At 66.0% G+C, this 55,889-nt stretch carries 59 protein-coding genes (1 of these 59 running past the window's edge); 26 read left to right on the forward strand and 33 right to left on the reverse strand.

The features are described 5' to 3' along the window. A partial coding sequence (locus ATE67_RS06175; protein ID WP_269433433.1) for an ATP-binding protein occupies positions 1-609 on the reverse strand: 609 nt, incomplete at its 3' end. Beyond that, entirely contained in the window at positions 593-2,107 is a 1,515-nt protein-coding gene (gene istA / locus ATE67_RS06180) for an IS21 family transposase (RefSeq protein ID WP_021238707.1), read from the reverse strand. The genes ATE67_RS06175 and istA, both read right to left, overlap by 17 nt. 117 nt (positions 2,108-2,224) lie before the next feature. Between istA and ATE67_RS06185 the strand changes: the two genes are divergently transcribed. Then, on the forward strand, positions 2,225-2,878 hold the full coding sequence (locus tag ATE67_RS06185; RefSeq protein WP_269433443.1) for an AraC family transcriptional regulator: 654 nt from the start codon (positions 2,225-2,227) through the stop codon (positions 2,876-2,878). A gap of 146 nt (positions 2,879-3,024) precedes the next feature. Here ATE67_RS06185 and ATE67_RS06190 read toward each other — a convergent pair whose 3' ends face one another. After that, positions 3,025-4,362: a tyrosine-type recombinase/integrase gene (locus tag ATE67_RS06190; RefSeq protein WP_058815882.1), complete on the reverse strand. Its 1,338-nt coding sequence runs from the start codon at positions 4,360-4,362 to the stop codon at positions 3,025-3,027. 239 nt (positions 4,363-4,601) lie between these two features. Here ATE67_RS06190 and ATE67_RS22090 point away from each other — a divergent pair, with 239 nt between their 5' ends. From ATE67_RS22090 to ATE67_RS06230, 9 genes are all read left to right on the forward strand, one after another. Further along, positions 4,602-4,802: a hypothetical protein gene (locus ATE67_RS22090; RefSeq protein WP_058815883.1), complete on the forward strand. Its 201-nt coding sequence runs from the start codon at positions 4,602-4,604 to the stop codon at positions 4,800-4,802. A gap of 383 nt (positions 4,803-5,185) precedes the next feature. Next, positions 5,186-6,352, forward strand: a complete 1,167-nt coding sequence (locus ATE67_RS06200; RefSeq protein ID WP_058815884.1) for a PepSY-associated TM helix domain-containing protein — start codon at positions 5,186-5,188, stop codon at positions 6,350-6,352. Further along, the gene (locus ATE67_RS21645) at positions 6,349-6,525 is read left to right on the forward strand and encodes a hypothetical protein (RefSeq protein ID WP_197411888.1); all 177 of its coding nucleotides are present in this window, start codon (positions 6,349-6,351) and stop codon (positions 6,523-6,525) included. The genes ATE67_RS06200 and ATE67_RS21645 overlap by 4 nt, the downstream gene beginning before the upstream one ends. 40 nt (positions 6,526-6,565) lie before the next feature. Further along, on the forward strand, positions 6,566-8,743 hold the full coding sequence (locus ATE67_RS06205; protein ID WP_058815885.1) for a TonB-dependent receptor: 2,178 nt from the start codon (positions 6,566-6,568) through the stop codon (positions 8,741-8,743). A gap of 220 nt (positions 8,744-8,963) precedes the next feature. Continuing rightward, on the forward strand, positions 8,964-9,665 hold the full coding sequence (locus tag ATE67_RS06210) for a glutamine amidotransferase (protein ID WP_058815886.1): 702 nt from the start codon (positions 8,964-8,966) through the stop codon (positions 9,663-9,665). Positions 9,666-9,968: 303 nt separating this feature from the next. Beyond that, positions 9,969-10,448: a response regulator transcription factor gene (locus ATE67_RS06215; RefSeq protein ID WP_058815887.1), complete on the forward strand. Its 480-nt coding sequence runs from the start codon at positions 9,969-9,971 to the stop codon at positions 10,446-10,448. A gap of 48 nt (positions 10,449-10,496) precedes the next feature. Next, entirely contained in the window at positions 10,497-10,868 is a 372-nt protein-coding gene (locus ATE67_RS06220; RefSeq protein WP_058815888.1) for a hypothetical protein, read from the forward strand. A gap of 19 nt (positions 10,869-10,887) precedes the next feature. Next, positions 10,888-11,304, forward strand: coding sequence for a hypothetical protein (locus ATE67_RS06225; protein WP_058815889.1), 417 nt, complete (start codon positions 10,888-10,890; stop codon positions 11,302-11,304). Beyond that, entirely contained in the window at positions 11,301-11,831 is a 531-nt protein-coding gene (locus ATE67_RS06230; RefSeq protein WP_231728068.1) for a MarR family winged helix-turn-helix transcriptional regulator, read from the forward strand. The genes ATE67_RS06225 and ATE67_RS06230 overlap by 4 nt, the downstream gene beginning before the upstream one ends. 42 nt (positions 11,832-11,873) lie before the next feature. On the opposite strand, the gene ATE67_RS06235 is transcribed toward ATE67_RS06230, so the two are convergent. From ATE67_RS06235 to ATE67_RS06260, 6 genes are all read right to left on the reverse strand, one after another. Continuing rightward, the gene (locus ATE67_RS06235; RefSeq protein ID WP_058815890.1) at positions 11,874-12,614 is read right to left on the reverse strand and encodes a sigma-70 family RNA polymerase sigma factor; all 741 of its coding nucleotides are present in this window, start codon (positions 12,612-12,614) and stop codon (positions 11,874-11,876) included. Further along, a complete protein-coding gene (flhA, locus tag ATE67_RS06240) occupies positions 12,604-14,727 on the reverse strand; it encodes a flagellar biosynthesis protein FlhA (protein WP_058815891.1) in 2,124 nt (707 codons plus the stop codon). Before flhA ends, ATE67_RS06235 begins: the two co-directional genes overlap by 11 nt. Next, positions 14,724-15,548, reverse strand: coding sequence for a transglycosylase SLT domain-containing protein (locus ATE67_RS06245; RefSeq protein WP_058815892.1), 825 nt, complete (start codon positions 15,546-15,548; stop codon positions 14,724-14,726). Before ATE67_RS06245 ends, flhA begins: the two co-directional genes overlap by 4 nt. Before the next feature lie 94 nt (positions 15,549-15,642). Beyond that, entirely contained in the window at positions 15,643-15,945 is a 303-nt protein-coding gene (locus ATE67_RS06250) for a hypothetical protein (protein WP_058815893.1), read from the reverse strand. Beyond that, positions 15,945-16,241: a flagellar biosynthesis anti-sigma factor FlgM gene (gene flgM, locus ATE67_RS06255; RefSeq protein ID WP_197411889.1), complete on the reverse strand. Its 297-nt coding sequence runs from the start codon at positions 16,239-16,241 to the stop codon at positions 15,945-15,947. Before flgM ends, ATE67_RS06250 begins: the two co-directional genes overlap by 1 nt. A 183-nt stretch (positions 16,242-16,424) precedes the next feature. Continuing rightward, positions 16,425-16,928, reverse strand: coding sequence for a flagella basal body P-ring formation protein FlgA (locus ATE67_RS06260; RefSeq protein ID WP_058815895.1), 504 nt, complete (start codon positions 16,926-16,928; stop codon positions 16,425-16,427). Positions 16,929-17,212: 284 nt separating this feature from the next. Between ATE67_RS06260 and flgB the strand changes: the two genes are divergently transcribed. The 14 genes from flgB (at position 17,213) to ATE67_RS06330 (ending at position 28,025) form a co-directional block, all read left to right on the forward strand. Next, the gene (gene flgB, locus ATE67_RS06265; protein ID WP_058815896.1) at positions 17,213-17,563 is read left to right on the forward strand and encodes a flagellar basal body rod protein FlgB; all 351 of its coding nucleotides are present in this window, start codon (positions 17,213-17,215) and stop codon (positions 17,561-17,563) included. Further along, positions 17,560-17,970: a flagellar basal body rod protein FlgC gene (gene flgC / locus ATE67_RS06270; protein WP_058815897.1), complete on the forward strand. Its 411-nt coding sequence runs from the start codon at positions 17,560-17,562 to the stop codon at positions 17,968-17,970. The genes flgB and flgC overlap by 4 nt, the downstream gene beginning before the upstream one ends. Before the next feature lie 2 nt (positions 17,971-17,972). Next, positions 17,973-18,278: a flagellar hook assembly protein FlgD gene (locus ATE67_RS06275; protein WP_058815898.1), complete on the forward strand. Its 306-nt coding sequence runs from the start codon at positions 17,973-17,975 to the stop codon at positions 18,276-18,278. A 24-nt stretch (positions 18,279-18,302) separates the two neighbouring features. Next, on the forward strand, positions 18,303-19,133 hold the full coding sequence (locus ATE67_RS06280) for a flagellar hook-basal body complex protein (protein ID WP_058815899.1): 831 nt from the start codon (positions 18,303-18,305) through the stop codon (positions 19,131-19,133). Between the two features lie 34 nt (positions 19,134-19,167). Further along, on the forward strand, positions 19,168-19,911 hold the full coding sequence (locus ATE67_RS06285; protein ID WP_058815900.1) for a flagellar basal body rod protein FlgF: 744 nt from the start codon (positions 19,168-19,170) through the stop codon (positions 19,909-19,911). A gap of 12 nt (positions 19,912-19,923) precedes the next feature. Continuing rightward, a complete protein-coding gene (flgG, locus tag ATE67_RS06290; protein ID WP_058815901.1) occupies positions 19,924-20,709 on the forward strand; it encodes a flagellar basal-body rod protein FlgG in 786 nt (261 codons plus the stop codon). Next, entirely contained in the window at positions 20,690-21,349 is a 660-nt protein-coding gene (locus ATE67_RS06295) for a flagellar basal body L-ring protein FlgH (RefSeq protein WP_058815902.1), read from the forward strand. Before flgG ends, ATE67_RS06295 begins: the two co-directional genes overlap by 20 nt. 13 nt (positions 21,350-21,362) lie before the next feature. Continuing rightward, a complete protein-coding gene (locus tag ATE67_RS06300; RefSeq protein ID WP_082660236.1) occupies positions 21,363-22,472 on the forward strand; it encodes a flagellar basal body P-ring protein FlgI in 1,110 nt (369 codons plus the stop codon). Further along, a complete protein-coding gene (locus ATE67_RS06305; RefSeq protein WP_082660237.1) occupies positions 22,469-22,786 on the forward strand; it encodes a rod-binding protein in 318 nt (105 codons plus the stop codon). Before ATE67_RS06300 ends, ATE67_RS06305 begins: the two co-directional genes overlap by 4 nt. Next, the gene (flgK, locus tag ATE67_RS06310; RefSeq protein ID WP_058815903.1) at positions 22,783-24,108 is read left to right on the forward strand and encodes a flagellar hook-associated protein FlgK; all 1,326 of its coding nucleotides are present in this window, start codon (positions 22,783-22,785) and stop codon (positions 24,106-24,108) included. The genes ATE67_RS06305 and flgK overlap by 4 nt, the downstream gene beginning before the upstream one ends. A gap of 26 nt (positions 24,109-24,134) precedes the next feature. Further along, entirely contained in the window at positions 24,135-24,965 is an 831-nt protein-coding gene (locus ATE67_RS06315; protein ID WP_058815904.1) for a flagellin, read from the forward strand. Positions 24,966-25,066: 101 nt separating this feature from the next. Further along, entirely contained in the window at positions 25,067-25,930 is an 864-nt protein-coding gene (gene motA / locus ATE67_RS06320; protein WP_058815905.1) for a flagellar motor stator protein MotA, read from the forward strand. A 1-nt stretch (position 25,931) separates the two neighbouring features. Continuing rightward, positions 25,932-26,789 (forward strand): flagellar motor protein MotB, encoded by an 858-nt coding sequence (locus ATE67_RS06325; protein ID WP_058815906.1) that lies wholly within the window; start codon positions 25,932-25,934, stop codon positions 26,787-26,789. Positions 26,790-26,966: 177 nt separating this feature from the next. Then, entirely contained in the window at positions 26,967-28,025 is a 1,059-nt protein-coding gene (locus ATE67_RS06330; protein ID WP_058816379.1) for a sigma-54 interaction domain-containing protein, read from the forward strand. A 139-nt stretch (positions 28,026-28,164) separates the two neighbouring features. Here ATE67_RS06330 and ATE67_RS06335 read toward each other — a convergent pair whose 3' ends face one another. From ATE67_RS06335 to fliE, 17 genes are all read right to left on the reverse strand, one after another. Beyond that, positions 28,165-28,557, reverse strand: a complete 393-nt coding sequence (locus ATE67_RS06335; protein WP_058816380.1) for a flagellar export chaperone FliS — start codon at positions 28,555-28,557, stop codon at positions 28,165-28,167. Between the two features lie 11 nt (positions 28,558-28,568). Then, positions 28,569-29,939: a flagellar filament capping protein FliD gene (gene fliD, locus ATE67_RS06340; protein WP_058815907.1), complete on the reverse strand. Its 1,371-nt coding sequence runs from the start codon at positions 29,937-29,939 to the stop codon at positions 28,569-28,571. 98 nt (positions 29,940-30,037) lie between these two features. After that, complete coding sequence (gene flhB / locus ATE67_RS06345; RefSeq protein ID WP_058815908.1) at positions 30,038-31,174, reverse strand: flagellar type III secretion system protein FlhB; 1,137 nt, start codon at positions 31,172-31,174, stop codon at positions 30,038-30,040. A gap of 3 nt (positions 31,175-31,177) precedes the next feature. Continuing rightward, on the reverse strand, positions 31,178-31,960 hold the full coding sequence (gene fliR / locus ATE67_RS06350) for a flagellar biosynthetic protein FliR (RefSeq protein WP_058815909.1): 783 nt from the start codon (positions 31,958-31,960) through the stop codon (positions 31,178-31,180). A 16-nt stretch (positions 31,961-31,976) separates the two neighbouring features. After that, positions 31,977-32,246: a flagellar biosynthetic protein FliQ gene (locus ATE67_RS06355; RefSeq protein ID WP_058815910.1), complete on the reverse strand. Its 270-nt coding sequence runs from the start codon at positions 32,244-32,246 to the stop codon at positions 31,977-31,979. Between the two features lie 4 nt (positions 32,247-32,250). Continuing rightward, positions 32,251-33,045 carry a flagellar type III secretion system pore protein FliP gene (gene fliP, locus ATE67_RS06360; protein ID WP_058815911.1) on the reverse strand — a complete coding sequence of 265 codons (795 nt, stop codon included), beginning with the start codon at positions 33,043-33,045 and terminating at the stop codon, positions 32,251-32,253. Then, positions 33,035-33,316 (reverse strand): flagellar biosynthetic protein FliO, encoded by a 282-nt coding sequence (locus ATE67_RS06365; RefSeq protein ID WP_058815912.1) that lies wholly within the window; start codon positions 33,314-33,316, stop codon positions 33,035-33,037. The genes fliP and ATE67_RS06365 overlap by 11 nt, the downstream gene beginning before the upstream one ends. After that, complete coding sequence (fliN, locus tag ATE67_RS06370; RefSeq protein WP_058815913.1) at positions 33,316-33,645, reverse strand: flagellar motor switch protein FliN; 330 nt, start codon at positions 33,643-33,645, stop codon at positions 33,316-33,318. The genes ATE67_RS06365 and fliN overlap by 1 nt, the downstream gene beginning before the upstream one ends. Then, on the reverse strand, positions 33,638-34,552 hold the full coding sequence (locus tag ATE67_RS06375) for a FliM/FliN family flagellar motor switch protein (RefSeq protein WP_058815914.1): 915 nt from the start codon (positions 34,550-34,552) through the stop codon (positions 33,638-33,640). Before ATE67_RS06375 ends, fliN begins: the two co-directional genes overlap by 8 nt. Next, positions 34,549-35,172, reverse strand: coding sequence for a flagellar basal body-associated FliL family protein (locus ATE67_RS06380; RefSeq protein ID WP_058815915.1), 624 nt, complete (start codon positions 35,170-35,172; stop codon positions 34,549-34,551). The genes ATE67_RS06375 and ATE67_RS06380 overlap by 4 nt, the downstream gene beginning before the upstream one ends. Before the next feature lie 17 nt (positions 35,173-35,189). Beyond that, positions 35,190-36,497 (reverse strand): flagellar hook-length control protein FliK, encoded by a 1,308-nt coding sequence (locus ATE67_RS06385; protein WP_082660238.1) that lies wholly within the window; start codon positions 36,495-36,497, stop codon positions 35,190-35,192. Beyond that, on the reverse strand, positions 36,494-36,937 hold the full coding sequence (locus ATE67_RS06390; protein WP_058815917.1) for a hypothetical protein: 444 nt from the start codon (positions 36,935-36,937) through the stop codon (positions 36,494-36,496). The genes ATE67_RS06385 and ATE67_RS06390 overlap by 4 nt, the downstream gene beginning before the upstream one ends. Further along, on the reverse strand, positions 36,934-38,265 hold the full coding sequence (locus ATE67_RS06395; RefSeq protein ID WP_058815918.1) for a FliI/YscN family ATPase: 1,332 nt from the start codon (positions 38,263-38,265) through the stop codon (positions 36,934-36,936). The genes ATE67_RS06390 and ATE67_RS06395 overlap by 4 nt, the downstream gene beginning before the upstream one ends. After that, entirely contained in the window at positions 38,262-38,858 is a 597-nt protein-coding gene (locus ATE67_RS06400; protein WP_058815919.1) for a FliH/SctL family protein, read from the reverse strand. The genes ATE67_RS06395 and ATE67_RS06400 overlap by 4 nt, the downstream gene beginning before the upstream one ends. After that, entirely contained in the window at positions 38,851-39,888 is a 1,038-nt protein-coding gene (gene fliG, locus ATE67_RS06405) for a flagellar motor switch protein FliG (protein WP_058815920.1), read from the reverse strand. Before fliG ends, ATE67_RS06400 begins: the two co-directional genes overlap by 8 nt. Further along, on the reverse strand, positions 39,881-41,548 hold the full coding sequence (gene fliF, locus ATE67_RS06410) for a flagellar basal-body MS-ring/collar protein FliF (protein WP_058815921.1): 1,668 nt from the start codon (positions 41,546-41,548) through the stop codon (positions 39,881-39,883). The genes fliG and fliF overlap by 8 nt, the downstream gene beginning before the upstream one ends. 3 nt (positions 41,549-41,551) lie before the next feature. Further along, positions 41,552-41,905, reverse strand: a complete 354-nt coding sequence (gene fliE / locus ATE67_RS06415; RefSeq protein WP_058815922.1) for a flagellar hook-basal body complex protein FliE — start codon at positions 41,903-41,905, stop codon at positions 41,552-41,554. A 245-nt stretch (positions 41,906-42,150) separates the two neighbouring features. On the opposite strand from fliE, the gene ATE67_RS06420 reads away from it, so the two are divergent. Continuing rightward, positions 42,151-42,972, forward strand: a complete 822-nt coding sequence (locus ATE67_RS06420) for a flagellin N-terminal helical domain-containing protein (protein ID WP_058815923.1) — start codon at positions 42,151-42,153, stop codon at positions 42,970-42,972. Positions 42,973-43,137: 165 nt separating this feature from the next. Here the strand turns inward: ATE67_RS06420 and ATE67_RS06425 are convergent, their stop codons facing one another. The 7 genes from ATE67_RS06425 to ATE67_RS06455 form a co-directional block, all read right to left on the reverse strand. Beyond that, positions 43,138-46,440: an error-prone DNA polymerase gene (locus ATE67_RS06425; protein ID WP_058815924.1), complete on the reverse strand. Its 3,303-nt coding sequence runs from the start codon at positions 46,438-46,440 to the stop codon at positions 43,138-43,140. After that, positions 46,437-47,987, reverse strand: a complete 1,551-nt coding sequence (locus tag ATE67_RS06430) for a Y-family DNA polymerase (protein ID WP_058815925.1) — start codon at positions 47,985-47,987, stop codon at positions 46,437-46,439. The genes ATE67_RS06425 and ATE67_RS06430 overlap by 4 nt, the downstream gene beginning before the upstream one ends. After that, a complete protein-coding gene (locus ATE67_RS06435) occupies positions 47,878-48,678 on the reverse strand; it encodes an ImuA family protein (RefSeq protein WP_058815926.1) in 801 nt (266 codons plus the stop codon). The genes ATE67_RS06430 and ATE67_RS06435 overlap by 110 nt, the downstream gene beginning before the upstream one ends. Before the next feature lie 277 nt (positions 48,679-48,955). Beyond that, positions 48,956-50,371, reverse strand: coding sequence for an efflux transporter outer membrane subunit (locus tag ATE67_RS06440; RefSeq protein WP_058815927.1), 1,416 nt, complete (start codon positions 50,369-50,371; stop codon positions 48,956-48,958). Next, the gene (locus ATE67_RS06445) at positions 50,368-53,565 is read right to left on the reverse strand and encodes an efflux RND transporter permease subunit (protein WP_058815928.1); all 3,198 of its coding nucleotides are present in this window, start codon (positions 53,563-53,565) and stop codon (positions 50,368-50,370) included. Before ATE67_RS06445 ends, ATE67_RS06440 begins: the two co-directional genes overlap by 4 nt. Positions 53,566-53,571: 6 nt before the next feature. Beyond that, positions 53,572-54,765, reverse strand: coding sequence for an efflux RND transporter periplasmic adaptor subunit (locus tag ATE67_RS06450; RefSeq protein WP_058815929.1), 1,194 nt, complete (start codon positions 54,763-54,765; stop codon positions 53,572-53,574). A gap of 126 nt (positions 54,766-54,891) precedes the next feature. Next, positions 54,892-55,779, reverse strand: a complete 888-nt coding sequence (locus ATE67_RS06455) for a LysR family transcriptional regulator (protein ID WP_058815930.1) — start codon at positions 55,777-55,779, stop codon at positions 54,892-54,894. 97 nt (positions 55,780-55,876) lie between these two features. Between ATE67_RS06455 and ATE67_RS06460 the strand changes: the two genes are divergently transcribed. Next, positions 55,877-55,889, forward strand: partial view of a CoA-acylating methylmalonate-semialdehyde dehydrogenase gene (locus ATE67_RS06460; protein ID WP_058815931.1) — the beginning only. 1,481 nt of this gene lie beyond the right edge of the window; the window shows 13 of its 1,494 coding nt (coding positions 1-13); the start codon lies at positions 55,877-55,879; its stop codon lies off the right edge, out of view.

Raw genomic sequence — 55,889 nt, forward strand, 5'->3', positions numbered from 1 at the left:
GAAGGCGAGGTTCGTGGTGATGATGACGCTGGTCCGCTCATAAAGCTTGCTGATGAGGTGGAACAGCAACTGCCCTCCCGAGCGGGCGAACGGCAGATAACCGAGCTCGTCGAGCACGATCAGGTCGAGCCGCGACAGCTGCGCCGCCAGGGTCCCGCCTTTGCCGATCCGGGTCTCCTCTTCGAGGCGTGTCACCAGATCGACGGTGTTGAAGTAGCGGGCGCGAGCGCCCCTTCGCACGACATTGGCGGTGATCGCGATGGCGAGGTGGGTCTTGCCTGTCCCCGTGCCGCCGACCAGCACGATATTGCGGCGAGGCGGGAGGAAGGAGCCATCGTGAAGGGAGCGGATCATCTCCTCATTGATCGGTGTGCCCTCGAAGCTGAACCGCTCCAGGTCCTTCACCACGGGCAGCCTCGCAGCCGTCATCCGATAGCGGATGGAAGCTGCATCCCGGTGGGTCGCCTCAGCACGGAGCAGGTCGGTCAGTATCTCCATGGTGGTGCGCTTGCGCTGGAGGCCGGTGGTGACCGCCTCGTCGAACGCCGCCGCCATGCCCTTGAGTCCGAGGCCGCGCATCGTGTCGATCATATCATGCCGCTGCATCATAGCCTCGCAGCAGATCATAGCGGGCACAGTCGGCGAGCGGAGGATGCTGCAGCATCCGGTCTTCCGAAGTGACGATGCTGTGGGGTGTCGCCGGCTCGCGGCGCCGGGAGAGGATGTTGAGGATCAGCTCGTCGCTGGCCGTTCCGTTCGCCAACGCTTCGCGCACGGCAGCCTCTACCGGCTCCAGGCCATCGGTGAGCACCGCCGAGAGGACCCGCACGAACCTGCGATCGGCCTCGTCCCCGGTGCCGAGCCTTCGCCGTAATCGGTGCAGGGCGGGCGGCAGATCCCAGTCCTGGAACGGTGCGCCGTTACGCAGCGCGCCGGGCTTGTGCGCGAGGACCGGCAGATAATGCCAGGGATCGTATATCGTGCGGTTCCGACCGAAGTGGCGCTCATGCTCCCCGACGATCGCATCGCCGCAGCGTATGACGATGCGATCGGCATAGGAGCGCACCTGAACGGTCCGGCGTGCGGCCGTCGACATGACCGAGTAGCGGTTGCGATCGAAGCTGATGAGGCAGGTGCCGGTGACGGCATGCTCGCTCTCATGGAAGCCGTCGAACGGTGCCAGGATCGGCTGCAGGGCCGGTCGCTCCATATCCAGCGCCTCGGCGACGGTAATATCCCCGCGTTCGGGATGGGCATGATGCTCGGCCCAGCGCCGGCACTCGGCCTCCAGCCACCCGTTGAGCTCGGCCAGGCTGGCGAACCGGAGTCGCGGCTGGAAGAAGCGGCCTCGGATCGTCTGGACCTGCTGCTCGACCTGGCCCTTCTCCCATCCCGCCGCCGGCGAGCAGGCGGTCGGCTCGACCATGTAATGATCGGTCATGATCAGGAAGCGGCGGTTGAACACACGCTCCTTGCCGGTGAACACGGCCGTCACCGCCGTCTTCATATTATCGTAGATACCGCGTCGCGGCACACCGCCGAAGAACGCGAACGCCCGGGCATGGGCATCGAACAGCATCTCCTGGCCCTCGCGCGGATAGGCCCGGACATAGGGTGCGCGCGAGTCGCAGAGACGCATATGCGCCACCTTCACCCGCATCGGCTTGCCGGCGATCTCCACATCCTCGTGGCTCCAGTCGAACTGGTAGGCCTCACCCGGCTGGAAGGTCATCGGGATGAACGCCGGTGCGCCTTCGCCAGCATCCTTCCGCCGCGCAGCACGCCAGCGCGCCGCATAGCGGCGCACCGCATCATAGGATCCATCGAACCCCTCGCGCACCAGCAGGTCATGGATACGCGTCATCCGTAGCCGATCGCGGCGGCCGCGACCCTCGTTCTCCTCAAGCAGCGCATCGAGACGATCCTGATAAGGACCGATCCGCGGCAGCGGCTGGACTTTGCGCTGATAGTTGAACGCCGCCTCCGGCGACCGGATCGCCTTGCGGACTACCTTCCGCGACAAACGAAGGTCGCGCGCGATCGCCTTGATCGCCTTCCCCGCTGCATGCTCACGCCGAATCCGAACCACTGTCTCCACGATCAACATCCCGTTCTCGCCAACTGATCAAAACCAGTCGGCCGACTAAATCCCCGGGATGAAGGGGTCCTTTTTGCACGCCGATCACCCCACGAAGGGGGTGCCTATTGCACGCTGATCCTCATCATCTATCCTAGCCGCGGTGTGATGATCCTCGAAACGGCGGCTGGATGCTGGGTGGTGCCGCCCGAGCAAGCCTGCTGGCTCCCTTCCAATGAAAATCACCGCGTGCAAACTTCAGCTGGCTTCGAAATGCTCAGCGTTTACTGTCGCGGCAGCGTGCTCCGCCGGCTGCCCGAGGCTCCCGGTGTCGTTGCGGTGAGTGGCCTCCTGCGCGAGTGCATCTTTGCCCTCGAAAAGGCAGCGCCGCGCTCCCGGCGCGTCAGTTTGGCGATCTTGTTCTCCCAGGAAGTGTCCGTCGAAATCGCGCCATCCCTATTCGTCCCTCAACTGCGGTCCTCGCGTCTCAGAAAAATCGAGACCGCTCTCTCGCGGGAGCCGGGGAATGACAAACCATTGTCGGAGTGGGCGAGCGAATTGGGCGCGAGCAGCAGGACCCTGGCTCGCGCATTCGAGCGTGAAGCGAATATGACTTTTACAGATTACAGAAAACAGGTGCGGCTTCGGGCTGCTCTGGTTCGCTTGGCCGAAGGTGAGCCCATCACCAATATCGCCCTGGATTTGTCATTTGGCTCGGCCAGCAATTTCATCCGTATGTTCCGTCAGGCGACCGGCGTCACCCCGGGGAAGTATTTCCAAGGTCAGCCCAAGCGGAGGTAGATGGTCGAACTTCGGCGCGCCGCTAGCTGCGGCTCCAACGGTGGCCGGAATGGGCGAATCTAAGTCATCGGAATCCTTGCCATCGTCACGCGCGGCTTGCGATCGGAGTTCAAGCCTCCCTCCAAAACCGCGTAACCCTGTCCCAGCTATGCTGCCTTGCGAATTGGTGCCTCCTGTCGCTCGAGGAACTCGGAGAGAGCCGCCTTCCGCGATGCGCGATCGAGCGAATAAGCACGCTGCTTGAAGATTCTTCCGTCGAGCAGGGCGGCAATGTAGCCGGCCAGTGTGTCGGCCGCCATAATCAACGCCGCGTCCAGGACATGGATATATTTGCTCGTTACCGACCCCTTCGCATGACCCATAAGGGCGGCGATGGTGACCTCGGTGAAGCCCAGGTCATTACCGATGCTGGCGAAGCTGTGGCGCAGAACATGCGCAGTGACGCCTTCGAGGGGCGAGCCCAAGAATATCTCGTCCCAATGGTTTGGAAAGCCGCCAAATGCTGTGTCCTCCCCACGGGGTCCAGGAAACACATATGTGCCGTTGTCGTCGCCTTGGCGCTGCTCCAGAAACTCCACAACCGGCAAGCCGACGGGGCGAACCGACTTTCCCTCCTTGCTCTCGGAGAGGCGAAGGCAACTTCCGTCGATATCGACATCACACCATTTGAGATTGATAATCTCACCGCGTCGGCAACCCGTAAGTGCGATTTGCCGAATGATATCGATCGTCGGGCCGAACTTCTCGATTTGCGCAGCGGCCTTGAGCATGCGGCCAAGAATTCGATACTCGCCGTCGTTGAGACGCCGCGAACGGACATTGTCTTTGGGACGCTTGATGCCATGCGCGGGATTGCTGTCGATGACGCCGAGATCGACCGCATAGGTCAGTATTCCGCCAATCAACCCTAGCGTCCGAGCCGCCGTGCCTGGCCCGCCACGCACATTGGCGCGGCCGCGGAGCTTTTTGGTCTTGATGAAGGCTTTGGTCTTACCCGCCATGATATCGCGCATGGCTTTGGTGAGGATCGCCTTCGAGAGGTCCTTGACGCGGCGGGATCCGAGGAGCGGGATGACGTGCCGTTCGATCCGGCCCAGATCGATGTCGACGGTCGATTGCTTCTTGGGACGGCCCCCTTTGCCTAGAATGAGCCCGTCCTTGAGATCCTGCATGTAGAGCTCGCAGAGCTCCTTCATCGACATCGCTTTGTTGAGTTCGGCCCGTTCTTCGGCGGGGTCCTCGCCTTGAGCAACCCTGCCCAGTTGGGACTTGGCCTCCCGCCTGGCAGTTTCCGGAGTCCAGACTCCGTGGATGCCGATCGTGTAACGACGCGAGCGGCCTCCGGCGCGATACTGAATGAGATAGCTGCGCTTTCCGGTGGGGAATATCCGCAGCCCGAAGCCAAGGAGTTCATCGTCCCAGAGGACATAGTCCTTCGTCTCTGCTACAGCTGCATCGACAACGCGCTTGGTCAGTTTGACCATCGAGCCTACTCCCGTTTGGCCCGGTTTTCGCGTAAGCACCACGTAAGCACGCGGAAGGAAATCAGGGCGAATTCAAGGTTACGGCAGCGCAGATCGACAAATCAAGAATAGCGTTTGATTATAGTGACTTAGGTTAGAAAAACTTGCTCTGGCGTAGGCTGGCGCAAACATGCTAGTACCCCCTCCGAAGGCGAAGGTCACAGGTTCGAATCCTGTCGGGTGCGCCATTTCATGGCGATTTGAACGTCTTTGCGGATGCTGCATGCCGCGACCGATGCGAGCGGTCCTCGATCAGCTTTATCATGACCGCCGGGCAGGTCAGCGATTGCACGGGCGCGTGCGCTTTGCTCGACGGTCCGCCCAAGGCGCAAGGGATGATGGCCGACGAGGCTATGGCGCCGACTGGTTCCATGCTGGGTCGTCTGAAGGCGGTGACGTGATGAACGATGCGGGGCATCGTCCATAGGAACCCGCGCGACGCGCTACGATCGGCGCCCGAAGGCCTTCTTCGCCGCGGTGGCGCTCGCCGCGACGGTTATCTTCCGATCGATGCGTCCCTACACAATTGGTTCCACATATTGCGAGTCATTTGCATTGCGGAGTGGGTGCTGATCGGGATTCCGCGGTCAGGGCTTTCATTGGGACGGCTCTGGAAGACAGATCGTAGACCGACCGCAGAGACGTCGCGAAGAGCGCGAATAGGCAGACTCATGGCATTTCTCGCCTCGGCAACAATCGGTTTTCCCTTTCATCTTGCGTGACCGCCGTGCGACGAATAAGGCGCTAATGATAATTCTTCGCAATATAGGCCGTGCACGCAGTCATGACACGATCGACCATCCGCACATGGTTCCTGATCCACAAATGGACGAGCATCATGTGCACGGCCTTTTTGCTGATGCTGTGCGTCACGGGCTTGCCGCTGATCTTCCATGACGAGATCGACCTGCTCACCGAGGGGCGCTCGTCCTTCGGCATGCCCGGGGTCGGCTCGTCGGGTGAAGCGCCTGGACTGAGGCCGCTCGACGAGATGCTCGCAAGGGCGCTCGCGGCGCGGCCGGGCGAGGTTCCGGTGTTCATGGCCTTCGACAACGACCAGCCATCGATGACCATCACCACCGCGCCGCGCCCCGACTCGCCGGCCGAGGACATGACGATCCAGCTTTTCGACCGTTCGACGGGCGCCCGGACCGGCGCGGTCGACGAAGATGGTGTGATGCATGTCCTGCTCCAACTCCACACCGACATGTTCCTCGGCCTGCCGGGAATGCTCTTCCTCGGCTTGATGGGCCTGCTTTTCGTGATCGCGATCGTCTCGGGTGTGGTGCTTTACGCGCCCTTCATGCGAAAGCTCGACTTCGGGACGCTGCGCACCTCGCGCAGCCGGCGCGTCAAATGGCTCGACTATCATAATCTGCTGGGCGTCGTCGCGCTGGCGTGGATGACCGTGGTCGGCGCGACCGGGGTGATCAACGCGCTCGCGACGCCGATCTTTCAATATTGGCAGCGAACCGAACTCGCCGAGATGACGAACGCCTATGCCGGCAAAGGCGCGGTGACGCCCGACCGATACGGCTCGATCGACAAGGCGATGGCGGCCGCGCGCAAGGCGATTCCCGGCAACAATCCGCAGTTCATCGCCTTTCCCGGCGGCGCGTTCAGCAGCAAGCATCACTATGCCGTCTTCTTTCAAGGCGACACGCCGCTCACCGAGCGGCTATTGACCTCCGCGCTGATCGATGCCGAGACGGGCGCATTCACCGACGCGCGCCCGATGCCCTGGTATACGAAAGCGCTCGCGCTCTCGCAGCCGCTGCACTTCGGCGACTATGGCGGGCTGCCGCTCAAAATCCTGTGGGCGATCCTGACCCTCTTCACGATCATCATTCTCGGCTCCGGCCTCTATCTCTGGTTGGGCAAGCGCCGATCGGGGACCGACGCGCTCGTCCGCGAGGTCGAAAGCGGCGGCGATGTGGTGCCTGCGGAATGAAGAAACAAAGCCTTCGCGCGATCTTCGCGATGCCTCTGCTGCTCGCACTGGTCAGCATCGTCGGCCTCGTCGTCGCGCTCACCGGCGACGGTCTTCGCGACGCGGTCGCCTGGGCCGCGCTTGCCATGCCCGTTCTCGCCATCGGCTGGGCCATGCGCGCCCGCCGCACCTGACATCCATTGCGCGATCGATCGCGTCAGAAGGGGAATAAAAGTGACCAAGTCCAGCACCCGCGTCGCGATCGGACTCGCCGCCGGCGCATCGATACTCGCGATCGTCGCCCCCGCGGCGGCGCAGCAAGGCGGCGCCGACGATATCGTCGTGACCGCGCAGCGCAACAACCAGACCAAGGTGACGGCAGGCGGCAATGCCGGCGTGTTCGGCGCCAAGGCGGCCGAGGATATCCCGTTCAACATCCGCAGCTATAACGAGGCGCTGATTCTGAACCAGCAACCCGACTCGCTTGGCGAAGTGCTGGAAAATGATCCGACGATCCGCACCGCGCTCGGCTTCGGCATCGCGGGCGAGGTCTTCGTCATCCGCGGCTTCGACCTGTCGTCGGACGATGTCGGTTTCGACGGCCTGTACGGCATCACCCCGCGCCAGATCGTCGCGCCCGAACTCGCCTCGTCGGTCCAGGTGATCAACGGAGCGAGCGCTTTCCTGAACGGCGCTGCGCCGGGCGGCAGCGGCATCGGCGGCAGCGTCAACATCCTCCCCAAAAAGGCCGAGCGCGACGTCATCCGCGCGACCCTCGGCTACACGTCGGCGTCGCATCTGTCGGCAGCGGTCGATGTCGCGCGCCGCTTCGGCGCAGACGACGCGTGGGGCCTGCGCCTCAACGCTTCGGCGCGCCGCGGCGACATCGCGATCGACGATGAATTCCACTCGAGCTACGTCCTTGGCGCGACGCTCGATTACACCAGCGGTCCGCTCCGCGCTGCACTCAGCCTCAACTATCAGCGGCTGAACCAGACGAACTGGCGCGGCCAGGTCGGGGTCGGCGCGCTCATCCCGCGGGCGCCGGACGCCGACACCAACTATTCGCAGCCGTGGAGCCAGATCCTGACCAAGGACTATTTCGGCACCTTCAGCGTCGAGTATGATCTGTCCGACGCCGCGATGCTCTATGCCAAGGTCGGCGCGCGCGACGGGCGCGAGGATCAGACCACCGCCAGCATCACCGTCGCCAATGCGGTGACCGGCGCTGCGATCGGGGCCGGCTCCTATGTGCCGCGCGAGGACAATAATGAATCGGCGACTGCGGGCATCCGCATCAAGCTCGAAGGCGGCGGCGTCAGCCACGAGATCAACGCCGGCGTGGCAGTGAACTGGCAGCTCAACCGCAACGCCTATGATTTCGATTTCGTCGGCTATGCGACCAACCTTTACGACCCCGTCGTCGCGCCGCGCCCCGCGCCGAACCAGTTCGTCGGCGGCGACCTCGACGATGTCTTCCCGATCAGCCGCAGCCGCCTGTCGAGCGTCTTCGTGTCGAACACGCTCGGCTTCTGGGACGACCGCATCCTGATCACCGGCGGCCTGCGCCTGCAGGAGATCAAAACGACCTCTTACTCCTACGCCGATGGCGCGCGCACCGGCGGTTACAAGGAATCGGCAGTGACCCCGGTGATCGGCCTCGTCGTCAAGCCGGTCGAGGGCGTGTCGCTGTACGCCAACCGCATCGAGGGCCTGATCGCAGGCGCGACCGCGCCGGCCGGCTACGACGACGACAATAATCCGCTGACCGAGCCGCTCGTTGTGGTCAACGGCGGTGCGGCGCTGCCGCCGGTCAAGTCGAAGCAGTATGAAGTCGGCGGCAAGCTCAATTTCGGCCGCTTCAACGCCGGCGTCGCGCTGTTCCGCATCGACAAGCCCAATAGCTTCGTTGACCCGGTGACGATCGTCTTCGGCAATTACGGCACCCAGCGGAACAAGGGCGTCGAGATCACGCTCGACGGCGAGCCGGTCGACGGCCTCCGGATCATCTCGGGCCTCACCATCCTCGACGCCAAGCTTCGCCGCACGGAAGCGGGGCTCAATGAAGGCAATGATGTCGTAGGCGTTCCCGAATTGCTCGCCAACGCCAATATCGAATGGGACCTGCCTTTCCTGCCGGCGCTGACGCTGACCGGCCGCGTCGTCTACACCGGCCAGCAGGCCGCGAACGCGACCAACACGCTCGAGCTGAGCAGCTGGACGCGCTTCGACCTCGGCGCGCGCTATGTCGCGCAGGTCGGCCAGACCCCGCTGACGCTGCGCTTCTACGTCGATAATGTCGCCGACAAGCGCTATTGGGCGACGGCCTATAATGCGTTCAGCGCTTTCGGCACCCGGCTGCTCCAGGGCGGCCCGCGCACCTTCAAGGCATCGGCTTCGATCGAATTCTGAAGAACCGAAAGCGCCCGGCGGGCCGGTCGCCCGTCGCGCCGCGTGCTGACATTCGAGAGAGGGACGTGCGGCCCGCCGCGGAGGGAAGCCAAGCTCCGCTACGGGCCGCAACAGTATCTCTACTGCAAAAGTAGAGTGACATTACCGCGGCGATCTGGCTAGTTACCCGCCCAACGAAACAACGCAGCAGGGCTTCGACTCGTCGCCCTTTTCTCCCGGAATGGCCGCCAAAAAAGGACTCATCATTCGGCATGTGCCGCACGAAGGGATCGCGGGCTTCCGCGAGCCCGTCGAGTCGGCCGGCTATGCGCTCGATCGGATCGATGTCGATGATCCGGCGTTCGGATCGATCGACCTGACCCAGCCCGATCTGCTGATCATGATGGGTGGGCCGATGGGGGTGTATGAGCAGGACCGCCATCCATGGATCGCGTGCCAGTTGAAGCGGCTCGCGCGGCGGCTGGAAGCCGATCGGCCGACGCTCGGCGTCTGCTTCGGCGCCCAAATGATCGCCGCCGCGCTCGGCGCCCGGGTCTATCCGGGGCCGGCGAAGGAGGTCGGCTTTCACCCGCTGACCGACGTCGATCCCGCATCGCCGCTCGCGCTTCTGGCCGATGTCGACGTGCTGCACTGGCACGGCGACACGTTCGACTTGCCCGACGGTGTCGAGCTGATCGCGTCGACGCCGGCCTATCCGCATCAGGCGTTCAAGCGGGGTCCCAACATCCTCGCGCTGCAATTCCATGCCGAAATGGGCCTCGACCCGCGTTTCGAGGAATGGATCGGCCAATGGCCGGAGGCGCTGGAAGAGGTGGGCACCAATCCCGCGGCCATGCGTGCGCGCCACGCCGAATGCGGCCCCGCTGCGGTCGCGGCGGGACGGCGGATGATCACCGCCTGGCTTGCCCAACTGACGACGTGAGGCAAATGGGACGGCGCGATCGGGTGCGCGTCAGACGTTTCACTTGCAAAGTTAAATCGGGTGACGCCCGCGCTGACGGCGAACCGGCGATCGGTCCGGATCGACCGGCGCACAGCATTTCCTTTGCCGCGCGGATGTCGCGATATGCCGCACACGGGCTGTTACAGCTGTTCAGACAGGCTTTTCCGCCGTTGCGCCCGGCGTTCCGTTACGTCAATGCAGCCAAAATTTAGGGTAACATGATACGCGAATCATGGTTGCACGTAACTTGATTTAGACTTCCGATGCTCTACACCCAAGGCTGTGCAGGGTGACCCAGACAATTACATCAGTCTCCTTTCGGCCGCGCAAATCGAAACGTTGCGGCTGGTTTTTGAGCACAAAAATTCCAAGGAGATCGCTCGCATAATGGATGTTTCGCCGCATACTGTCGACGAACGCGTGCGAAGGGCCTTAAAAAAACTTAATGTTTCTAACCGAATAGAGGCCGCGACGATTTTGGCGCGTAACGGTGTATTCGACCAGGTTACTCCTTATCAGCCTTTGACATATCAATTGTTCGACCTAGGCGCTGCAGCCCCTGCCGATGAAGCCGGTGTGGGGCGCAGTTCGATCCGGCGGCTGCTCAATATCGGTTCGCCATTTCCTACCGCGTCCCAGCCGGCCAACCGGCATGGGTTGATGGAAAGGATTATCTGGCCGATCCTGATCGCGTTCGCGACCATTTTGGCATTTTCCGCTCTCTACTCGATCCTTGTCGGTCTTGGTCGTGTTTTGACCTGAATGTTGCGGGGGGAAACCGCTGGCATTCGTTTACAAGGACCGACTGTTATGCTGAACGAACGACTCTCCGCCGCGAAGAAGATCGCTGCCGACCTGCACCAGGCCGAAGACGCGATCGACGAAACCATGATCCGCATTGCCCAGCTGGCTGCAACGCTGCCCACCGTCCGCCGCGACATCAACATGTCCGCGATCGTCGGCCAGGAAGCGATGGCCAAGGTTGCGCATGCGCTCGCCGCCGCCGGCGAAGTCCGCCAGCTCCTCACCGACGCGCATATCTCGCTCACGGCGACGCAGAAGCAGATCGGCCTTGGCGCCCGCATGTTCGGCGCCGGTGTCAAGCCGCCCGAAATTTCGACCGAAACCAGCAGCGGCGGTGTCGCCGAGGTCGCGCACCTCTCGCTCGCCAAGGCATCTTAATTCAAGGACGACGATCCGAATGTGGACCGTGGCGACATATTATGGGGTATTGCTGCTCACCGTTGCCGTCGCGATGTGGCGCGGCGGTACATTGGAACGCTGGGCAGCCTATACCGCACTGCTCGCCTCGGTCTGCACGTCCTTCCTGGCACCTGCTCCGGATTGGTCTCACATTGAATATAGTATCTTCGCAATCGACATCATCGCGCTTGCGAGCTTCTGGTTCATCGCTCTGAAAACCCAGCGGTTCTGGCCTTACTGGATCACCGGTTGGCAATTGATCGCGATTTTCGGGCATCTCCAGAAGCTGATGTTTTCGGAGATATTGGCGCGTCCCTATGCGCTGCTTTCAATGTATATCTCATACCCGATCCTCTTTGTGATCCTCTATGCATCGGGTTCGACCAAACGGAGAGGAGACGCCACGGCGGGATGATCGGCGCCCCTAAGGGTCTCATCACAATGCAGCAGTTTTCGAACCAAGAGATTGCCGATATCCGGTCGCGTATAGACCAGATCCACGACCTCCTCGCCAAAAATGCCGGCGACGAGGCGATCGGGACGATGCGCGCGGATTTTCTTACCGATGTTGCGACGCCGCAGCCGCGGCTGATCGACCAATTGTCCCTGAGCATCCAGGTTCGCCGGATGCGCAGGACCCATTTCGGCACCGCGCAAATGTCGGGTCCGACGTGGGATATGATGCTCGACCTGATGCTCGCCAATGCGAATGGGCGCACATTGAGCGCGAGCGACTTGGCCACCGGGGCAGGTGTCCCGCTGTCGTCGGGCCTTCGCATGATCGCGTCGCTCGAGGCGATGGGATTGGTCAAACGCTCGATCGACGAACGCGACCGCCGTCGTTCGATCGTCCGTCTGACCGACAGCGGCATCGAACGCATGGCGAGCTATTTCGAGAAATTCGCGCTCGCCGTCCAGAACAGCAATTTGCGCGCCGTCTGAGGCGCTGCGCGATCGGATGCGGCGTGGGGGCCGCGTCGATCCTTATTCGGTCCGCTCGCGGATCATCCGGTCGATCTTGACCATCGCGTCGCGCTTGATCTGGCAGACGCGTGCGGCGCTGACATCGAGCGTCAGGCCGATCTCCTGCAAATTCAGCTCCTCGAAGAAATAGAGCTGCAGCACCATCTGTTCGCGGGCCGACAATTGCTCGATGCAATTCCGCAGCGCCTCCAGCAAATCTTCCTGCTCCAGCGCGTCGCCCGCACCCATCCGGTCGTCGGCAAACAGGAAGGCGCCGCTGTCGACGAGCTCGTCGAGCGACGTCGACCGGCCATGGGTCGCGCTCTTTTCCAGCGCAAAATAATCTTCGGCCGACAGGTCGAGCGCCTCGGCGATTTCGGCAGCCGTCGGCGTGCGAAGCAGCGTCTGTTCGAGCGCCGCGCGCGTCGTGTGGAGCTGGCGCGCGGCGGCCATGGCCGAGCGGCCGACATCGGCCTCGCGCCGCTGTTGATCGATCATCGCGCCGCGGATGCGGGTCGTGGCATAGGTGGCGAAGGCGAAACCGCGCTCTTCATAGGCTCGGCTCGCCTCAATCAGCGCGATCAGCCCGACCTGGATAAGATCCTCGAGGTCGCTCGTCCGCGACACCCGCGAATGCACCTGCCAGGCGATCTTGCGCACGAGCGGCGCATATTCCTCGATCAGCGTCTCGGCGCTTTCGCCGTAACCGTAGGGGCGCGGGGCCTTGGCCGCCCCGAACTGGTCGGGGGACTCAATTTTCATGGGGCTCGTCCTTCATCTGGGCATCTTCGCCGCCGGTGAGGCGCGGGACGTCGGCGCCGATCGTCGCCACGATCTCGGTCGCCTTGTTCGCCGGGATTTCGAGGTAGGAGATCACGGCGACATCCGGGAACGTCGCGCGCACCAATCGCGACAGCGCGGAGCGGCAGAGCGGCGAAGCGACGAGCGCGAAGCTGCGCGTCGACAGCAGCAGCGGTTCGACCGCATGTCCGATCTGTTCGACGATCTTCATCGCCATGCCATGCTCGAACGGCCATTCGGCGCCGGGATTGGCGCGCACCGCTTGATTGAGCAAAACCTCGATGTCGGGCGCGAAGGTCACGACGGGCAGCGGCATCCGGCTCGGCACGATCGTCTGGACGATCAGCGCGCCGATGCGCTGGCGGACGGCCTCGACCAGGTCGCCGTCGCCGAGCTGCTGGCCGCTGAGCGCGACCATCGCTTCGGCGATCTTGCGGAAATCGCGCAGCGGAATGCGCTCGACGAGCAGCGCCTTGCACAGCGCCGCGACGCGCGGCAGCGCATAGCCCTGCGGGCTAAGGTTCGCCGCGAGCTGTGGATATTGCGTCTTCAGATTGTCGATCAGCGCTTGCGCATCGTCGATGCCGAACAGCTCGGCGGCCGAGCCGACGATGCTGTTGTTGAGATGCGTCGCGACGACGGTCGCCGGATCGACGACGGTATAGCCCGCCGCGATCGCGTCATTCTGCGAGGATTTGGGAATCCACAGCGCGTCGAGGCCGAAGGTCGGGTCCTTGCACGGGCGCCCGGTGACGGTGGCGACGAGGTCGCCGGAATCGAGGGCGAGCATCTCGTTGGGATAGACCTCGTCCTCGCCGACGATCACGCCGGCGACGGAGATGCGATAGACATTGCCCGGCAGCGACAGGTCGTCGCTGACCTTCACCGGCGGGATGACGAAGCCGAGTTCCTTCGACAGCGAGCGGCGGATGCCGGTGATCCGGGTCATCAGCGGCGCGCCCTTGCGTTCATCGACGAGCGCGACGAGCGCATAGCCGATCTCGAGCTGGCACGGGCCGATATCGCTGACGTCAGCCCATTCGATATGATGCGGGTCGGCGGCGGGCGCCGGCGGGGGAGGGGCGGTTTCGGCGAGCTGCGCCGCCTTGCGCAGCTGCCATCCGATCGTGCCGGCGATGGCGGCGGCGGGCAGGATCAGGAGCTGCGGCATGGCGGGAACGAGGCCCAGCACGAACAGCACGCCCGACACCGCCATCCACACATGCGGCGAGGCGAACTGGCTGCCGATCTGGCCGCTGAGATCATGCGGCGACGAAACGCGGGTGACGATGGCGGCGGCGGCGATCGAGAGCAGCAACGCCGGGATCTGCGCGACGAGCGCGTCGCCGATCGCGAGCGTGACATAGGTGCTGCCGGCCTCCGAAAAGCTGAGGCCATGGCTGAACATGCCGAGGATCAGTCCGCCGACGATATTGACGAACAGGATCAGCAGGCCGGCGACGGCGTCGCCCTTTACGAATTTCGAGGCGCCGTCCATCGAGCCGTAGAAGTCGGCCTCGGTCGCGACTTCGACCCGGCGCGCCTTGGCTTCCTCGGGGGTGAGCAGCCCGGCGTTGAGATCGGCGTCGATCGCCATCTGCTTGCCCGGCAAGGCGTCGAGGGTGAAGCGTGCCGACACTTCGGACACACGCCCGGCGCCCTTGGTGATGACGACGAGGTTGATGATCATCAGCACGAAGAAGACGAACAGGCCGACGACATAATCGCCGCCGATCAGCACCTGCCCGAAGGCTTCGATGACATTGCCCGCCGCGTGCGTGCCTTCGTGGCCGTGGACGAGCACGACCCGCGTCGAGGCGACGTTCAGCGCGAGACGGAACAGCGTCGCGAGCAGCAGCACGGTCGGAAAGGACGAGAAGTCGAGCGGTTTGGACGCCTGCAGCGCGACCATCAGGATCAGCAGGCTGATCATGATGTTCGCGACGAAGCTGATGTCGAGGATGATCGGCGATACAGGGATCACCATCAGCGCGACGAGGATCAGCATCGCCGCGGGCAGCGCGGCGCCGGTGGCGACGCGCAGCACGCCGCGCGGGGTCAGCCCGCCGATCATGCGCTACCTCCCAGCGACGCAAGGCGCCGATAGGCGCTTGCGGCGAAGTCCATCGACAATTTCTTGGGCATGGGCTGAATATCCATCATCGGAAGCGGCGGGCGGTTTCCGCCATTTGCGCCGCTCGCGCTGGCCATCTGCATGCGCCAGCCCGAAGACGGCGCGGGCATCCCCGGCATCATGCCGGGGCCGCCGTCCTGATCGAGCTTGGCGCGGAAAAATTCGCGGATCTCGCCGAGGCTGCGCATGCTGCCGTCGGCGTTATAGAAGACGGGGCGGTTCGCCGCCGCGGCGTCGGGCATCATCGTCGCGCCCGGCAGGTCGGGATTGTCCGACCAGGCGCCGAGGAAGCGCGCGGCGCCCGCCGAGCCGAGAAAATGGGCGAGATACAGATCGACCGGTTCGGCGGCGCGGCCGATGCGGCCTTCGATATAGTCCCGATTGTCCGAGGTCAGCGCTGCGGCCATGTTCGACGCGGCGACGGGGTCGTCGCGGAGGCCGAGAATCTGGTCGCGGAGCATCGGGTCAGCAATGCTGAGGCGTCCCGAGGCGTCCTGGCCGATCGCATTGGCGGCCCAGCCGAGCCCGTGGTCGGCGCCGTGGCGGCGCAGCGTCGCGAGCCAGGTCTGCTTGGTGAACTGATAGAGACCGCGGGCGGAAGAGGTCGATGCCTTGGCGGTCGGATTGAAACGGCTCTCGACCCGCGCGACATCGACCAGATAGTCGAAATCGACCCCGGTGCGCGCCGATGCATTCTGCACCGCGTCCATGACGGGGACGGGGCGCGCCGCCGGTGTCAGTGAAGGGTTGATCGGGTTCATGCCGTTGGTTCCGCTGTTTCAGCAAAGGCTGACTCGGAAGACCAAAAGCAATCATCGTGCCATTTTCCGGAAACTCACCGGAACATACGACTTATCAATAGTTTAGGGCGAAACCCTGGTGATGCCCGATCCCGCGGATCTGGTGATTTGCGTCAATCCTCTGACGCGTCCATTCCTTGAGGACGTTGACGCGGATCGCGGCGGCTTCGAGTTGCGCGAGCGTTTTGGTGATCAGCGTCCGCGCCTGCGCTTCTTTGCCCGCAGGGATCGCCGTGCCGCGAAACAGGATCACCGCGGTCGCGAGCTCCTCAGTCGCGGCGATGATCGCGCCGGCATCCTGCCCGTCGAGCGCGCCGACGAGGATATCCAGTTTCGTCTGAACGGTCTCGAGCGGCATTATCCCGTGCGTCCCTCGGCATAGCGGAGCATCGCGAGCGCGATATTCTTGGCGTCGGCGCGGTAGGTGCCCTCGGCGATCGCGGCGCGCAGCGACGCAATGCGCGCGGCGTCGATCGGCGGCGCCTGCGCCGCGAGGTCGCTGGCGAGACGGATCAATTTCGCGCCGGGAACGGTGTCGGACGCCGGCGCGCGCGTCGGGACGGCGTTCGCCGCCTCCGCGCTGCCCGCGATCTTGCGCACGGGAGTGATGCGGGTGATTCCACCCACCGGCCCGATCTTGCTGTCTCCCGACATGGCTGCCTCCATTGTGCCTCGTCAGAAAATCGACAGAGGCGTCTCACAGGCGTTTAACGACAGGTGCTTCGGGGGATTAAGGGTCAGTTACCGAAAAAATGAAAAAGAAGCCCGGCGACGTCGGAAAGTCGACGCCGCCGGGCCAGTGGGGCTTAAATCGTCGGGGCTTGCCGTGTCAGGGCGTCAGTCCATCAGGCGCGCACGGCCGGGGCCGGTGACCACGGCGCTCATCAAGTTCTTGGGGTCATTGCCGCGCAGCGCGATCGTCTCGCCGACACGGCCGTCCTGGGTCGCAACGGCCGAATAGCTGACCGAAAAGCTCTCGGTCTCGATCGAAACGCGCACCGCATCGCCGCGCCGGATCGCCGGGGTCGAGGCGGGCGCGGCAAAGCCTGCCGGTGTTGCGGTCGCGCCGACCGGCGGCGTCATCGGAACGCGCAGCCGCCAGCCCAGCGACGCGCAGCGGACCGCGAGTGTCTGGGCATCGATCGCGGCGACGGTCGCCTGCTCGGGACAGCGCGCCAGCTTGATGCGGCGGTCGATCGGGGTCGCGGTGCGGCCCATGCTGTTCGCGGCCATCTGGGTCAGCGCGTCGATCGTCTGCCAGTCCTCGGTCGCCTGCTGCGCATTGGCGGCGGGGAGGGCGATCAGGGGCGCGGCGATGCACAAGGCAAATCTGCGGGTCATGTCGGAAATCCTTGTTGGTCCAAATTGGCCGCGAAAATCGGGCGCGAACCGAATTGCAGGATGCGTGCCAATTGCGCTCTGCCGCGGCTTTGCGGGGATCGCCGGCCGGGCACGTCAATCTTTTGACTGGCGGCGGGTCGAGGTTGTTCCAGTCGAGCCCCGTGACCGCACAACCTGATGTAAAATAAAGATAAATTGATTCTGGCACGGCCATTGCATCAGGCCTTGGTGTTTTTCCGCGCGTCCGGGTCGTCCCGGTCCGGACCCCGGCGAAAGGATTTGAGATGGCAACCGAGAAGCTCTTTGGCTTGCACGCGACGGCGCTCCAGCTGCGCAGCCAGCGGATGATGATGCTCGCGTCGAACATCGCCAATGCCGCCACGCCCAATTACAAGGCGCGCGACCTCGATTTCTCGAAGGCGCTCGACCTCGCCCAGCAGGGCGCGTCGACCGGCGGCGCGATCGAAGGCGCCACCGCCTATCGTGTGCCGGTCCAGCCCTCGCTTGACGGCAACACCGTCGAAATGTCGACCGAGCAGACCGCCTATGCCGAGAACGCGCTCGCCTATCGGTCGAGCCTCGCCTTCCTCAACGGCCGCATCAACACGCTGTCGCGTGCGATCAAGGGCGAATGACCATGAACGGCAATTTCTCGGTCTTCGATATCAGCGGGCGCGCCATGTCGGCGCAGCTCGTCCGCCTCAACACCACGGCGTCGAACCTCGCCAATGCGGGCACCGTCGCGGGCAGCGAGGCCGAGGCCTTCCGCTCGATGAAGCCCGTGTTCCGCACCGTCATGGATGCCCAGGGCCGCGCGACCGTCCAGGTCGACCAGGTTACGACAAGCAAGATGGCGCCTTCGAAGCGCCACGACCCGTCGAACCCGCTTGCCGACAAGGACGGCAATGTGTGGGAGGCCGCGGTCGATAGCGCGGCCGAGCTGGTCGAGATGGTCGAGACCGCGCGCCAGTATCAGAACAATGTCCAGGTCCTGGAAACCGCAAAGGGCCTGATCAACGAGACGCTGCGGTTGGGACAATGAGCATGGCCGTTACCAGCATCCAGAACCAGTATCAGTCGTTCACTCCAACGAAACTGAAGGGGCAGCAGCTCGACCAGAGCGACTTCCTGCGCCTGATGACGGCGCAGCTGTCGCAGCAGGATCCGTTCAATCCGATCGACAACCAGGAGATGGTTGCCCAGATGGCGCAGTTCTCGAGCCTGGCCGGGGTCAGCGAAACCAACACCACGCTGAAAAGCATTGCCGAACAGCTCGCGGCGCAGACCGCGCTGCTCAAGGACATCAAGGCGGCGCAGACCGCGCAGACCCCCGGCACACCGACCACCTAATCATACCGCAGGAAGGATAATCTCATGTCGTTCTATACTTCGCTTTCGGGCCTCAAGGGCGCCCAGACCGACATGTCGGTCATCTCGAACAATATCGCGAACGCCAACTCGATCGGCTTTAAGCGCAGCAAGGCGACCTTTGGCGACATCTTTGCCTCGTCGCCGACGCAGGCGACGAAGACCGTCGCCGGCCAGGGCCAGCGCCTGATCGGGATCGCCCAGCAGTTCACGCAGGGGTCCTACGAGACGAGCGAAAAGACGCTCGACCTCGCGATCGTCGGCGAAGGTTTGTTCGTCGTGAAGGGCGATCCGCCGCGCGAGCAGGTGACTTATACGCGCAACGGTGCGTTCAGCCCGACCCCCGGCGGCAATATCGTCGACTCGACGGGCCAGAAGCTGCAGCTGCTCCCCGTCGATGCGAACGGCAACGTCACCGATCGCACGCTTGCGGGCATGCAGGACTTCGTTCTGCCGACCGGCGCGCCGTCGGACCCGACCTCGTCGCTGATCAACGTTTCGATCGGCCAGGACGGCCTCGTCACCGCGACCTTCGCGAACGGCGAAGACCAGGTGCTCGGCAAGGTCGCGATGGCGACCTTCCCGGCGATGGAAGGTCTGCGTCCGATCGGCGATGCCCATTGGCAGTCCACCGGCGAAAGCGGCCAGCCGAGCATCGACGCGGCGACGAACGGCCCGATGGGGGCGATCCGCTCGGGCGCGCTCGAACGCTCGAACGTCGATATCACCGAGGAACTGGTGATGCTGATCGGCGCGCAGCGCAACTTCCAGGCGAACGCCAAGGCGATCGAGGGCGCGTCCACGCTGACCCAGACGATCATCAACATGCGCACCTGAGACTGACGATTAGCCGCCTGCCGGGAGCATCAAGATGGACCGCCTCATCTACACCAGCCTGACCGCGATGCGGGGCAGCATGGCCCGGCAGACGGCGATCGCCAACAATCTCGCCAACGCCCAGACCCCGGGCTTTCGCGCCGACATGGCCGAGGCCCAGTCGCTGTGGCTGAACGGGACCGGCTTCAACACGCGCGCTGTCGCCTCCCAAGAGGTGCTCGGTTCCGACATGAAGGCGGGCACCGTTACCGAGACGGGGCGCGACCTCGACGTCGCGATGCAGGGCGACGCCATGCTCGTCGTCCAGGCGAAGAATGGCGAGGAAGCCTATACCCGCCGCGGCGACCTGCAGCTGGCGCCGAGCGGACTGCTGACCACCGGCGACGGCAGCCCCGTTCAGGGGACGCAGGGTCCGGTGACGATCCCCCCCGCCGATTCGATCAGCATCGACAGCGAGGGCCGGATCTGGGTCGTGCCGGCCGGCGGCGATCCGCAGAGCCCGCAGGAGGTCGACCGGCTGCGCCTTGCGAGCCCCGTCGGCTCGGATGTCGTCAAGGGCCTCGACGGTCTTTTCCGCGTCAAGGGCGGCGGGATCCTTCCCGACGATCCCGAGGCGCGCCTGATCACGCGTTCGATCGAGGGATCGAACGTCGCCGCAACCACCGCGCTCGTCGACATGATCGAGGCGAGCCGCAGCTGGGACACGCAATTGAAGATGATCACCGACGCGCGCGACATGGACAGCGCGACGGCCAATCTGATGCAGCTGCCCCGTTAAGGAGAATGTAAGATGAGCTTTGGAGCCCTTCACGTCGCACGGACCGGTCTGGATGCCCAGGGCTTCCGGATGCAGGTGATCGCGAACAACCTCGCCAACGTGAACACCACCGGGTTCAAGCGCGACCGTGCGAGCTTCGAGACGCTGAGCTATCAGATGATGACGCAGCCGGGCGCACCCTCGTCGGCGGAGAACCGCTACGCGACCGGCCTCAATCTCGGCACCGGCGTCGCGCTTGCCGGCACCGCGCGCATCGACACGCAGGGAAGCTTCGCGACCACGGGCAACGGCCTTGACGTCGCGATCGACGGCGCCGGCTATTTTCAGGTCCAGATGCCCGACGGCCGTATCGGCTATACCCGCGCGGGCAATTTCGGCCGCGCTGCCGATGGCACGGTCGTGACCTCGGACGGCAAGCCGGTCCAGCCGCAGATTCAGATTCCCGAAGATTCGACCGCGGTTTCGATCGGCGCCGACGGGACCGTCTCGGCAACGACGCCTGACGGGACGATCACCGAACTTGGCCGCATCGAGATTGCGCGCTTCGCCAATCCGGCGGGGCTGCAGGCGATCGGCAACAATCTGCTCGTCGAGACGCAAGCCTCGGGCGCGCCGCAAGTCGGCGGCGCCGGCGAGGAAGGCCGCGGCTCCCTGCGGGGGGGCATGCTCGAGGGGTCGAACGTCAACGTCGTCGAGGAACTTGTCGACATGATCGAGACGCAGCGGGCTTATGAGGTCAATTCCAAGATGATCTCCGCCACCGACGAGATGATGAAAAATGCCGCGCAGACTCTCTAAGCTGGCGTGCATGGGCCTGGCCCTCGCTGCGGCTCCGGCCGCCGCGAAGGACAAGGTCGCGCCCGACGCCTTTTCGGTGTCGCTGCCCGCGCCGCCGCCGGCTCCGCCGGCGAACGGCTCGATCTTTCAGGGCGGCTATACCCCGCTCACCTCGGGCGGGCGCGCGGGGCAGGTCGGCGACATCATCACGATCCAGCTCGTCGAGCGCACCGCCGCGACCAAGAGCAATGCGGCGAACATGGGACGCGACGGCAGCATCGGGCTAACCCCGCCGGCGACCGGCCCGCTGTCGCTGTTCAACCCCAGCGACGTCGGCGCGAGCGGCACCCAGACCTTCAAGGGCAAGGGCGACGCGTCGCAATCGAACGCGCTGTCGGGCGAGGTCAGCGTGACCGTCGCCGCGGTCTATCCGAACGGCACGATGCTGGTGAAAGGCGAGAAATTGCTGACGCTCAATCGCGGCGACGAGCGCGTCCAGATTTCGGGCATCGTCCGCGCGATCGACGTCAGCCCCGACAACCGCGTCCTGTCGACCCGCGTCGCCAACGCCAACATCCGATACGTGGGCAAGGGCGAGATTGCGCGCGCCAGCAAGCAAGGCTGGCTGCAGCGCTTCTTCTCGATCATCAGCCCGTTTTAAAGAGGATATTCCAGTGACCAAGCGTCCGACCCTCATCGCCCTGATCGCGCTCTTTCTGGCGAGCTTCGTCTTCGCGTCGCCGGCGCACGCCGAGCGGATCAAGGACATGGGCCAGTTCCAAGGCCTGCGCGCCAACCAGCTGACCGGCTATGGCATCGTCGTCGGGCTTGCGGGCACGGGCGACAACAGCCTCGACTATTCGACGCTGGGGATGAAGGGCGCGGTCTCGCGCTTCGGCCTCACCCTGCCGGCAGGGGTCAATCCGGCGCTGAAGAATGCCGCGGCGGTGATGATCACCGCCGAACTGCCGCCCTTCGCCAAGCCCGGCCAGCGCCTGGACGTCACCGTCTCGGCGATCGGCAAGGCCAAGAGCTTGCGCGGCGGCACGCTCGTCCTCGCGCCGCTCTATGGCGCGGACGGACAGATTTACGCGATGGTGCAGGGCAACCTGGTCATCGGCGGTCTGGGCGTCGACGCCGCCGACGGTTCGAAGCTGACGGTCAATGTGCCGTCGAGCGGACGGATCGCCGGCGGCGCGACCGTCGAGCGCGCCGTCGATACCGGCTTCGCGACCACCGACCAGCTGACCTTCAACCTGCACCAGTTCGACGCGACCAACGCGCGCAACGTCGCCGACGCGATCAACCAGGCGATCCCCGGCACGGCGGTGATGCTCGACGGCGCCAGCATCGCGATCCGCGCTTCGGGCGGCGGCGACGACCGCATGCGCCTGATGTCCCGAATCGAGAATCTGTCGGTAATCCGCGCCGAACCGCCGGCGAAAGTCATTGTTAATGCCCGCACCGGAACGGTCGTTATTAACGGCGCGGTCCGCGTCGGCACCGCGGCGGTGTCGCAGGGCAAGCTCACCGTCTCGATCAAGGAATCGCCGACCGTCGTGCAGCCCGCGCCGTTCAGCCGCGGGGAAACCGCGGTGGAACAGTCGAGCGATATCGGTGTCGAAGAGGAATATCGGCCGATGATCATGGTGAAGCCGACCGCCTCGCTGTCCCAGCTCGTCGATGCGATCAATCGCATGGGCGTTCCTCCCGGCGACCTTGTCGCCATCCTCGAAGCGCTGAGCCAGGCCGGCGCGCTGACTGCAGAACTGGTGATCATATGACGACGCCTGTCTCTTCGATCGGATCGACGACCCCGGCCCCCGCGGCTGCAGGCGGTGGCGACGGCGGCCTGCGCAAGGCGGCCGAAGCCTTCGAGGCCGTGATCCTGCGCCAGCTAATGTCCTCAATGCGCCAGGCAAAGCTCGGCGACGACATCTTCGGATCGAGCGCCACCGACAATTTCCGCGAAATGGCCGACGCGCGCACCGCCGACAGCATCGCCGCAATGCGCCAGTTCGGCATCGCCGACATGGTCGAACGCCAGTTCCGCGGCCTCGGCAACGCGACCGGCTTCAAGGGCGGAGACGCGCAGTGAGCGACCTTCTCGGCATCGGTTACACGGGGCTGCGCGCCTATTCGAAGGCGCTGTCGACCATCGGCGACAATATCGCCAATGCGCAGACGCCGGGTTATGCACGGCGCCGGCTCGACCTCACCGAGGTCCCCGGCGGCAGCAACATGGTGCTCTATCGCGGCAGCATCACGCCCGGCGGCGTCGACATCAAGGGCGTCGTGCGCTCGGTCGACCAGTGGCTGATCGCCGATGCGCGTATCTCGTCGGGCGACAGCGAGCGCGCCGCGGCGAAGCTCGACTGGATGAACCGCGTCGAAAGCGCGCTCAGCGACGACAGCAACGGCATCAAGACCGCGCTCACCAAGCTTTACACCACCGCCGACCAGCTGACCGCCGATCCGTCGAACCCGACGCTGCGCGCGCAGTTCCTGCAGGCGGCGAGCGATATCGCTGCGGGTTTCCAGACCGCCGCCAATCGGCTGAACAGCCTGTCCGAAGGCGTGTCGGCCGCGGCGACTGCCGGGGTTTCACAGTTCAACACCAACTTGGGCGCGCTGGAACAGGTCAACCTTGGCCTGCGCAAGGCGCGCGAGGGGACCACCAACCAGGCGGCGCTGCTCGACGAACGCGACCGCCTGCTCGACCAGCTTTCGTCGCAGGCGGGGGTCAGCGCGACCTTTGACAGCCATGGCGCGGTGACGCTGCGCGCGACCGGCAGCGGCGATATGCTCGTGGGCGGCGGCGTCGTGACGCCGATCGCGATGACGACCGCAGCCGACGGACGCATCTCCTACACGCTCGGCGGCTCGCCCTTCGCGAATGCGACGGGTTCGCTCGCCGGCTATGCCGAGGCGTCGAACCATATCGCCGACCAGCGCGCCGGGCTCGACACCAAGGCATCGCAGTTCGCGGCGCAGATCAATACGGCGCATCAAGCGGGCCTCGATGCCAATGGCAATCCCGGCCAGCCGCTGTTCACGGGGACGACCGCCGCGACGCTCACCGCGACAACGCTGACCCCCGCCCAGGTCGCGGCCGCGACGTCGACGTCGACCAACGGCAATATGCTTGCCTTCGGCGCGATGCGCGGCGCGAACGATCCCGAGGCGACATGGTCGAGCCATCTCGCGACGCAGGCGCAGGCCACGGCGTCTGCGCGTGCGCAGGATGCCGCCGCAACGACGCGCGCCGACGGCGCCGCCGCCGCGCGCGACAATGTGAGCGAGGTCAATCTCGACAATGAAGCGGCCGAGCTGCTGCGTTTCCAGCAGGCCTATTCGGCGGCCGCGCGCACGATCCAGGTCGCGCGCGAGACGATGCAGACGCTGCTGAGCTCGCTCTAGGGCGGTGGAGCAATGGAGTATGAGCCATGATTAACGCCGTTGGCAATCGCATGACCCGCGAGATCGCGCGCCAGTCCAAGCTGGCCGACGCGCTCGAGCGCGTGCAGATCCAGATTTCGACCGGCAAGCGGCTCCAGCGCATGTCCGACGATCCCGCCGCCGCGCGCCGCATCGCAACGATCGGCACGGCGCAGGCCAGCATGACAACCTGGCAGGCGAACATCAAATCGGCCGAGGCGCAGGTGTCGCAGGCGAGCGGCGTGCTCAAGTCGACGAGCGACCTGCTTGCGCGCGCGCAGGAGCTGACGCTGTCGGCCTCGAACGACACGCTGAACCCGGCCGACCGCGCGACGGTCGCCGCCGAACTCAATGCGATCGCCGACGAGATCGACGGCCTGGCCGCGACCCGCGATTCGAACGGCGAATCTTTGTTCGCTTCGGGCGCCGCGCGCGTCGTCCGCTTCGATGCGGATGTCAGTTTTGCGCCGGTTCAGTCGGCGACGACCGCCTTTGTCGTCGGGGGCAATGCGCTGTCGACCAGCCTCCGCGATGCGGCGACTGCGGTCGCGACCGGCAACAAGGCCGGAATCGGCACCGCGCTTACCGGCATCAGTGCAGCGATCACGCATGTCGCCGACCAAAATGCCGCGCTCGGCCTGGCGGCCGGCCGGCTCGAGCGGATCGGCGACAGCCTTTCGTCGCGCGGCATCGAAGTCGCCGACGAGCGCAAATCGATCGAGGACACCGACCTCGAGACCGCGATCGCGCAGCTCAATGCGCAGGATCTGACCCTCGGCGCCGCGCAGGCGGCCTTCGCCAAGATCAACCGGCAGACTTTGTTCGATCTTTTGCGCTGAGCCGCTCAATTTCCCGGGCGTGCTGCCGTTAAGCATAGGGACGTCCTTATTTTCCCGGGGCTGCCGGTGTTCCGACCGGGCCCCAATGGAGTTGCCTGCGCATGTTTCCCGTAATCGGCATCGTCGTCTTGATCCTGCTGGTGTTCGGGGGATTCGCGCTTACGGGCGGCAACCTCGGCCCCGTCATGCACGCGCTGCCGCACGAAATGCTGATCATCGGCGGCGCCGCGGTCGGCTCGCTGATCATCGGCAATTCGGGCGCCGACCTGAAGGCGCTCGGCGGCGGCCTGGCAAAAGTGTTCAAGGGCCCGGCCTATAAGAAGCAGGACTATCTCGACGTCATCCTGCTCGTGTCGACCCTGATGAAGATGATGCGCACCGACGGGCCGGTCGCGGTCGAACCGCATATCGAGGATCCGAAAAGCTCGCCGCTGTTCCAGCAATATCCGAAGCTGCTCAAGGACGACACGCTGATCCACCTGATCTGCGACACGCTGCGCCTCGTCGTCGTGTCGTCGGGCACGCTCGACCCGCACGCGGTCGAGGATGTGATGGACAATGCGCTGAAGAGCCACCGCCATCACGCGATGAAGCCCGCCGACGGCCTGCAGAATCTGGCCGACGCCTTGCCCGCGCTCGGCATCGTCGCCGCGGTGCTCGGCGTCGTGAAGACGATGGGTTCGATCGACAAGCCGCCGGCGATCCTCGGCGGCATGATCGGCTCGGCGCTGGTCGGCACCTTTCTCGGCGTGCTTCTGGCCTATGGCCTCGTGGGCCCCTTTGCGACGCGCGCGAAGGCGGTGATCGAAAGCGACGCTGCCATCTATCATACGGTCAAGCAGCTGATCATCGCGTCGCTCCATGGTCATCCGCAGCCGCTGGTGATCGAGGCCGCGCGCTCGGGCGTCGACCACCACAACCAGCCGAGTTTCGCCGAAGTCTTCGATGGCATGAGGGGCCGCTAAGGTGGCTGCGCGTCCGAACCTTGTCCGCCCGATCATCATCAAGAAGATCGTCGAGGAAGGCCATGGCGGTCACCACGGCGGCGCCTGGAAGGTCGCCTATGCCGATTTCGTGACCGCGATGATGGCCTTCTTCCTGCTGATGTGGTTGCTCGGCGCGACGACCGAGAAGCAGCGCAAGGCGCTCGCCGACTATTTCGCGCCGACGCTGATCAAGACCAAGACCGACGCCGCGGGCGGATCGGGACTGTTCGGCGGCGATTCGATCGTGTCGGCAGACAAATATCCGAACCGCGCGGGCCAGACGGGCTCGCGGTCGCTGACCATCCCCAAGGATGCCGTCGGCGGGCCGAAAGAAGCGGCGGGGCGCGAACGGGAAAAAGAGAAGTTCGCGCAAGTCGCGAAGTCGATGATGGACCGCGTGATGAAGAAGGGCGACCTCAAGCGGCTCGCCCGCAACCTGCGCTTCACCGTCACGACCGAGGGTATGCGCATCGACGTTGTCGACGATGCCGATTATTCGATGTTCGTCATGGGGACCAGTCAGCTGACCCCTGCGGGCGCGAAGCTGTTCAGCGAAATCGCCAAGCCGATCGCCGAGACGCCGAACCAGGTGATGATCCGCGGGCATACCGACGCCACGCCCTGGTCGGCCAAGGCAGGCATGAACAACTGGCGCCTGTCGGTCGACCGTGCCGAGGTCGTTCGCAACTTCCTGGAGTATCGCGGAGTCGCCGGCGAGCGCTACGCCCGCATCGAAGGGGTGGCCGATCGCGAGCCCTATAACCCCGCCGACCGATTCGATCCACGCAATCGCCGCATTTCCATCACGCTCGGCTGGCGGGTCGATAACGAAAAATAGTGCCAATCTGGCAGTATTGAAAATCGTTAATGGCGCAATTCCAGCAGCATTGCTGCCAATCTGGCAATAACGCTTTGTTTTCAGTGACTTGTGTAAGTTTGGATAAGCTTTCGTTTACCATTTTCCTCAATCTCTGTGCCCATCGAAAGCGCCATGGGGGGCGTGGTGGAGACGACAATGACCGAGGTGGGGCAGAACAAGACGGACGCGTCGGCGCTGGAGGCGCTGATCATCGGGCACAGCCCGGCGGTGGTCCGCCTGCGCGAAATGATCCGGCGGGTTGCCCGCTCGAACGCTTCGGTCATGCTGTGCGGTCCCTCGGGATCGGGCAAGGAACTCGTCGCCCGCGCCATCCACGACGAAGGCGTCCGCTCGGCCAAGGCCTTCTCCGCGATCAACTGCGGCGCCATCCCCGGCGAACTCATCGAATCCGAACTCTTCGGGCATGAAAAGGGCAGTTTCACCGGCGCCCATGCCCGCCGCATCGGCCATTTCGAGGCGAGCGAGGGCGGCACGCTCTTCCTCGACGAAATCGGCGACATGCGTTTCGACATGCAGGTCAAGCTACTTCGTGTGCTCGAAGACCGGACGATCGTCCGCGTCGGCAGCAGCGACATGAAGGCGGTCGACGTCCGCGTCATATCGGCCACGCACCAGGATCTGGGCGTGGCGATCGCCGACGGCCGCTTCCGCGAAGACCTGTTTTTCCGTCTCGGCGTCGTCGTGGTCCAGGTCCCGAGCCTTGCGGATCGCGTCGAGGACATTCCTGCGCTGATCCGCCACTTCCAGCGCAAGATGCCGGCCGACGCCAAGTGCCGCTTTGACGAGGCCGCCATGGCCCTGCTCATGCGGCACCGCTGGCCCGGCAATGTCCGCGAGCTTCGCAACTTCGTGGAGCGCGCCAGCGTTCTGCAGGGTGGCGAGACGCTCGGCGCCGACGACGTCCTGATCCTCTTGAACCCCACCGCAGCGCTGGCGCCGCGTCCGGCCGGCCCGGCTACAGGGCCCGCCAGCGGCGACGATGCGGCGGCGGCGATGCCCTTCGCCAAGGCGCCGGCCCCTGGCCGCCCGATCGACCTCAAGCGCGAGATCGAGACGATCGAGCTCGAACAGATACACAATGCCCTCGACCTTGCCGACGGCATCATCTCGGAAGCCGCGCGTCTGCTGACGCTGAAGCGGACGACGCTCATCGAAAAGATGCGCAAATATGGAGTTCAGCAGCAGGCCGCCTGAAAACTACCCCACGAGTTTCGGCGCCGCTGAATCGGCACCGGTCGCATCATTCCCTCTGTCGCCTGTCCCCACTTTTGGCGGCAGCGGGGAAGCGGCCGGTGCCGAACCCTTTTTGGGGATTCGCACAGAGCGGGAAAACTTACTGGCGGATCTGGCGCCAGGCCGAGCTGACGGTGACGATCCCGCCGAGCAGTTCGTCGAGCTCGTCGGCGTTGTTGGCCGCAACCGCGTCGTCGAGCTTGCGGCGCATGCTGCGATAGACGCGCGCCAGCGCGATGGCGACATCGCCGCCATTTTCATGGTCGAGGCCGACGTCGAGGCTGATCAGGATCGAGCGTGCGCGGTGGGCGGGCTCGGTCGCGGACACGCGCTGCCCCTGGCGCACCATCGACGCGAGCACGCCCACCGCCGTCTCCAGCTCGTCATAGAGCATGGTGACGAGCTCGATCGGGTCGGACGACATCGCCCGGCTCTCGTTCTGCAATCGGCGATAATGTCCGGCGGCGCGGACGGTGGTGGCGGTGGCGGGCATGGTCGTCGGCATCAATCGTTGTTCGAGTTGGTCCACATCTTGATCTGTTGCTCAAGATAGGCCTGGGTTGCCTTGAAGGCGTTCAGCTTGACGTCGAGCGCGCTATATTGTTTCTCGAGCCGCGCCTTGTAGGCGGCTTCGCGCACCTCGACCTTTTCGAGTTCCTTCGACAGCGACGTGCCCTTGTCGGCAAGCGATTTCTCGACGCGGCCGATCGTGCCGTCGGTGGCGATCGCCTTGTCGCGGATCGCATCGAGCAGGCCCGCGATGCCCGGATCGGTGGTCGCGTTGTGCGTGCCGTCGCGCAGCGGATTGAACAGCCCCTCGACCGCGCCGGCATCGGCTGCCAGGACCGCATCGAGCTTGACCTTGTCGACGGTCAGCGTGCCGTCCTTGGCGGTCGAAATGCCGATATCGGACAGTCGGCCGATGCTGCCGTGGCTCGTCGCGACCTTGGTGACGAGGCCCTGCAGCTCGCGCTCGAGTTCGCGCAGCCCCGTCGTGACGCCCGAAAGCTTCGATGCCGCCTGCAGGCTCTTCTTCACCTGGTTATAGACGTCGACGAAGTCGCCCACCGTCTGCTTGATCAGGTCGAGCGGGCGGCTGGCGCCGAGGTCGACCGGCTGGCCGGGCGCGGCCTTCTTTAACGTCAGCGAGACGCCGGGTACGACGTCGTCGATCGTGTTCGACGCGCGGCTGAAGGCGACGCCGTCGAGCGTGAATTCGGCATTGGCGGCGCTCTGGCCGACCGACAGCCCGCCATCGGTCGCAAAGGCGCTGAGGCCCGGATCGGCGCCGCTGTCGGCGGTCAGCGTGAAGGCGTTGGCGGCGCCCGTCGCGCCCTTCAGGATGATGCGGCTGCCGCCCTGATCGGCGATGATCGAGGCGGTAACGCCCGCGCCGCTGGCGTTAATCGCGGTGGCGAGCCCTTCGAGGCTGTTGTTCGTGCTGCCGACGGTGATCGTCTTTTGGACGCCATTGACGGTCAGCGTCATCGTGCCGGTGCCGATCGCCGCGGTCTTGTCGGCGACGACGCCCGAATAGCTGCTCTGCGCGCGGGCGAGGGTGTTGACGACGATCGTCGCGGCGAATTTGTCGGCCTGCAGGCCCGCGCGGGCGGTGGCGGTGAGGACGCTTTCGTCGGACACCGTCGGCTTGCTGCGCAGCGAGCCGTCCGAAATCATCTGTTCGAGCGAGTCGGCGAAGCCGACGAGGTCCGATCGCGCCTGCGACACCGCGCTGATCCGCGCCGTGTTCGCGGTCACCAGCCCGCTGATCCGCGACACCTTGGGGTCGCGCGAGGCCGACGCCAGGTCGCTGACCAGCTTCGCGATGTCGATTCCCGACCCGGCGCCGAGCGAAGAAGCGATAGATGTGACCATGGAAAATATCCTTCGCACATCTTAACGGCCCGAATTCGCGGGCCTTAAGCGCGGTTCAGAATTAGTTTTCCGTCCGTTTTGGCTCGCCGAAACAGCGCCTAAACCTTGCGGCCCTCGGGGTCGAAACGGTGCGATGGCGGAACGTCGACCGACGGCTGGCTCTGACCTTCGGCGACCATGCGCTCAAGCTGGAATACGAACGCCAGGACGGTCGCGACCGCGACGAACAATTCCTCGGGAATCGTACGGCCGGCGCGCGCGGTGAAGTAGATGGCGCGCGCGAGCTGCGGATATTCGAGGATCGGCACCTGGGCGCCGCGGGCGAGTTCGCGGATCGACAGCGCAACCTCGCCGCGGCCGCGCGCAACCACGACCGGCGCGGCGTCCTGACCGGGGCGATAACGAAGCGCGACCGAGAAATGAGTCGGGTTGGTGAGCACGACGGTCGCATCGGACACCGCCTTGCGCGCCGAGCCGCTGAGGATTTCGCGCGCGCGCTGGCGCTGCGCCTGTTTGAGTTCGGGGGCGCCGTCGGATTGGCGCGCCTCTTCCTTCACTTCCTGCTTGCTCATCATCAGGCGGCGGTTGCGCTGATACCATTGCGCGGGCACGTCGATCAGCGCGATAATGACGAGCCCGCCCGCCATCGCGAGCATCGCATGACCGATCGCCTTGCCCGCGAGTCCGATCGCGCCTTGCAGATCGGCCTGCGCCATCGACATGATCGCAGGCAGGCTGCGGGTGACGAGCCAATAGCCGATCGTGCCGAGCAGCAGCACTTTCGCGAGCGATTTGAAAAGTTCGATCAGCCCCTGCGCGCCGAACATGCGCTTGACCCCGGCGAGCGGGCTCATTCGGTTGCCCTTGAAGGCGATCGCCTTGCCGCGCCAGCCGAGCGAGCCGAGCATCGCCGGAGCCGCGACGCTGGCGAGCAGCGCGAGCCCGAAGAGGGCGGCGAGCGGGAGCAGGATTTCGACGCCGTTGCGCATCACCGCCTCGGCGGGCGCGAAATGCGCGACATCGTCGGCGTCGAGGGTCAGCCCGCGCTTCAGCAACTCGCCGGCCGACTGGACAAGCCAGCCGCCCGCCGCGAAGAGCCAGCCGGCGCCCGCGAGCATCATCAGCGCGGTCGCCAGTTCGCGCGACATCAGCACATCGCCTTCGCGTGCCGAATCGGCCAATTTCTTGGCGGTTGGCTGTTCGGTCTTCTGGTCGCGTTCGGTGGTGCCCGCCATGGGTCAGCCCCCCGCCGCGACGGTGCGCGCCATGTCGAGCGCGTCGGACATGAAGCGCGCGAGCGCCTCGGCCATCGCCGGGGTCGCCATGCCGAGCAGCACGACGCCGGCGAGCAGCGTCGCGGGCAGGCCGACCGCAAACAGGTTCATCGCGGGCGCCGAACGGCCGATCACGCCCATGATCATCTGGACGAGGATCAGCACGAAGCCGACGGGCAGCGCGATGGTCAGGCCGGCGGCGAACATCAGGCTGCCGAAGCGCAAGATGCCTTCGATCGCGCCGAAGGAGGGAAAGGCGTTGCCCGGCGGCAGCGCGCTATAGCTGTCGACGATGATCTGGATGAGCGCCAGATGGCCGTTAGCGGCAAGGAAGATCGCGGTCGCGAGCATCGAGAGAAATTGCCCGACGACGCTGCTCGACGTGCCGCTCATCGGATCGACCATCGACGCGAAGCCGAGGCCCATCGCATTGCTGATCGCCTCGCCGGCAAGCAGCGCCGCGGCGAGCCCCATCTGGAGCACGAAGCCGATCGCGAGGCCGATCACGACCTCGCCGATGACGAACAGGAAGCCCGGGACCGAGACGATCCCTTCGGGCGGCAGCGTCATTCCCGAGGCCGCGACCGCGGGTACGCCGACCGCGAGCGCGATCACCAGCCGCAACTGGACGGGCACGTTCGCGGCGCCGAACACCGGCGCGGCGATGAACGCTGCGCCGGGCCGGATCATCCCCAGCATCCACAGCTGGAGCATCGCCTCGACATTCGGAATATCGGCGGGGTTCATCGGCGCCCAGACGGCCCTAGCGGACCAGATTCGGGATTTGCGCGTAGATGTCCTTGGTGAAGTCGGTGAGCAGCACGAGGATGCTGCTGCCGAAGATCGCAAGGCAGACCGCGGTGATGATCAGCTTGGGCACGAAGCTCAGCGTCTGTTCGTTGATCGAGGTCGCGGCCTGCACCATGCCGAGCAGCACGCCGACGATCAGAATCGGGATCAGGATCGGCGCGGAGGCGAGGGCGAGAACCCACAGCGACTGCTGCGCGACCCCGACGAAATAATCAGCTTCCATCGCGCTAGGTCCCAAATGACGAGGCGAGCGAACCCATCGTCAGCGCCCAGCCGTCGACCAGGACGAAGAGCAACAGCTTGAAGGGCATCGATATGATGTTCGGCGACAGCATCATCATGCCCAGCGACATCAGCGACGATGCGACGATCAAATCGATGATCAGGAAGGGCAGGAAGATCAGGAAGCCGATCTGGAACGCGGTCTTGAGTTCGCTGGTGACGAAGGCGGGCAGCAGGATCGAGAAGGGCACGTCCTTGGGGCTGGCATAGCTCGGTGCTTTCGCGATCTTTGCGAACATCATCAGGTCGGACCGGCGCGTCTGCTGCATCATGAAGCCGTGGAGCGCGTCGCCCGAGCGGGAAACCGCGGTGCCGATGTCGATCTGTTCCTGGCCATAGGGTTCGATCGCGACGCGGTTCACTTCGCTGATCACCGGCTGCATCACGAACAGCGAGAGAAACAGGCTGAGGCCGACGAGCACCTGGTTCGGCGGCGTCTGCTGGAGCCCGAGCGCGTGGCGCAGGATCGACAGCACGATGATGATGCGCGTGAAGCTGGTCATCATGAGCAGCAGCGACGGCAGCACCGTCAGCAGGCTCATCAGGACGAGGATCTGGAGCGAGAGGCTCAAGGGGCGGCCGTTGCCGCCGATTTCCTCGACCGCGCGCGTCAACCCGCTCGCTTCCTGCGCCAGCGCGGGCGTCGCGGCGGCGAACAGCGCAATGCCGCCTGCTAGGGCGGCGCGGCGCAGCCAGCGATGGCGCAGCGAAAGGCTCTTAGCCGGCGTCTTAGCCGACATGGAAATCGCCCTGGCTGTTGTCGGCGAGGCGGGTGACATTGCCGCGCGAGACCGACAGCAGGATCTGTTGCCCGGCGAATTCGACGACCGCCAGCTTGGTGCCGGGGCCGAGCGGGAGCACGCCGATCATCTCGACCGGGCGACCTTGCTTGGGCGCCCCGCCGGTCAGCGGCACGCCCATCTGGACGCGCTTCCACAGCCACAGGCTGCCCCACGCCATGCCGCCGACGAGCGGCAGCAGGATCAGGAGGCGCAGAATATATTCGAGCATCAGGCCCTCCGGTCGAAACCGGCGATGCCGCGATCGGGCGCGACGACTTCGGCGATCTGGATGCCGTAGCGGCCGTCGACGCTGACGATCTCGCCTTTGGCGATCAGCGTGCCGTTCGCATAGATGTCGAGCAGCTCGTTCGCGGCGCGGTCGAGTTCGACGACGCTGCCTTCCGACAGCGACAGAAGATCCGCGAGCGTCATCGACGTCGAACCGACCTCGACCGACACGCGCAGCGACACGCCCGCGAGCAGGTCGAAATTGGGCGCGCCCGCGATGCTCTTGTCGCGCCGGTCGGCCCGGGGCGGTGCTTCGGCCATGTCAGTCATTGTCCGGTCCTTCTTCGATACGTTCGATCATGATCGCGGCGTTGCCATTGGCTTCGCCGATGCTGCCGGACGCAAAATTGCGGCCGGCGACGGTTACTGGAACATTGCGCGGAATGGTTAACGGAATGATATCGCCGACCTCCAAAGAGAGGAGTTTGACCAAAGAAATTTCGGGACGCGCCAGAACCGAGCGCACGGGGACGCGAACCGTCTTGAGCGCGCCGTTCAGGGTCGAGGTCCAGACGGGGTCGACCGCGGGCACATCGCGCATCTCGGGGACCGGTTCGGCGCCCGCGATGCCGCGCAGCGCGGCCTGCGGATAGGCGCAAAGGATCGTCCGCCCCTCGAACACGCCGCCGCGCAGCGTGAAGCGCTGGACGACCAGTTCGTCGTCGGCGCGCACGGCGGCGAGCTTCGACGGATCGCTGGTGACGCAGTCGAGTTCTGGCTCGAGCCCCGACTTCCACGCCGCGGCGAGCTGCATGCCCATGTCGCGGCCGAGACGCGCGGCGAACCGCTCTTCGGCGTCGGTCAGGTCTTCGCGTTCGCCGCCATTCTGCCCCTTGCCGCCATAGAAGATGTCGACGAGCTGGAGCACCAGCGGGCGGGTCGCGGCGAGCAGCACCGGGCCGCGGAGCGGCGGCGCATGATAGCGCCAGAACAGGCCCGGCGCGACTTCGCTGCACCAGTCGGCGAAGCGCATCTGGACCGTGGCCGAGCGTTCGACATTGACCGTCGGCGCGCCGAGCGCGCGGACGAGATCGCGCAGGCTGCGCGCGAACTGGTTGCCGACGCTGTCGAGGACCGGGAAGGCATAGCTGTCCTCGGACTTGCGCAGCAGCAGCGACGCCTTCGCGTCGGCGGCCTGCTTGGCCGAGGCATCCACGGGTTTGGGTTCAAGGCTCACTGGATCACCAGGCTCGTGAAATAGACATTGTCGACGCCGCCGAAGCCTTCCTTCTCGCGAAGGACGTCGTTGATCGCGTTGGTGAGCTGGCGCTGGAGCAATTGCTTGCCCTGCGACGTCGAGAGCAGCGCCGGATCCTGTTCGGCGAGCACCATCAGCACCGCCGAACGGATCGGCACCTGCTGGCGCTTGATGTTGGTGACGACCTTGCCGTCATAGAAGGTCGACAGGCTGATCCCGACCTGCAGGAAGCCCGAGCCGTCGGCGAGATTGGTGGTGAAGGCGTCGGGGATCGGGACGTAGGTGATCTCATATTTGCCGGGATCGACCTTGAACCGGTCGTTCGGGACCGAGACGGTGCCGACCTTCAGCGGGGCTTCGCCGCCGCCCTCGCCGCCTTCGGCCGCGGCGGCTTCCTCGCCTGAGCTGCGGGCGACGAGCTTGGGGTAATGATCTTCGGGCTTCGCTTCATGCGCGCCGCCGAGGCCGCCGCCCAGATAGATGCCCGCGCCGGCGCCCGCGCTGATCAGCGCGGTGCCGCCGATGCCCAGCACCAGCAGTTTCTTCATCTTGCCGCCCTTCTTGGGTTCGGCGCCTTCGGGGGCTTTTTCCTTGCTCATGGTCAGGTCCTTCCTGGTCAGGCAAAGCGGCCGCGGCGGTCCGCGGTGCGTTCGTCTAGGGTGGAGTCCGCCTGCTCGGCGGCGGTTTCGATCAGATGGCTGGTGTCGGGCGCGCCGCTGCGGCCCTGTCCCGGGTTTTGCTGCTGGCGGCCGGCTTCGGCCGGGGTGTGCGTCACCTGCGCATCGGCGACGCGGACGCCCTGCTGGCGCAGGTCCTCGACCAGGCGCGGCTGCGCGGCCGACACGATCGTCGCGGTCGCCTCATGCTGGGTGTCGAGGCGGACGGTCACGCCTTGGTCGCCGCTCAGCATCGACACGTCGAGGCGGCCAAGGTGACGCGGCATCAGGCGAAAGCTGATGTCGCCCTTGTCCGATTTGGTCGCCGCGATATCGGCGGCAAGCTGCGCGATCCACTGATCGTCGCTGGTCAGGTCGAGCGTGCGCTCGGCGACCGGCACGGCGCGGACGGCCTCGGCGAGCGGGGCGGCGCCCTGCAGATCGGGCTGCGCGAAGAGTATCGTCATCGAGGCAGCGACATCGACCGCCGGCTTGGCGGGCTTGGGTTCGATGGCGGCGAAGACGACCGTCTGCTGCGGCTGCGCGGCTTCGGGCTTGGCCGCGGCCAGCGGCTGCGGCATGGCCGCGCTCGCAGTGGCTTGGCGGCTCGTCGTCGGCGCAGCGGGCTTAGCCGCCTTTTCCGTGACAGGCTTGTCGGCGGCGGGCATCGCGGTGGCGACGATCGTCGCGGCGACGGGCGCTGCGACAATTTCGGCGACCAGCGGCGCGGCGGGCTGGACCGGCGCGGCTGCGGGTTCGCCGTCCGTCCCGGTTTCTGCGTCTGCGTCGGCCACGAGGGCAGGCTTGTGAGTGACGGGCGTCGCGGCCTTGAGCGGGGTCGCCACGGCGATCAGCAGGCTGGCGGCGGATGCGGCGTCGCCGGGCGCGGGAGCTGCGTCGGGTTTGGCCGAAGGCGCGGGCGTCTTGATCGCTGCCGTTTCGGGCGTGGCCGCCTCGACTGCAATTGCGATGCCGGGTTGGGGCAGGCCGAACAGCGCGGCGGCCGGCGGCGCCGGGGTGGCGGCCGGAGCGGGCAGCGCTGCGACGCCGGGCGTCGGCGGGACGTCAGCGGTCCCCGGTGCGGTAAGCTGGACCGTGAACGGATTGGCGGCGCCCGGTGTGGCGCCCGGGGTCTTCGGCAGGCTCGCGAACAGCTGTTCGAAGCCGCCGTCTTCGGGCGTGCCGTTCGCGGGGGCTGCGGTTCCGAGCGCCGCGAGGATCGAGGCGAGGCCGGTCTGCGCCGGGGTCTGGCTGAGCGCGCCCATCATGCCGCACCGCCGTCGAGCAGGCGCAGGCTCATCGCGCGGCGGCGATGCGGGCGGTTGGCGTCGGTGCGGCGTTCCAGCTCGACCTCGGCCGAACGGCGGCTGCGTTCATAGAGGCGCACGGCCGATTCTTCTTTCACCATCGCGCTCTGCGCGACGATGCCGGCTTCGTCGCGGCGCACGCTGGCGTTGACGAGCGGGGCCGCGAGATTTTCCTTGGCCATGTCGAGCCGCATGCCGAGTTCGCCGATCGTGTTGAGCGCGCGGCCGGCAATGGCGCCCTTGGCCATCGCGAGGTCGGCGCGCAGCGCTTCGAGGCGCTTCGACAGTTCGACCAGGCTCGCGAGCTCGCCGGTGGCGCGGGCGAGATTGGCTTCGGCCATCTGATGTTCGACGGTGCGCACGCGAATGATACGTTTGCGGCGTGCGGTGCGGGCGTTCATGCAGAATATCCTTCGATCAGGGCCTGGCGGGAATTTTCGAAATCGACCTGTGCGTTCGCGGGCTGCGAGACGAAGGCCAGCTGGTGGGCGTGATGCGCGATCGCCTCGTCCAGCACCGGATCGGCGCCGGCGACATAGGCGCCCATCAGCATCAGGTCGCGATTCTCTTCATAGGCCGACCACAGCTGGCGAAAGCGCGCGGCGGCGGCAGCATGGTCGGGATCGACCGAATCGGCCATCGTGCGAGATAGCGAGCGCGCGACGTCGATCGCGGGATAGACGCCCTGCTCGGCAAGCGTGCGCGACAGGATGATATGGCCGTCGACGATCGCGCGCGCGCTGTCGACGACGGGGTCGTCGATGTCGCCGCCGTCGGCGAGGACGGTGTAGAGCGCGGTGATCGATCCGCCGGTCAGATTGTCGTTGCCCGCGCGCTCGACGAGTGAGGGGATCAGCGCGAAGGTCGAGGGCGGATAGCCCTTCATCGTCGGCGGCTCGCCGAGCGTCAGCCCGATCTCGCGCTGCGCGTGGGCGACGCGGGTCAGGCTGTCGATCAGCAGCAGCACCTTCTTGCCGTCGGCGCGGAACGATTCCGCGATCGCTGTCGCGCGCATGGCGGCGCGCAGGCGGAGGAGCGGCGGATGATCGGCGGGCACCGCGACGACGACCGACTTCTTGCGGACCGCGGGCGGCAGCTTGGTTTCGACGAAGTCGCTGACTTCGCGGCTGCGTTCGCCGATCAGGCCGACGACGATCACGTCGCATTCGGTGCCGGCGATCATCTGGCCCATCAGCACCGACTTGCCGACGCCCGAGCCCGCGATGATCGCGACGCGCTGGCCTTCGCCGACGGTGAGCAGACCGTTGATCGCACGCACGCCCATATTGAGCGGCTTGGTCACGCGGCCGCGGCGCAGCGGATTGACCTTGCGGCCGGCGAGCGGCCACTGGAACTGCGACTTGACCGGCGGGCGGCCGTCGAGCGGATTGCCCTGCGCGTCGATGATACGGCCGAGTAGCGCCTTGCCGACGGGAACCATCGAGCTGGCGCCATGCGGTTCAACCGGCGCGCCGGTGACGAGCGGCATGTTGGTGTCGAAGGGGAGGACAAGGCTGCGGTGACCGCGGAAGCCGACGACCTCGCCATAGACATAGTCGCCCGTCGCCGACTTGATACGGACATTGCTGCCGAGCGGCTGCGGGAAGCCCGACACTTCGAGCATGATGCCCTCATGCGCGACGAGCGTGCCGATCCGGCGCGGGCTGGCGTCGGCCAGATCGACGGGGGCGAGCAGATGTTCGGCCGAGAGGGCGAGGCGGCGCGTCATGCGTCGACGCCTTCGCCGCCGAGCGCGGCGCGCAGCTCGGTCAGATAGACGGCGCGGCCATGTTCGATCCAGCCGGCCGAGGTCTCGATGCGGACGGTGCCGCGGATCATCGACGGGTCGGCCTCGATCGGCAGCGCAAGCGGGGCCTCCATCAGCAGCACGGCGTCGGCGGGATGGACCCACAACGTGCGCGCCTTGTCGGCCTCGGCGACCATCGCGGCGGCGGTTTCGGCCTGCGCCTTCAGCCATTCGGCGTCGATTGGGGCGGTGTCGACAATTTGACGCACCAGCCGCTCGACGGTTTCGGCGATCAGCTGCGCCAGTTCTTCGCTGGGTTCGTCCTGCAGCGCTTCGGCGGCGGCGACAAGCGCGAGCAGCTGGCCGCGTTCGACCGCAAAAGCGGTTTCGGCGAGGCGCTGGCCTTCGGCAAGTCCCAGCGCAAACGGATCGTCGGCTTCCGGTTCGGATTCGACATCGAAGGCCATCGACGGGCGCGCGGGCGCGCCGCCGAAGTTGAGCGGACGGAAGCCGCGGCCCTGCGCCATGGCATTCGCCAGCGAAATGACGGTCGCTTCGGCCGAACGGTCAGACATAGTCGTCGCCCGCCCCCGCGATCATGATTTCGCCCGAGGCGGCCATCTGACGGACGATCTGCATGATCGCCTTCTGCGCCTCGTCGACATCGACGCGCTTGACCATCGTCATCTCGGCCATCTCGTCGCGGATCGTTTCCGACGCGCGCTTCGACATGGTGGCGAGGCAGCGGTCGACCATATCCTCGTCGGTGCCCTTGAGCGCGATCGCGAGCTGCGCCGCGTCGACCGAGCGAAGGACGGTGCCGAGGTTCTTGGCGTCGAGATCGCGCAGATTTTCGAAGATGAACATCTCTTCCTCGATCGTCTGGGCGAGAATCTTGTCGCTCTTCTTGAGCGCCCGGATCGTGCGTTCGCTGAGCTGCTTCGGCATCTTCTTCATGATCTTGGCGACATCGCTGGGTCCGCCGATCGCCTGCTTGGCGACGCGCTGGCCGCCGACATTCGCGCTGGCGAGCACGGCTTCCAGATCCTCGATCGCGGCGGCGGGAACGGCGGTCAGCTGCGCGGCGCGCAGCACCAGTTCGGCCTGCAGCGTCTCGTCGAGAATTTCGATCGCACGCGCGGCGACGTCGGGTATCAGCACCGACAGGATCAAGGCGCCGACCTGCGGATGTTCGTTGGCGAGCAGCGCGCTGATCGCGTCGACATCCATCCAGCGCAGCATTTCGAGCGACGCGGCGCTCGACTGCGGCGCGACGGCGGCGAGGATATTGTCGGCGCGCACATTGCCCACGGCCTGATTGATCACCGTGCGGATGCGCACGTCGGCGCCGACCGCGAGCGCGCTGACGCCGCGGCTCTGGTTGACGAACTGGTCGAGCGCCTGCTCGATCTGGCCTTCGCTGGCGTTCGCGGTGTCGAACATCGACTTGGCGAGCTGGCGCACTTCGTCGGCATCGAGATGCTTCAGGATCGTCGCGGCTTCTTCTTCCTCGAGCAGCATCAGCAGGATGGCGGCGGCCGAGGCGCCTTCGAGTCCGGGCTTTGCCTTCAAAGCGGGAGCGTCCATGTCGACTTCGTCAACCACGCGCGCCCTCCTGCATCAGCTGGCGGACGACGAGCGCAGCGCGCGCCGAATCCTGGCGGACGAAGGCGCGGACGAGGTTGGCGCGCGCTTCATAGCTCGGCGCGGCCTCGATCATCTCGAGGGTGATTTCACGGTTGCTGCCGGCGCTCGGCGCGGCGAGCGCCTGGCGGTCGGCGACCGCGAGCAGGCTTTCCTCGATCTGCGTCTCGCGTTCGGCGCGGGCGGCGGCGCGGGCCTTCGCCGACTTGATCATCGGGCGACCGATGAACAGGAAGGCGAGCAGCGCGGCGACGATCGCGCCGACCTGCTTGAGCAGCGGCATGAACCAGCTCTCTTCATAAAAAGCGGGGGCGACTTCTTCGACCTTGGCGAAGGGGCGCTGGCTGATCGCGACCTGGTCGCCGCGGGTGGCGTCGAAGCCCACCGCGCCCTTCACCAGCCCGTCGATCTTGCTGATGTCGGCCTGCGTCAGCGCCTTCTTGCCCTGATTGAGCGCGACCGCGACCGACACGCGCTTCAAGCGGCCCTGCGGATTGTGCGTCACCGAAATCTCGCGGCCGACTTCATAGGCGCGCGTGGCGTTTTCGTTGCTGTTGGTCTGCGCGGCGGGCGCGGCACCGGGGGCCGAGGGAAGCGGGGCCTTGTCGGTGACGGTCGAGGCCTGCGGCGGCTGGTTCGACAGTGCGCCGGGAATGCCGACGGCGGGCGCATTGCCTTCGCCGCTGACGGTGCGCGTGACTTGTTCGCTGGTGAGCGCGCGGTCGTTCTCGGGGAAGCTTTCGCGCGTCGCCTGGCTTTCGGACATGTCGACGTCGGCGTGGACTTCGACGGTATAATTGCCGGCGCCGAGCATCGGCCCGAGCAGCGTGTCGAGCGCGCGGCGGAAACGGTCCTCCATCTGCGTCTGCAACTGGAAGGCCATCATGTCGCTGCTCGATGCAGTGTCCGACAGCAGCGCGCCGCGCTGGTCGATCACCGAAACCTGGTCGGCGTTCATGCCGGGGACCGACGAGGCGACGAGGAAGCGGATTGCCTGCACCTGGCCTTCGCTGAGCGAACGGCCGTTCTGCAGCGTCAGCATGACCGACGCGGTTGCCGGCTTGTCGTCGCGGACGAACAGGCTCGGCTCGGCGGCGGCGATGTGGATGCGGGCGGTCTTGACCGCGTCGATCGCCTCGATCGTGCGGGCGAGGTCGGCTTCGCGCGCCGAGCGCAGCGTTTCGCCCTCGATCGCGCGGCTCGACCCCATCGGCAGCGAGGCGATCAGGCTGTCGCCGCTCGGCGCCGCCTTGGGCAGGCCTTGGCCTGCCAGCGTGATACGCGCCTGATGCAGCTTGTCGGCGTCGACGGTCAGCGCGCCAGTGCCGGGGTCGATCGTGTGGCCGATGCCCGCGGTCTGCAGCGCATCGGCGACCGCGGCCTTGTCGCCGTCGTCGAGCCCCGCGAACAGCTGCGCCTGCGGCGCGGCGGCGGTCATGAAATAGGCAAGCGCGGCGATGCCGATCGCGCTGGTCATCGCGATCGCGGGCAGCGCACGCTGGACGGCGGGCTGGCGGACGAACTGGGTCAGCGGCGCGAGCCGGTTGCCGCCCATGATCGGGGCGGGCAGGCGGTTCGGATGTCCGTTGTCGACGGAGGTAAGGGTCTGAGCTTCGGCCATGGGTTACACCGGCATGTTCATGATGTCGCGATAGGCGGAGAGGAGCTTGTTGCGGACTTGCAGCGTGGTCTCGAAACCGAGCGAGGCCTTCTGGCGCTCGATCATCACGCTGACGATGTCGTGCGTGTCGCCGCGCTCATAGGCTTCGCTGAGTTCGCTCGCCTTCGCCTGCTGAGCGTTGACCTGTTGCAGCGCATTGCTGATCGCGGCGCCGAAATTGGGGGTGCCCCCGACCGCGCCGGCGCCATCGTCGAGGCCGCCGGCGGCGCCGCGGCCCGCGGCGCGCTGCAGCGCCTGGTTCTGATTGAGAATCGTGCTGCGCATCTGGAGCAGCCGGCTCGGGTCAATCGTGCTCATGGTGTTTTATCCGTCCGAATGAGCGGCATCGCGCCGCACACAAAGAGTGATGCAAAGCGCGTGCCAAAATATTATTTGGCGGATTTCCAAGGGAATGAGCGTCGGGAGGCGAGGCTTAACACGCCTTTCGGCATTTTTTTGACGCCGCCGCTTAAGCCCCGCCGCCGTTCGCCGTTACTGCTTTCGTGACCGCTCCTCGAGCCCTCACATCACGGGAATGGCCATCGAGGCCGGAAAGGAACAACATGACTGTCATCAACACCAATGTGAGCGCGCTCCGCGCCCAGAACAGCTCGCGTGTTGCCGAGCGCATGCAGTCGCAGGCGATGGAACGCCTGTCGTCGGGCAAGCGCATCAACAGCGCCAAGGACGACGCCGCCGGCCTCGCCGTCGCGACCCGCATGAATGCCGCTTCGAAGGGCTTCTCGCAGGCGATCCGTAACGCCAACGACGGCATTTCGCTCGCGCAGACTGCCGACAGCGGCGCCGCCAGCATCTCGGACATCCTCGTCCGCATGCGTGAACTGGCGATGCAGGCGTCGAACGGCACGCTCGCCGACGCCGACCGCGCGCTGGTGCAGAAGGAAGTCACCGCGCTGATCTCGCAGATCGGCGACATCACGACGCAGACGACCTTCAACGGCAACAAGCTGCTCGACGGCAGCGTGGCGGCCGGCTTCGATATCCAGACGGGTATCAACGCCACCGAAGTCGTGAATATCACGATCGGCAACCTCACGGCCACGACGCTTGGCGTCAACGCCCTGTCGGTCGCGACCGCTGCCGGCGCCAGCGGCGCCTTGGCGACGCTCGACACCGCGATCACCACGGTTGCCGGCGAACGCGCCAACCTCGGTGCGCAGCAGAACCGCCTGACCTCGGCGGTCGACAACCTCGCATCGCGCGTCACCAACCTCGACGAATCGCGCTCGCGCATCGAAGACACCGACTTCTCGGCGGAATCGACGAAGCTGGCCGCTGCGCAGATCCTGTCGCAGGCATCGACCGCGATGCTCGCGCAGGCGAACCAGAGCGCCCAGGGCGTGATGAACCTGCTTCGCGGCTAAGCGATAAGGGTCGCAAACAAGTTCAGGCACTATTTGGTTGGTCCCTTTAATGCCTGATCGGACGCCCCGGCTCCCCACAGCCGGGGCGTCTTTATATTCTGTTTCGGGGTTGCCGAACAGGCGCGGTTCCAGCCCGCTCCCCGCGTGAGCCGGGACAAGACCTCCTCAATGAAAATCCCGCGACTTGGGCAGGATGCGGACATTGCGCGGATGGCCGTGCCGCTGGGCATAATCGCCCTCCGACCGCCCGCGCGGCACCTGCGGATGCTTGACCTCGTCGGCGCGGCAAAGGTCGGGTTCGAAGCGGCGGTCGCTGCCTAAAGCATCGAGCATCGCGGTGCGATCGACGATCCGCGTCGCCATCAGGTGGAGGACGCCCTCCTTGCTGCGCTGCACCTCGCCTTCGGCGAGCATCAGCCGCGACGCCATCACGGCGCGGCGATAGCGTTCGAAATGGCGCGCCCACAGCAATATGTTGACGACCCCGCCCTCGTCCTCGAGCGTGATGAAGATCGCATTGCCCTTGCCCGGCCGCTGGCGGATCAGCACGACCCCCGCGGTGCGTACGACCGACCCGTTCTTCGCCGCCGCGACCTCGCTGGCGCTCAATATGCCCTCGCGCGCGAGGTCGGCGCGCAGGAACGCCATCGGATGCCCTTTCAGCGACAGCCGCGTCGTCTGGTAATCGGTGAGCACATGCTCGACCATCGGGGTCGGCGGCAGAGCGGCATCTTCCTCGAAGCCCAGCTCTTTCGCCTCGGCCGCGCCGAACAGCGGCAACACGCCCTGCCGCACCCGCCGCGCATCCCACAGCGCCGGCCGCCGGTCGAGCCCCATCGACCGGCACGCGTCGGCATCGGCGATCAGCCGCAGGGCGCGCGACGGCAGGTTGGCCCGCCGCGCGAGTTCTTCGATCGAGGCGAAAGGAACGGTGCCGCGGGCATCGGCGATCGCCTTCGCCCACTCCTCGCGAAACCCGTCGATCTGCCGGAAGCCGAGCCGCAGCGCGAGACTGCCGTCGCCGCGCCGCTCGAGGCTGTTGTCCCAACCGCTCGCATTGACGTCGACCGCGCGCACCTCGACGCCATGCCCCTGCGCGTCGCGCACAAGCTGCGCGGGGGCGTAGAAGCCCATCGGCTGCGAATTGAGGATGCCGCAGGCGAAGACGGCGGGGTGGTAATGCTTGATCCATGACGAAACGTAGACGAGGCGCGCAAAGGATTGGGCATGGCTCTCGGGAAAGCCGTAGCTGCCGAAGCCCTCGATCTGTTTGAAACAGCGTTCGGCGAAATCCTGCTTGTATCCGCGTGTGACCATCCCCCCGACCATCTTCTCGCGGAAATTGTCGATCGTGCCGACATTCCGAAAGGTCGCCATGGCGCGGCGCAGGCCGTTGGCTTCTTCGGGTGTGAAGCCGGCTGCCGTGATCGCCAAACTCATCGCCTGCTCTTGAAACAGCGGCACACCAAAGGTGTCGCCCAGAACTTCGCGCAATTCATTGGGATCATGGGGCGGAGCGGGAGAAGGGTATTCGACTTCCTCCTCCCCGTTGCGGCGGCGCAGATAGGGATGCACCATGTCGCCCTCGATCGGTCCGGGACGCACGATCGCGACCTGCACGACCAGATCGTAAAGTTTCCGGGGCCGCAGGCGCGGGAGCATATTGATCTGCGCGCGGCTTTCGACCTGAAAGACGCCGATACTGTCGCCCCTGCACAGCATGTCGTAAACGGCCGGATCTTTGGAATCGATGTCGAGCTCCAGCGTGTGGTCGCCCAGCCCATGTTCGCGCATCAGGTCGTAGCATTTGCGGATGCAGGTCAGCATGCCGAGTGCGAGCACATCCACTTTCATCAGACCAAGCGCGTCGATGTCATCCTTGTCCCATTCGATGAAGGTGCGGTCCTCCATCGCGGCGTTGTGAATCGGGACCAGCTCGTCGAGCCGGCCTTCGGTAAGCACGAAGCCGCCGACATGCTGGGACAAATGGCGCGGGGCTTTCAGCAGTTCGCCGACGAAGCGATGGAGACGTTCGATCTCGCCATTATGCGGGTCAAGCCCTGCCTCGACCATCCGTTCGACCGGCACCTCGTCCCCCCAGCTTCCCCAACTCGTGTCGGCGAGCCGCGCCGTGACATCTTCGCTGAGCCCCAGCGCTTTGCCGACCTCGCGGATCGTGCTGCGCGGGCGATAGTGGATGACGGTTGCGGCGATCGCGGCGCGATCGCGGGTGTAGCGGTCGTAAATATACTGAATGACCTCCTCGCGCCGCTCATGTTCGAAATCGACGTCGATGTCGGGGGGTTCGTCACGCTCGGCGGAGACGAAGCGTGAGAAGAGCAGCTTGTGCTCGTCCGGATCGACCGAGGTGACGCCGAGCAGAAAACAGACGATCGAATTGGCGGCCGATCCGCGCCCCTGACACAGGATCGGCGGCTCCTGCGCGCGTGCGAAGCGGACGAGATCGTAAACGGTCAGGAAATAATAGACATAGTTCCGCCTCCGGATCAGGCGGAGTTCGTTGCCGATCATCTTGCGGATTTTGGGCTTCAGCGGCGCGCCATAGCGTTTCTCCGCCGCCGTTTTCACCAGATGATGGAGATAGTTGAAAGGTTTCCAGCCCGGCGGCACCGGCTCGTGCGGATATTCGTAGCGAAGGTCGTTGAGGTCGAACTTGATGCGGGCGAGCAGTTTGGTGCCGGCGTCAATCGCCTTCGGGCTTTGTGCGAACAGCCGCCTCATTTCGGCGGGCGCTTTCAGGTGGCGTTCGCCATTGGCGCGCAGCAGTTTGCCTGCCTTCTGAACAGTCACGCCTTCGCGGATGCAGGTCACGACATCGTGAAGCGGACGGTTGGCAGGAGTGGCATATAAGGCGTCATTGGTGGCGAGCAGTGGCACGTTGGTGACGGCCGACAGGCGTTGCAGCTCTACCAAGCGCCGGGCGTCAGACCCTGATTGCGGCATCGTCGCTGCCAGCCACACCGACTTTGGCCGTACCCGTTTGAGGGTATGGAGTAATGCTTCGTCGCCTTCCATCGCGATTAATAGCAGATCCTCGCAATGGTCGAGGAGGTCGCCCAGTTCGAGAATACACTCGCCCTTCTGCGCGCGCAGATTTCCGGTCGACAGGAGGCGGGTCAGGCGGCCCCAGCCATGGCGGCTTACCGGATAGGCCACGATGTCTGGCGTGCCATCGGCGAAGACGAGCCTTGCACCGACCACCAGCCGGAATCCCTCGACCATCTCGGGCCTCTTGACCTGCTGGTCCTTTAGGAAGGCCCATGCCCGCACCACCCCCGCGACGCTGTTGCGGTCGGCGATGCCGATGCCGGTCATGCCGAGCGCCAGCGCCTCCGCGACCATCTCGGCGGGATGCGAGGCGCCGCGCAGGAAGCTGTAGTTGGTCGCGGCGACCAGTTCGGCGAAGCCGGGATCGGGCGGCAGCTCGGGGGCGGGCGCTTCGGTCATGCGAACACCCCGTGGATATACCAGCGCGGGTCGGGCTTTTCGTCGTAGAGGCCGTGGCGGAAGAGCCAGTAGCGGCGGCCCTGGACGTCCTCGACGCGGTAATAGTCGCGCGTCAGCCCGCCATTGTCGCGGCGGCGCCACCATTCGGCGGCGATGCGCTCAGGGCCTTCGTAGCGGCGCACCGCATGCGTCGCGCGGCGCCAGCGGAACTGGTGCGGCGGGCCGTCGGGAACCTCGGCGATGACCTCGATCGGCTGCGGCGGGTCGAACAGGTGAAAGGGGCGCATCGGCGGCTCGCCGGGATCGGGGGTCTGCCAAGGGAGCGGGGCCGGGGCGTCGATCGCGGGGAGGGCGAGCTGCGCCTGCTCGGGGATATGCGTGTCCTCGGCCATCAATTTTTTGACACGCCGCCGCCCGAGCCGCGTCGTCATCCGGTCGACGAGCTCGTCCATCGCCGCTTCACGGACTTCCCCGCCTTCGAGTTTCAGCTGAGTCGCGCCGAGCGCGTCGAGGCGCGGGACGGCGAGGCGGATCATGTCGAAGCCGAAGCCGGGATCGAGCGGGTCGGCGAGGCCGTCCATCCGTTCGGCGAACAGGCGCATGACGAGACCGGTGTCGCGCGTCGCATGGCCGGTTTCGACGTCGATGCTGCGCGCCAGCCCGTCGCTGCGAAAGAAGGTCGCGCGGAAATGGCGGCCGCCCTTGCCGCGTTCGGCAAGGTCCGCGATCGCTTCCTCGGCGAGTTCGGCGAGCACCCTGGTCGCATGCGCGGTGCTGCCGATCGGTTCGGCGAAGCGGCGCTCGGCCGCGACGGGGGGCGGCGCGATGCGCGGGTCGAGCGGGCTCGGCGCGTCGCCCAATATCCGTCGCAGCGCCATCGCCGCACCGGCGCCGAAGCGCGCGGCGATATTCGCCATCGGGCGGCTTGCCAGATCGCCGATCGTCTTGAGGCCGGCGCGGACGAGCGCGGTCGTCGCCTCGGGTTCGAGCTCCAGGGCGAGTACCGGCAGCCGGCGGACCGCACCGGCTTCGTCGGGCGCGGGGCGCGTTTGATAGCGCGCGAGCGCGCGCGCCGCGTCGGCGGTCGGACCGAACGCGTGACGGACGGTCATGCCGAGCCGCGACAGCCGCAACTCGGCATCGGCGATCAGGCCCGCCTCGCCACCCACCAGATGCTCGGCCCCTGCGATGTCGAGGATCAGCCCGTCGGGGGCATCGAGCGCGACGAGCGGCGTGTAGCGATTGCACCCCAGGGCGAGGCGGTCGAGCCAGGCGTGGTCGGCGACCGGATCGTGCTGGACCGTGATCAGCTTTGGAAGCTGCGCGCGGGCATCGGCCAGCGGCATGCCGACGCGGAGTCCGGCCGCCTGCGCGTGTGCGTCGACGCTCGCGATGCGCAGCGCGCCGCGCTGCTTCTCGGCAAAGGCCAGCGGGGCGTCAGGCCGCCGCGGCGCCGTGCGACAGAGCCGCTCGGCGGGCAGGTACGGGAAGAAGAGCGCCAGATAGCGCCGGCTCGCCCCGATTTTGGCCGAATCTTTGTTCGTCATGCTTCCAGTCCAGTCGCCAGCGGCCGCCCGCGGGGCCGGCGCGCCAACGCAAGAGTTCAAGGTCGAAGGCAGGCGCGCCGGGCGCATTGGCCTCGAGCGGGCGCGACGCGGCGGCGGCGACGCTCCAGCGCGTCTCGGCGACGCTCGGTGCCGGCACGGCGTTGAGGCGCAGCATCAGCAGGATCGTCCCCGCATCGCGCGCGCCGAGCGCGAGGCGGCGGCCAGCGGTCAGGTCGAGCAGGGGGAATTTCCCCCAGCTTTCGACGATCACCGCCGCGGATCCGGCGCAGCGGATCGCGTCGTTCGCGCAGGCGAGCAGCAGCTTGGGATCGGGGGTCTCGACAAGGAGCAGCCGGTCGGGATCGCCGCCGAGTTCGGCGATACCGGGGGCATAGATATGCCCGGCGCGGCCTGCGGCGTCGGCGGTGCGCAGCCAGATGAGCGGCGCCTGGCCGGGAGTGCGGAGCGCGAGCAGCGCGGCGAAGGCCGCGGCGCTCGTCCCGTCGAGCGCGTCGGCCGCGTAAAATTCATGTGTCTTGCCGATCGCGAGCCCGCCGCCGACCGCCGCGTCGAACCCCGCGTGCCCGCTCGCCAGCCAGCCCTCGGCCGGGTGGCTTGCCTGACCACCATCGGCGGCCAGCCGGGCGATATGCTGGCGCAGCCCGGCGAGAGATTGGGACGACTCGTGCATCTTTGTTCCTGATTTGTTCTATTAGCGCGCGAGCGGGGGCCATTGTCAAGACATGCGGCGTTGTGCCGATTTATCTCACACAAAGAGGGCATCTGCGCTCGCATGTTTCGCATCATGAACGCGCCGTGGCCGATTTGGCGGGACGAAGTCCGGCCCATGTCGTCAAGCGGCGATAAGACCATGCTGCGGCGGGAACTGCCCTCTTTGTGCTTTTGTGTGAGATTTTCCGAGAACGGGCCTTGCGGCCAAGGATCTTCGCGCCTTCGCGTGAAATATTCTAGCGCACCGCCGCTTCAGACCCGGCGCCGCTATCCCCACCCAGCGCGCGGAACAGCGCGATTCGGGTGCTGACCAACAGCAGCTGCGTCCCGATCTCGCTCCGCCGCGCCGAATAGAGGCTGCGCTGGGCGTCGAGGCTGGCGAGGAAGCTGTCGACGCCGCCCTTGTAGCGCGCGTCGGTGAGCATCGCGGTGTCGGCTGCCGCCGAGGTGTTGGCCGCGGCGGCGCGGACCCGCTCCGCAATCGTCCCCTGCACCGCGAGCGCGTCGGCGACCTCGCGGAAGGCGGTCTGGATCGCGCCTTCATAGCTCGCGAGCGCGGCGTCGCGCTGCGCCTTGGTGACATCGACCCCGGCCCGGCGGCCGCCGAAATCGAAAATCGTCGCGCTGGCGTCGCCGCCGACCGAATAGTTGAACGATCCGCCGTCGAACAGGCTCGACAGGGCATCGCTCGCAAAGCCGAGCAGCCCGGTGAGCGATATCCGCGGGAACAGGGCCGCGCGGGCGACGCCGATGTCGGCATCGGCGGCGCGCAGGCGATATTCGGCCTCGATCACGTCGGGACGGCGGAGCAGGATTTCGGAGCTGACCCCGGCGGGAAGCTGGACGATTCCCGGCGTCACCTCGGCAAGGCCGGCAGGAAGCTGCGCCCGGTCGAACTCGGCGCCGACGAGCAAGCGGATCAGATTCTCGTCCTGCGCGAGCAGGGTCTTCTGCTGGGCGATCGAATCCTCGGCGGTGGCGAGAATCTGTTCGGCCTGGCGCAGGTCGGTGCGCGGGGCGACGCCGCCGTCGAGCCGCGCCTTGGTGAGGCGCACGCTTTCGCGGGCATTGGCGGCGGTGTCCTCGGCGATCTTGAGGAGGTCGCGGTCGGCGCCATAGGTAGCCCAGGCGCTCGCAAGGTCGGCGATCAGCGCGAGGCGGACGGTGCGCGAGGCGGCCTCGGTCGCGAGCGCGCGGTTGCGGTCGGATTCGGCGGCGTTGGCGAGGCGGCCGAACAGGTCGAGCTCGAACGCCGTGATCCCACCGCGCAGCGAGAAATCGCCGCCGCCGCCCCCACTGCTGCTTCCCCTGCTACCATTGTCCGAATAGCCCGCGCCGGCGCTGACCCCGAGTTCGGGGAATTGCCCCGCGCGGCTGACGCGCGCCTGCGCCCGCGCGGCGGCAAGGTTGGCATAGGCGACGCGAAGATCGCGGTTGTTGACGAGCGCCTGCTCGACCAGCGCCTGCAGCCGCGCGTCGGTGAACACCGTCCTGAACGACAGGAGCGGCAGCGCCGCCTCGCTCTGGAGCAGATAGGCGTCGCCAACCGGCCAGCTTTGCGGCACCGGCGGCGTCGGCAGCACGGTCTTGGGGGCGAGCGAACAGCTGGCGAGCAGCAAGGGCGCGGCGATCAGGAGTGGGGCGCGTTTCATGCCGTTGCCTCCGCTCCGCCCTCTTTCTTGCCCCAGCGGCGCCGCACCGCGGCGAGCCCGTCGCGCACGCCGCGACGCACGAGGACGAAGAAGAGCGGGATGAAGAAGATCGCGATGAAGGATGCGGTCAGCATGCCGCCGATCACGGCGGTTCCGATCGCCGCGCGGCTGTTCGCCCCCGCGCCGGTCGCGATCGCCAGCGGCAGCACCCCGAAGATGAAGGCGAAGCTCGTCATCAGGATCGGGCGGAGGCGAATGCGCGCCGCCTCGACCGCCGCCTCGATCACGCGCTTGCCCTTTTTCTCTTCCTGCTCGGCGAACTCGATCATCAGGATCGCGTTCTTCGCCGCGAGCCCCATCGTCGTCAGCAGGCCGATCTGGAGATAGACGTCATTTTCGAAGCCACGAAGATTCACCGCGATCACCGATCCGATCAGCCCAAGCGGAATGACGAGCAGCACCGCAAAGGGGATCGACCAGCTTTCGTAGAGCGCGGCGAGGCACAGGAAGACGACCAGCAGCGACAGCGCATAGAGCAGGGGGGCCTGCCCCGACGACAGCCGCTCCTGATAGGAGGAGCCCGACCAGGCGACGCTCGTCCCCGGAATTTCGCCCGCCATCCGCTCCATCTCGTCCATCGCCTCGCCCGAGCTGGTGCCGGGCGAAGGCTGGCCCGAGATTTCGAACGCGGGGACGCCTTGGAAACGCGAACTGCTGCTCGGCGTCGTCGACCAGCCGGTCTTGGCGAAGGCCGAGAAGGGCGACATTTCGCCGTCTGCCGAGCGGACATACCATTGGCCGAGGTCTTCGGGACGCGCGCGATAGGGGGCGTCACCCTGGACATAGACGCGCTTGACGCGCCCCTTGTCGATGAAATCGTTGACGTATCGCCCGCCCCACGCGGCCGCGAGGGTCGAATTTACATCGGCGTTATCGATGCCGTAGGCGGTCAGGCGCTGCGTATCGATGTCGATCTTGAGCGTCGCAACGTCGGGAAGGTCGGACAGGCGCACCGAGGTCAGCTTGGGATTCGCATTCGCGGCAGCAAGCAATTTTTCGCGCGCTTCGACGAATTCTGCGCGGCTCATCCCGCTGCGGTTCTGGAATTGCATCGTGAAGCCCGACGCATCACCGAGCCCGCGTACCGAGCCCGGCACGAGCGCGAAAATCTGCGCGTCGCGAAGGCCGCTCAGCGCCTTGCGCGCGCGATCTGCGATCGCGTCGGCGGTGTTTTCCTCGCCCGGCCGGTCGTCCCAATGGGTGAGGTTGACGAAGCCCTGGCCAGTGTTCTGGCCCACCGCCCCGCCGCCGCCGCCGCCACCCGCGACGAGGAAAAGCGCCTGCGTGTTCGCCTTTTCGGCGGTCAGCATATATTTCTCGATCGCGTCGCGGACTTCGAGCGTCCGGCCCTGCGTCGCGCCCGCCGGCAGACGGAACTGCACCTGCACGCGCCCCTGATCCTCGTTCGGCAGGAAGCCGCTCGGCAGACGCAGGAAGAGCAAGGCGAGCGCGACGAGCAGCACTGCATAGAGGCCGAGGAAAAGCCATTTGCGGTCGACCACCTTGGTCACGCTGCCGACATAGCGGTCCACCGAATTGTCGAAGCGGCGATTGAACCCGTTCTTCGCGCGCTCGAGGAAAGCCTGCACGCGAGGAAAGCGGCTGCCTTGTACCGGGGCGTCGCCATGGCTCTTCGGCTTGAGCAGGCTCGATGTCAGCGCGGGGCTCAGGATCAGCGCGACGAGCACCGACAGCGCCATCGCCGAGACGATCGTGACCGAGAACTGGCGGTAGATGACCCCGGTCGATCCGCCGAAAAAGGCCATCGGCAGGAACACCGCGGACAGCACGAGCGCGATCGCGATGAGGGCGACCTGCAGCTCCTTCATCGACTGGATCGTCGCTTCGCGCGCCGACATGCCGGGATTCTCTTCCATCAGCCGTTCGACATTCTCGACCACGACGATCGCGTCGTCGACGAGCAGGCCGATCGCCAGCGTCAGCCCGAAGAGCGTCAGCGTGTTGATGCTGAATCCGAGGAGGTAGAAGACCGCGAACGTGCCCAGCAGGACGACGGGCACCGCGATCGCGGGGATCAGAACCGCGCGCCAGCTTTGCAGGAAGACGAACATGACGATCACGACCAGCAAAATCGCCTCGAACAGCGATTTCTGGACTTCGCTGACCGACAGCCTGATGAAGGCGGTCGCGTCATTGGCGTAGCTGTAGCTCAGCCCGTCGGGGAAGTCTGCGGCCAGTTCCTCCATGCGGGCCTTGACGCGGTCGGCGGTTTCGAGCGCGTCCGAACCCGGCGACAGCGAGATCGACATGCCGGCGCCCGGATGGCCGTTGATGCGGACGACCGTGCTGTAACTTTCCGCGCCGATCTCGACGCGCGCGATATCCTTGATCCGCACCGACGAGCCGTCGGGTAGCGTTTTGAGCACGATATTTTCGAATTGTTCGGCGGTCTGCATCCGCGACTGCGCGGTGACGGTCGCGTTGAGCATTTGCCCCCGCGGCGAGGGCAGGCCGCCGACTTCGCCGGCCGCGACCTCGCTGTTTTGCGCAGTGATCGCCGCGATTACGTCGCCCGGCATCAATGATACGGCGGCAAGACGCTGCGGATTCAGCCAGATGCGCATCGCGTGCGGCGCGCCGAAGATGTTGACATCGCCGACCCCCTCGACGCGCGACAACGGGTCCTGAATATTCGATGACAGATAGTCGGAAACGTCCTGAAACGACCGCGTGTCGGTGGTGTCATAGACCCCGACAAGCAGCAACGTATCCGAATTGGCCTTGGTGACGCGGATGCCCTGGCTTTGCACCTGCGCGGGCAGGCGCGAAAGCGCCGACTGGATTTTGTTCTGCACCTGCACCTGCGCAATGTCGGGGTCGGTGCCCTTCGCGAAGATTGCGGTGATATTCGCCTGCCCGCGCGAGCTCGATTGCGAGCTGAAATAGAGCAGGCCGTCGATCCCGGTCAGCTGCTGTTCGAGCACCTGCGTGACGCTGTTCTCGATCGTTTCTGCCGAAGCGCCCGGATAGGTGGCGCGGATGTTCACCTGCGCCGGGGCGATGTCGGGATATTGCTCGATCGGCAGCGCGCGCAGCGCGCCAAGGCCGGCAAGCATCACGATGATCGCGAGCACCCAGGCAAAGATCGGCCGTTCGATAAAGAGGCGCGACATGGGGCGTTATTGTCCTTTCGCCGCACTGTCCCCGGCCGCGCCCTTGCCTGCGGGCGCCCCCACCCGCTGTGCGCTGCTCGCAGGAACCGGCTTGATCGGCGCCCCCTGTTTCAGATTGCCGACGCCTTGCGTGATCACCTTGTCGCCGGGCTTCAAACCGTCGGTGACGACCCAGTTGGCGCCGGACGTGCGGTCGGCGACGATCTTGCGCCGCGCCGCCTTATTGTCCTTGCCGACCAGATAGACGAAAGCCGATCCGTCGAAGTCGCGCTGCACCGCGGCCTGCGGCACGAGGATCGCGCTCGGATTGATCGCCTGGTCGAACATGGCGGTCACGAACATGCCGGGGAGCAACAGCCCCTGCGGATTGGGGAAGCGCGCGCGCAGCGTCACCGTGCCCGTGCCTTCGGCGACCGTCACTTCGGAGAATTGCACGGTGCCGACGAAGCCATAGTCGCTGCCGTCCTCCAGCTTCAGCCGCACCGACGTGCTGCCCGCCGCCACCCCGCCGCTGGCCAGCGCCTGGCGCAGGCGGGTGAGGTCGGCGCTCGACTGCTGCATGTCGACATACATCGGGTCGGTCTGCTGGATCACCGCGAGCGGCGTCGCCTGCCCCGAGCTGGCGAGTCCGCCCGGGGTCACGAGGCTGCGCCCGATGCGGCCGCTGATCGGCGCCGACAGCGTGGTAAAGCGCAGGTTGATGCGCGCGGTTTCGAGCGCCGCTGCATTCTGCGCGACCGCGGCGCGCGCGCTGCGCGCCTGCGCCAGCGCATCGCTGTAATCCTGCTGCGAAACCGCCTGGATCTTGGCGAGCGGCTCGAAACGCCTGGCCTTTTCCTCGGCCGCCTGCGCGCTGGCGCGGGCGCTGGCGAGATTGGCGACTGCCTGGTCGACTGCCGCCTGATAGAGGCTCGGGTCGATCTGGTAGAGCGGCTGTCCGGCACGGACGAAGCCGCCTTCGGTGAACAGGCGGCGGCGGATGATGCCGCTGACCTGCGGCCGGACTTCGCTCGTCTCGAAGGCGACGGTGCGCCCGCCGAGCGAGGTGGTCAGCGGCACCGGTTCCTGTTCGACGACGACATAGCCGACCTGCGGCGCGCGGTTGCCGCGGCCTTCCTCTTCCTTGCCCGAGCAGGCGCCGAGCGAAAGCGTCGCGATGCAAAGGGCTCCGAGAAGGAGCAGCGGCTTGGATTGGAGCATTCGAAAAATTCCGTCTCGGATAGGCCGGCGGCTGGGGACTCGGCGCTATTCAACCCATTGCAATGCACCATGCAAGCGCTTTCAGGCACTTGCGACAAAGTGCGACACTTTTGGTTGCTGTTGGAATCATTCGGGCACCAGCAAGCCCCGGCTCTCCCTTACCTCGGCGTCAAGCCAGTCGATGAACGCCCGCATGCGCGGCTGCGGCGCAACGTCGCGGTGCAGCGCCAGCCAGAAGGCGCGCGCGATCGTCTGATCGGGGCGCACGCGGACCAGCGCGGGATCGTCGCCCGCGAGGAAGCAGGGCAATACGCCGACCCCTGCGCCGCCCGCGATCATCCGCCGCTGCGCGAGGATCGATGAGGAGCGGACATTGGCGCGGAGCCCGGGTTCGATCTCTCCGAGGTAATCGAGTTCGGGGGCATAGAGGATGTCGGGCATATAGCCGATCACCGGGATCCCCGCGCGCGACAGCGGCGCGGCGGCGACCGCCTGTTGCCAGTCGGGACGGTCGGCGGGCGCATAGAGGCCGAGGCTGTAGTCCGACAGCTTGCGCGTGATCAGCGGACCCTTACGCGGTCGCGCCAGCAGCACCGCCATATCGGCCTCGCGCCGCGAGGGGTTGAGGAAGCCCGACGAAGCGACGAGGTCGATTTCCAGCTCGGGATGCGCGGCGACGAAGCCCGCGAGGCGCGGCGCGATGAAGCTGTTACCGAAGCCTTCCGAGACGCTGACACGCAGCAGCCCCGACAGCGCCGAGCCGCCGGACTGCGCCGAGTGAATGCGCGCGGCCGCCGCCGCCATCGCTTCGGCGTGCGGAACGAGCGCCCGGCCCGCCGCGGTCAGAACGAACCCCGTCGGCGCGCGTTCGAACAGGGTCTGCTGGAGCGCCGCCTCCAGCGCGCTGACCTGACGGCTGACCGTCGTCGCATCGACGTGCAGCGCCGCCGCGGCGCGCGCGAGTGTGCCATGGCGCGCGACGAACAGGAAATATTGCAGCTTGTCCCAGTCCATAAGCTGCAAATATGCAGGATATGCCTGCAAGTCTATCCCTTGCAATCGCGTCGTAACTCGGCTGTGGCAGCGGCAAGATTTTACGGGAGACTCGGATATGCGACAGATCG

Origin of the sequence: Sphingopyxis sp. H050, from assembly GCF_001468265.1 — a bacterium.
GTDB lineage: Bacteria > Pseudomonadota > Alphaproteobacteria > Sphingomonadales > Sphingomonadaceae > Sphingopyxis.

Bases quoted from the DNA above. Each gene is read 5' to 3' on its own strand.
- ATE67_RS06225 (WP_058815889.1), top strand. From the start codon at position 10,888: ATGTGGACCGTGGCGACATATTATGGGGTATTGCTGCTCACCGTTGCC.
- ATE67_RS06230 (WP_231728068.1), top strand. From the start codon at position 11,301: ATGATCGGCGCCCCTAAGGGTCTCATCACAATGCAGCAGTTTTCGAAC.
- ATE67_RS06295 (WP_058815902.1), top strand. From the start codon at position 20,690: ATGCCGCGCAGACTCTCTAAGCTGGCGTGCATGGGCCTGGCCCTCGCT.
- ATE67_RS06365 (WP_058815912.1), bottom strand. From the start codon at position 33,316: ATGCTCGAATATATTCTGCGCCTCCTGATCCTGCTGCCGCTCGTCGGC.
- ATE67_RS06435 (WP_058815926.1), bottom strand. From the start codon at position 48,678: ATGCACGAGTCGTCCCAATCTCTCGCCGGGCTGCGCCAGCATATCGCC.
- ATE67_RS06450 (WP_058815929.1), bottom strand. From the start codon at position 54,765: ATGCTCCAATCCAAGCCGCTGCTCCTTCTCGGAGCCCTTTGCATCGCG.
- ATE67_RS06355 (WP_058815910.1), bottom strand. From the start codon at position 32,246: ATGGAAGCTGATTATTTCGTCGGGGTCGCGCAGCAGTCGCTGTGGGTT.
- ATE67_RS06400 (WP_058815919.1), bottom strand. From the start codon at position 38,858: ATGTCTGACCGTTCGGCCGAAGCGACCGTCATTTCGCTGGCGAATGCC.
- ATE67_RS06190 (WP_058815882.1), bottom strand. From the start codon at position 4,362: ATGGTCAAACTGACCAAGCGCGTTGTCGATGCAGCTGTAGCAGAGACG.
- ATE67_RS06245 (WP_058815892.1), bottom strand. From the start codon at position 15,548: ATGAACCCGATCAACCCTTCACTGACACCGGCGGCGCGCCCCGTCCCC.
- ATE67_RS06445 (WP_058815928.1), bottom strand. From the start codon at position 53,565: ATGTCGCGCCTCTTTATCGAACGGCCGATCTTTGCCTGGGTGCTCGCG.
- fliF (WP_058815921.1), bottom strand. From the start codon at position 41,548: ATGGCCGAAGCTCAGACCCTTACCTCCGTCGACAACGGACATCCGAAC.
- istA (WP_021238707.1), bottom strand. From the start codon at position 2,107: ATGTTGATCGTGGAGACAGTGGTTCGGATTCGGCGTGAGCATGCAGCG.
- ATE67_RS06210 (WP_058815886.1), top strand. From the start codon at position 8,964: ATGGCCGCCAAAAAAGGACTCATCATTCGGCATGTGCCGCACGAAGGG.
- fliE (WP_058815922.1), bottom strand. From the start codon at position 41,905: ATGAGCACGATTGACCCGAGCCGGCTGCTCCAGATGCGCAGCACGATT.
- ATE67_RS06425 (WP_058815924.1), bottom strand. From the start codon at position 46,440: ATGACCGAAGCGCCCGCCCCCGAGCTGCCGCCCGATCCCGGCTTCGCC.
- ATE67_RS06390 (WP_058815917.1), bottom strand. From the start codon at position 36,937: ATGAACGCCCGCACCGCACGCCGCAAACGTATCATTCGCGTGCGCACC.
- ATE67_RS06285 (WP_058815900.1), top strand. From the start codon at position 19,168: ATGGACCGCCTCATCTACACCAGCCTGACCGCGATGCGGGGCAGCATG.
- ATE67_RS06200 (WP_058815884.1), top strand. From the start codon at position 5,186: ATGACACGATCGACCATCCGCACATGGTTCCTGATCCACAAATGGACG.
- ATE67_RS06430 (WP_058815925.1), bottom strand. From the start codon at position 47,987: ATGACGAACAAAGATTCGGCCAAAATCGGGGCGAGCCGGCGCTATCTG.
- fliR (WP_058815909.1), bottom strand. From the start codon at position 31,960: ATGAACCCCGCCGATATTCCGAATGTCGAGGCGATGCTCCAGCTGTGG.
- ATE67_RS06315 (WP_058815904.1), top strand. From the start codon at position 24,135: ATGATTAACGCCGTTGGCAATCGCATGACCCGCGAGATCGCGCGCCAG.
- fliD (WP_058815907.1), bottom strand. From the start codon at position 29,939: ATGGTCACATCTATCGCTTCTTCGCTCGGCGCCGGGTCGGGAATCGAC.
- ATE67_RS06275 (WP_058815898.1), top strand. From the start codon at position 17,973: ATGGCCGTTACCAGCATCCAGAACCAGTATCAGTCGTTCACTCCAACG.
- ATE67_RS06380 (WP_058815915.1), bottom strand. From the start codon at position 35,172: ATGAGCAAGGAAAAAGCCCCCGAAGGCGCCGAACCCAAGAAGGGCGGC.
- ATE67_RS06250 (WP_058815893.1), bottom strand. From the start codon at position 15,945: ATGCCGCTCGAGACCGTTCAGACGAAACTGGATATCCTCGTCGGCGCG.
- ATE67_RS06330 (WP_058816379.1), top strand. From the start codon at position 26,967: ATGACCGAGGTGGGGCAGAACAAGACGGACGCGTCGGCGCTGGAGGCG.
- flhB (WP_058815908.1), bottom strand. From the start codon at position 31,174: ATGGCGGGCACCACCGAACGCGACCAGAAGACCGAACAGCCAACCGCC.
- motA (WP_058815905.1), top strand. From the start codon at position 25,067: ATGTTTCCCGTAATCGGCATCGTCGTCTTGATCCTGCTGGTGTTCGGG.
- ATE67_RS21645 (WP_197411888.1), top strand. From the start codon at position 6,349: ATGAAGAAACAAAGCCTTCGCGCGATCTTCGCGATGCCTCTGCTGCTC.
- ATE67_RS06395 (WP_058815918.1), bottom strand. From the start codon at position 38,265: ATGACGCGCCGCCTCGCCCTCTCGGCCGAACATCTGCTCGCCCCCGTC.
- ATE67_RS06280 (WP_058815899.1), top strand. From the start codon at position 18,303: ATGTCGTTCTATACTTCGCTTTCGGGCCTCAAGGGCGCCCAGACCGAC.
- ATE67_RS06260 (WP_058815895.1), bottom strand. From the start codon at position 16,928: ATGACCCGCAGATTTGCCTTGTGCATCGCCGCGCCCCTGATCGCCCTC.
- flgB (WP_058815896.1), top strand. From the start codon at position 17,213: ATGGCAACCGAGAAGCTCTTTGGCTTGCACGCGACGGCGCTCCAGCTG.
- ATE67_RS06385 (WP_082660238.1), bottom strand. From the start codon at position 36,497: ATGATGGGCGCGCTCAGCCAGACCCCGGCGCAGACCGGCCTCGCCTCG.
- ATE67_RS06455 (WP_058815930.1), bottom strand. From the start codon at position 55,779: ATGGACTGGGACAAGCTGCAATATTTCCTGTTCGTCGCGCGCCATGGC.
- flgM (WP_197411889.1), bottom strand. From the start codon at position 16,241: ATGTCGGGAGACAGCAAGATCGGGCCGGTGGGTGGAATCACCCGCATC.
- ATE67_RS06235 (WP_058815890.1), bottom strand. From the start codon at position 12,614: ATGAAAATTGAGTCCCCCGACCAGTTCGGGGCGGCCAAGGCCCCGCGC.
- fliN (WP_058815913.1), bottom strand. From the start codon at position 33,645: ATGACTGACATGGCCGAAGCACCGCCCCGGGCCGACCGGCGCGACAAG.
- flhA (WP_058815891.1), bottom strand. From the start codon at position 14,727: ATGATCGGCGGGCTGACCCCGCGCGGCGTGCTGCGCGTCGCCACCGGC.
- ATE67_RS06440 (WP_058815927.1), bottom strand. From the start codon at position 50,371: ATGAAACGCGCCCCACTCCTGATCGCCGCGCCCTTGCTGCTCGCCAGC.
- ATE67_RS06220 (WP_058815888.1), top strand. From the start codon at position 10,497: ATGCTGAACGAACGACTCTCCGCCGCGAAGAAGATCGCTGCCGACCTG.
- fliP (WP_058815911.1), bottom strand. From the start codon at position 33,045: ATGTCGGCTAAGACGCCGGCTAAGAGCCTTTCGCTGCGCCATCGCTGG.
- flgC (WP_058815897.1), top strand. From the start codon at position 17,560: ATGACCATGAACGGCAATTTCTCGGTCTTCGATATCAGCGGGCGCGCC.
- ATE67_RS06420 (WP_058815923.1), top strand. From the start codon at position 42,151: ATGACTGTCATCAACACCAATGTGAGCGCGCTCCGCGCCCAGAACAGC.
- ATE67_RS06305 (WP_082660237.1), top strand. From the start codon at position 22,469: ATGACGACGCCTGTCTCTTCGATCGGATCGACGACCCCGGCCCCCGCG.
- ATE67_RS06335 (WP_058816380.1), bottom strand. From the start codon at position 28,557: ATGCCCGCCACCGCCACCACCGTCCGCGCCGCCGGACATTATCGCCGA.
- flgG (WP_058815901.1), top strand. From the start codon at position 19,924: ATGAGCTTTGGAGCCCTTCACGTCGCACGGACCGGTCTGGATGCCCAG.